This is a genomic window from Paraburkholderia sp. BR10872 (assembly GCF_040965835.1).
Lineage (GTDB): Bacteria > Pseudomonadota > Gammaproteobacteria > Burkholderiales > Burkholderiaceae > Paraburkholderia > Paraburkholderia nodosa_A.
In genome coordinates this window covers 1-55,723 of record NZ_JBFRCN010000035.1, presented here as the reverse complement: position 1 = coordinate 55,723, position 55,723 = coordinate 1, and the positions used below count along the sequence as shown (strand labels likewise).

The following is a 55,723-nucleotide window of genomic DNA, read 5'->3' as shown; positions in this document are numbered from 1 at the left end:
GGAGGAGGTCACCCTGGGAGTGGTTCGGCTACAACATCGGGTGGAAATCCGGGTGGCGCGGGCGGCCATTCCGGTGGTTCGCAGGGTTCCGGCAGCGGAGGCTCCTCCGGTTCGAGTTCGGAACACGACGAGCGCAAGCCGGGCACCGGCACTCACTGATTGCTTTTCGGATCAAGTGTTTACGAAATAAACGGCATCCCCGGATGCCGTTTTCTTTTGCTCCAATTTAATGTGACCCCAATAAAAAAATGTGCGAATGCACCAACTCGATAATTGGGGTTCGAACATCACGTTTTATTTGCATCCCCTTGATTCGTCGCGTATATTCGCCTTTCGGCTCTCCTGGGCGCATAACGCGGGAAGCACGTAGTACCCGCGCAACGCCGTACAGCGGTCACGTAAGCGGCGTAAATCAAGAAAACGGATTCAACGGCTGGCAACGGCCCCACTCTGACGGTGTCCCCATGAACGATCACCAGCAGCGCGCCGCGGTGCCCGCCGCGCAAGGTCTCTATGACCCGCAAAACGAACACGACGCCTGTGGCGTCGGTTTCGTCGCCCATATCAAGGGCAAGAAGAGCCACGAAATCATTCAGCAAGGCCTGAAGATTCTCGAGAACCTCGACCACCGGGGCGCTGTGGGCGCCGATCCGCTGATGGGCGACGGCGCGGGCATCCTGATCCAGATTCCGGACGCGTTCTACCGCGAAGAGATGGCCAAGCAGGGCGTGACGCTGCCGCCGTTCGGCGAGTACGGCGTCGGCATGATCTTCCTGCCGAAGGAACACGCCTCGCGTCTCGCCTGCGAGCAGGAACTCGAGCGCACGGTGCGCGCAGAAGGCCAGGTCGTGCTGGGCTGGCGCGACGTACCGGTCGATCACGCCATGCCGATCTCGCCCACGGTGAAGGCTAGCGAGCCGCTGATCCGCCAGATCTTCATCGGCCGCGGCAAGGACGTGATGGTTACGGACGCGCTCGAGCGCAAGCTGTACATCATCCGCAAGACCGCGAGCCACCGCATCCAGGCGCTCAAGCTCAAGCACGGCAAGGAATACTTCGTGCCGTCGTGCTCGGCGCGCACGGTCGTCTACAAGGGCCTGCTGCTCGCCGGCCAGGTTGGCGTGTATTACCGCGACCTGCAGGACGAGCGCGTGGTGTCGGCACTGGCGCTCGTGCACCAGCGCTTCTCGACCAACACGTTCCCGGCGTGGGAACTGGCTCACCCGTACCGCATGATCGCCCACAACGGTGAAATCAACACCGTGAAGGGCAACGTGAACTGGCTGAACGCCCGTACCGGCGCGATCGCCTCGCACGTGCTCGGCGACGACCTGCCCAAGCTCTGGCCGCTGATCTATCCGGGCCAGTCCGACACCGCATCGTTCGACAACTGTCTCGAACTGCTGGTGATGGCGGGCTACCCGCTCGTCCACGCGATGATGATGATGATCCCGGAAGCCTGGGAACAGCACACGCTGATGGACGAGAACCGCAAGGCGTTCTACGAATACCACGCTGCGATGATGGAGCCGTGGGACGGCCCCGCCGCGATCGCATTCACCGACGGCCGCCAGATCGGCGCGACGCTCGACCGTAACGGTCTGCGTCCGGCGCGCTACATCGTCACGGACGACGACCTGGTCATCATGGCGTCGGAAGCCGGCACGCTGCCGATCCCCGAGTCGAAGATCGTCAAGAAGTGGCGTCTGCAGCCGGGCAAGATGTTCCTGATCGACATGGAACACGGCCGCATCATCGACGACAAGGAACTCAAGGACAACCTCGCCAACGCCAAGCCGTACAAGAGCTGGATCGACGCCGTGCGCATCAAGCTCGACGAGATCGAGCCGAAGGCGGAAGACGTCGCGACCGCGCGCGCCGAAGCCGCCGCGCTGCTCGACCGTCAGCAGGCGTTCGGCTACACGCAGGAAGACCTCAAGTTCCTGATGGCGCCGATGGCGATGTCGGGCGAAGAGGCGGTCGGTTCGATGGGCAACGACTCGCCGCTGGCGGTCATGTCCAACAAGAACAAGACGCTCTACAACTACTTCAAGCAGCTCTTCGCGCAGGTCACGAACCCGCCGATCGACCCGATCCGTGAAAACATGGTGATGTCGCTCGTGTCGTTCATCGGCCCGAAGCCGAACCTGCTCGACACCAACAACATCAACCCGCCGATGCGTCTCGAAGTGTCGCAGCCGGTGCTCGACTTCAAGGACATCGCGAAGATCCGCGCGATCGAGCAGTACACGGGCGGCAAGTTCAGCAGCTACGAGCTGAACATCTGCTATCCGGTGGCCTGGGGCAAGGAAGGCATCGAAGCGCGTCTCGCGTCGCTGTGCGCGGAAGCCGTCGATGCGGTCAAGTCGGGCTACAACATTCTGATCGTGTCGGACCGCCGCGCGGACCGCGACAACGTCGCGATTCCCGCGCTGCTCGCCACCTCGGCGATCCACTCGCACCTCGTGCAGCACGGCCTGCGCACGAGCACGGGTCTCGTCGTGGAAACGGGTTCGGCGCGTGAAACGCACCACTTCGCGCTGCTCGCCGGTTTCGGCGCGGAAGCCGTGCACCCGTACCTCGCGATGGAAACGCTCGCGCAGATGGCGCAGGGCCTCAAGGGCGACCTGTCGGGCGAGAAGGCCGTCTACAACTTCACCAAGGCAGTGGGCAAGGGCCTGCTCAAGGTGATGTCGAAGATGGGCATCTCCACGTACATGTCGTACACGGGCGCGCAGATTTTCGAAGCCGTCGGTCTGGCTGACGATCTGATCGCCAAGTACTTCAAGGGTACGGCCTCGAAGGTGGGCGGCATCGGCCTCTTCGAAGTGGCTGAAGAAGCGATCCGTCTGCACCGCGACGCCTTCGGCGACAACCCGGTTCTCGCCAACATGCTCGACGCGGGCGGCGAGTACGCCTACCGCGTGCGCGGCGAAGACCACATGTGGACGCCGGACGCGATCGCCAAGCTCCAGCACTCGGCGCGCAGCAACTCGTACCAGACGTACAAGGAATACGCGCACCTGATCAACGATCAGACCAGGCGCCACATGACGTTCCGCGGTCTGTTCGAATTCCGCCTCGACCCGGCGCGCGCGATCTCGATCGACGACGTCGAGCCGGCCAAGGAAATCGTCAAGCGCTTCGCCACGGGCGCGATGTCGCTCGGCTCGATCAGCACGGAAGCGCACGCCACGCTGGCCGTTGCGATGAACCGCATCGGCGGCAAGTCGAACACGGGTGAAGGCGGCGAAGACGAGAAGCGCTACCGCAACGAATTGCGCGGCATTCCGATCAAGAACGGCGACACGATGCAGTCGATCATTGGGCCGGAAGTCGTCAAGGACATCCCGCTCAAGGATGGCGACTCGCTGCGTTCGAAGATCAAGCAGGTGGCGTCGGGCCGCTTCGGCGTGTCGGCGGAGTACCTGTCGTCGGCGGACCAGATCCAGATCAAGATGGCGCAGGGCGCGAAGCCGGGCGAAGGCGGTCAGCTGCCGGGCCACAAGGTTTCGGAGTACATCGGCAAGCTGCGTTATTCGGTGCCGGGCGTGGGCCTCATTTCGCCGCCGCCGCACCACGACATCTACTCGATCGAAGACCTGGCGCAGCTGATTCACGACCTGAAGAACGTGAACCCGGTTTCGTCGATCTCGGTGAAGCTGGTATCGGAAGTGGGCGTGGGCACGGTGGCAGCCGGCGTGGCGAAGGCCAAGGCCGACCACGTCGTCATCGCCGGTCACGACGGCGGCACGGGCGCCTCGCCGCTCTCGTCGCTCAAGCACGCCGGCACGCCGTGGGAGCTCGGTCTGGCGGAAACGCAGCAGACGCTGGTACTGAACCAGCTGCGCGGCCGTATCCGCGTGCAAGCTGACGGTCAGATGAAGACGGGCCGCGACGTGGTGATCGGCGCGCTGCTCGGCGCGGATGAATTCGGCTTTGCGACGGCGCCGCTCGTCGTCCAGGGCTGCATCATGATGCGCAAGTGCCACCTGAACACCTGCCCGGTCGGCGTGGCGACGCAAGATCCGGTGCTGCGCGCCAAGTTCTCGGGCCAGCCCGAGCACGTCGTCAACTTCTTCTTCTTCATCGCTGAAGAAGTCCGCGAAATCATGGCGCAACTGGGTATCCGCAAGTTCGACGATCTGGTCGGCCGCGCGGATCTGCTCGACACGCGCCGTGGCGTGGAGCACTGGAAGGCGAAGGGTCTCGACTTCTCGCGCGTGTTCTACCAGCCGTCGGTCGGCGCTGAAGTCGCGAAGAAGCACGTCGACACGCAAGACCACGGTCTGGACCGCGCGCTCGATCACACGCTGATCGAGAAGGCGAAGGCGGCGATCGAAACGGGCGAGCACGTCTCGTTCATCCAGCCGGTGCGCAACGTGAACCGCACGGTTGGCGCGATGCTCTCGGGCGTCGTCGCGAAGAAGTACGGCCACGACGGTCTGCCGGAAGACACGATCCACATCCAGTTGAAGGGCACGGCGGGTCAGAGCTTCGGCGCGTTCCTCGCACGCGGCATCACGCTGGACCTCGTGGGCGACGGCAACGACTACGTCGGCAAGGGCCTCTCGGGCGGCCGCATCATCATCCGTCCGACCAACGACTTCCGCGGCAAGTCCGAAGAAAACATCATCTGCGGCAACACGGTGATGTACGGCGCACTCGAAGGCGAAGCCTTCCTGCGCGGCGTGGCGGGCGAGCGTTTCGCGGTGCGTAATTCGGGCGCGACGGCGATCGTCGAGGGCACGGGCGACCACGGCTGTGAATACATGACGGGCGGCACGGTGGTCGTGCTCGGCGAAACGGGCCGTAACTTCGCGGCGGGCATGTCGGGCGGCATCGCCTACGTGTACGACCCGGACGGCACCTTCGCCGGCAAGTGCAACAAGTCGATGGTCGCGCTCGACCCGGTCCTGCAGCAGGCCGAACAGGAGCGCACTGTGGACCGCGCACTGTGGCACACGGGCCAGACCGACGAAGCGCTGCTCAAGGGACTCGTCGAGCGTCACTTCCAGTTCACGGGCTCGACGCGCGCCAAGGCGCTGCTCGAGAACTGGGATGCGGCGCGCCGCCAGTTCGTGAAGGTGTTCCCGACGGAATACAAGCGCGCACTGGGCGAACTCGGCGCGAAGAAGGCGAACCAGGAAGAACTGGCCGCCTGATCCGCAAGACGACGACTGAACGAAGACGAAGCGCCCGCCGCGCTCACTGAAGCGGCGGCGGGCGCGGTCCCCTCACCGAATAGATAGAGATAGACGAGAACCCTATGGGTAAGGCAACCGGTTTTCTCGAGTTCGAGCGCCAGCATGAGGCGTACGAAGCACCGCTCACGCGCGTGAAGCATTACAAGGAATTCGTGGCGGCGCTCTCCGACGCCGACGCGAAGATCCAGGGCGCACGCTGCATGGACTGCGGCATCCCGTTCTGCAACAACGGCTGCCCGGTCAACAACATCATTCCGGACTTCAACGACCTCGTGTTCCGCCAGGACTGGAAGAGCGCGATCGACGTCCTGCATTCCACGAACAATTTCCCCGAGTTCACGGGCCGCATCTGCCCGGCGCCCTGCGAAGCGGCGTGCACGCTCGGAATCAACGACGACCCGGTCGGCATCAAGTCGATCGAGCACGCGATCATCGACAAGGCCTGGGCCGAAGGCTGGGTCGCGCCTCAAGTCGCGAAGCACAAGACGGGCAAGAAGGTTGCCGTGGTCGGTTCGGGCCCCGCGGGCCTCGCCGCCGCACAGCAGCTCGCGCGCGCCGGTCACGACGTGACGGTGTTCGAGAAGAACGACCGTATCGGCGGCCTGCTGCGCTACGGCATCCCCGACTTCAAGCTGGAGAAGTGGCTGATCGACCGCCGCATGCGGCAGATGGAGGCCGAAGGCGTGACGTTCCGCACCAACGTGTTCATCGGCCGTGGCGAGTTGCCTGCGTACATCGCCAACACGGCGAAGGAAACGATCTCGCCGGACGAACTGAAGGACCAGTTCGACGCCGTGGTGATCGCAGGCGGTTCGGAAACGCCGCGTGACCTGCCGGTGCCGGGCCGTGAACTCGAAGGCATCTACTACGCCATGGAGTTCCTGCCGCAGCAGAACAAGGTCAACGCCGGCGACAAGCTGCCGAACCAGCTGCTCGCCAAGGGCAAGCATGTGGTCGTGATCGGCGGCGGCGATACGGGTTCCGACTGCGTGGGCACCTCGAACCGTCACGGCGCGAAGAGCGTCACGCAGTTCGAACTGCTGCCGCAGCCGCCCGAGGAAGAGAACAAGCCGCTCGTGTGGCCGTACTGGCCGATCAAGCTGCGCACGTCGTCGTCGCATGACGAAGGCTGCTCGCGCGACTGGTCGGTCGCCACCAAGCGCCTCGAAGGCAAGAACGGCAAGATCGAGAAGCTGATCGCCGCACGTGTGGAGTGGAAGGACGGCAAGATGGTCGAAGTGCCAGGCTCGGAATTCGAAATGAAGGCCGATCTCGTGCTGCTCGCCATGGGCTTCACGCAGCCGGTTTCGCCGGTGCTCGAAGCATTCGGCGTCGAGAAGGATGCGCGCGGCAACGTGCGTGCCTCGACCGAGGGCGAGAAGGCGTACTACACGTCGGTCGACAAGGTCTTCAGCGCCGGCGACATGCGCCGCGGCCAGTCGCTCGTGGTGTGGGCGATCCGTGAGGGCCGTCAATGCGCGCGCTCGGTCGATGCGTACCTGATGGGCAGCTCGGAGTTGCCGCGTTAAATCCGGTGTGTCCCGCTATTCGCTGGGACGCACGGGAGACGGCAGGAGACACGAAGCCAGAAAGCCGGGCATCCGCAAGGATGACCCGGCTTTTTTACGTCTGCGCGCGAGAGGATTACCATGACGCGATTGCCCGACCGAACGAGGCCCGCCGATCATGTCCGAAGCCCGCGAGACCGATCGTGACACGCAGCAATGGCGGCGCTGCTTCATCGCGCTTTCGCCCACTGCGGCGTCGCGCGATGCGCTCGCCGCGCTGGACGTGCCGCCCAATGCGCGGCGCGTGCCCTATGCGCAACTCCATCTGACAGTGACCTTCATCGGCGCAATGTCGTTCGACCAGGGACACGTGCTCTCGCGGCGCCTCGCCGAGCACGCGCCGCTCCTCCCGCCCGCTGAAGTCACGCATATCGAATGCTGGCCGGGACGCGCGCATCCGCGCCTCATGGTGGCCGTGCTCGCGATGTCGGATGCGTTCACGGCGCTCGACTGGCACGTGCGCTCACTCATGGGAGACGTGGGATTGCCGCTCGACGCACGAGCGTTCCGTCCGCACGTGACGCTCGCGCGCTTCGCGCGCGACGCCGTGGGCGCGCCGGCGCCAAGCGGCGGCGAAGCGCTGCCGCCGTTGTGCTTCGAGTCGCTGGTGCTGTATTCGAGCACGCTGGCGAGGCAGGGCGCGCGCTACGAGGCGTTGGCGAGCGTCGCGCTCGATTGAGGTGTCGCCCTGCGTTGGAGTCTCGACCGACGCTTAGTGGCGATACCGCGCCAGCGTCAATCCATCGAGATCGATTTCCGGCACGCGCTGCGTGACGAGGTCCGCGAGCACGCGGCCCGAGCCCATCGACATCGCCCAGCCCGTCGAGCCGTGCCCGACGTTCAGCCACAGGCCATCCACGCCCGACGTGCCGAGCAGCGGCGCGCCGTCCGGCACCATCGGCCGGCGCCCCACCCAGAATTGCGCCGACGAAGGCGTCGCGGCGTGCGGGAACCAGTCGTCGAGCACCTTCATGAGCGTTTGCAGCGCCTGCTCGCGCAGCGTCGCGCGGTGGTCGCCCAGTTCCGCCGTCCCCGCCACACGCAGATATGGGCCGAAGCGCGTGATCGCCGTCTTGAGCGACTCGTCCATGAGCGCGGCGCGCGGGGCCTTCTGCTCGTCGACCACGGGCAGCGTGGCCGAATAGCCTTTCACCGGATACAACGGCACGCGCACGCCAAGCGGCGCGACGAGCGCCGCGCTCTCCACGCCCAGGGCGACCACCACGGCGTCGGCGGCGAGCGTGTGGGGCGTGTCGTCGGTGGGCTCGCTGCGCTCGGCCGGGCGCAGCACCTCGGCCGGCGCGCGGCGCTGCTCGCGCCGGTCCTTGCGGTTGTTGGCCGTGCGCCGCCCGGGCACGGCGCGCACGCGCACGCCGTTCACCTTGCCGCCCGCGGCTTCGAGCGCGAGCACTTCGGTATCGAACAAAAACGTGACGCCGCGTGATTCGCAGACGGAGCGCAGCTCGCGCGTGAAGCGTGCGCAGTCGCCGGCCTCGTCTTCCGGCAGATAGACGCCCGCCACCGGTTTCACACGTGACCACGCAAGCCCCGGCTCGACCTGCGCGCACGTGGCAGCATCGAGTTCGCGATAGACGATGCCCGCATCGCGCAGCACGCCGAGCGCCGGTTGCGCGAGTTCGAGGTCGTAGTCGCTGCGAAAGAGCTGCAGATAGCCCTGGCTGCGCCCGTACTCGAACGCGTGCGTGGCGCGAAAAGCGTGCAGGCATTCACGGCTGTAATAGGCAATGCGCTGCATGCGCTGCTTGTTCACGCGAAAGCGCGCGAGATCGCATTCGCGCAGCCAGCGCGCGATCCAGCGCCACTGCGCGGCATCGAGCGTGGGCCGGAAGATGAGCGGCGAGGTCGGCTTGAGCAGATACTTGATGAGCTTCGCGGGCATGCCGGGCGCGGCCCACGGCGTGACATAGCCGGGCGCGATGACGCCGGCGTTGCCGAAGCTCGTGCCGAGCGCGACGCCCGGTTCCCGTTCGACGACCGTGACGTCGCAGCCTCGTTCGCTCAGATAGTACGCAGTAGCGACGCCGATCACACCGGCGCCGAGGACGATCGTTTTCATGCCGGTCGCACAACAGGGAGGGACGGTCGGTATTGCAGCATGTTCGCGCTCATCGTGCAGTGGACTCCGCAGACGCTCGCTCGCTCCCGGCAGCAGGCACTTCCTCGGTCAGCGTCTTGCCCTTCGTCTCCGGCAGGCACAGCGCCGCGACGATCACGAGCAAATAGCCCGCGCCGGCCACCACGCCGATCGCCTTCACGAGCGAGGTGGTTTGCGCGAATGTGCCTACGAGAATGGGGAAAAACGAGCCGAGCCCGCGTCCGAGGTTGTAGCAGAAGCCCTGGCCCGAGCCGCGGATCGCGTTGGGGTAAAGCTCCGAGAGGTACGCACCCACGCCCGCGAAAATACCTTGCACGACGATGCCGAGCGGAAAGCCGAGCAGGAGCATGGCGGTGTCGGTGATGGGCAGCATGGTGTAGGCCATGCCGAGCGCAAACGAGCCGATGGCGAACAGGATGAACGACGCGCGCCGGCCGATCCTGTCGCACAGGATCGCGCCGACGATGTAGCCCGTGAACGAGCCGACGATCAGCACGATCAGATAGCCGCTCGTGTTGAACACCGAGAGATGGCGCACCGTCTTGAGGTAGGTGGGCAGCCAGGTGGTGATCGCGTAGTAACCGCCGAGCATGCCGGTGCACAGCGCGCTGCCGAGCAGGGTGGTGACCAGATGCGCGGGCGCGAAGATCTGCATGAAGTGGCTTTGCACCGCGCTGCTTTCGCGCGCCCGGCGCGTGGCGACGAACACGTCGGGATCGCTCACGTTGCGGCGCACATAGAGAATCCAGAGCGCAGGCACGATGCCGATCCAGAAGCACGCGCGCCACGCGTATTCCTCGGGTAGCAGGGCGAAGAAGGCCCAGTACAGGATGGCAGCCGCGCCCCAGCCGAACGACCAGCTGCTCTGCACCGTGCCCACGGCTTTCGCGCGATGCTGCGGCGAGCGGATCGTTTCGGCCATCATCATCGTGACGACCGTCCATTCGCCGCCAAAGCCGATGCCCTGCAGCGTGCGCGTGGCGAGCAGTTGCCAGAATGAATGCGTGAAGCCGGAGAGGCAGGTGAAGAGCGCGAAGGTGGCGATGGTCCACTGCAGCACGCGCACGCGGCCGTAACGGTCGGCGAGGATGCCGGCGAGCCAGCCGCCGACCGCCGAGGAGATCAGCGAGCTGGTCGCGATCATGCCGGCCTCGCTCCTGGTCATGCCCCAGGTCGCGATGAGCGTCGGGATCAGGAACGAGTAGATCATGAAGTCGAACGCGTCGACGGCGTAGCCGCCGAATCCCGCATAAAGCGTGCGCCGCTCGCGCGCGTTCAATTCGGTGAACCAGTGAAAGTAGCCCATCGCGTGTCTTCCCCCATATTTGTTGTGCGCGCAACGAACCGGGCTGAGCGGCCCGTGCTGCGCAAGCGACCCGGCTGGCGCAAACGCGTTGGGTGGCGTGTGCGCTTGACGCTGGCGGGCTGCGCGGTGCGACGCCGCCCGTCTCCGGTGTGCTGGAGGGGTATTTTACGGTGCGAAACCGCGCTGAGGCGAGGGGCAATTTGGGGGCGCCCGCTATCGTTGTATTCCGATATTTAGTTCGGGTTTAGTTCGATAGCGAGCGAACGATGGCGCGCGGGAACCGCAAGGCGCTAGAGCGTGAGCCCGCCATCGACATGAATCACCTGGCCGGTGATGTGGCGCGCGGCATCCGAGAGCAGGAAGGCGATGAGTTCGGCGACATCGGCGGGATCGGCCACGTGGCCGAGCGGCGTTTCCTGTGCCGCACGCTCCCACACCGGCGCGTTTTCCGGCGCGGGGCCCTTGTCCTTGCGCGTATAGCCGGGCGCGACGCAGTTCACGGTCACGCCGTGCGGCGCCAGTTCTGCCGCGGCGGTTTTCGCCAGCGATTCGAGCGCGGCCTTCGCGGCGGCGGTGGCCGCGAAGGGCGCGCCGGCGCGGTAGCGGTGCGCGACGAACGAGCTCAGCGCGACCACGCGGGCGCGCGCCGAGCGTTCCAGCGCCGGCTGCGCGCGTTGCACGAGCCCGGCGAACGCGGCAGGCATGGCCGCGAAAGCGCCTTCGAGCGACGCGGCGTCGAGCGCGGCGAGCGTCTGGCGCTGCGCGTGCCCGGCGTTGGCGACGAGCTGGTCGAGCGAGCCGAAGCGCGCGAGCGTGGCGTCCACGAGCGCGCTCGCCTGGCCGGCCAGCGCGAGATCGCCGTACGCGGTGGCGCAGGTCGAGCCGCGCTGTTCGCACCCGGCGGCGACGGCGGCGAGCCGGGCGCGCGATGCCTCATCCGCGCCGCGCGTGTGCAGCATCAACGCTACACCCGGCGCCGCGAGGCGACGCGCGAGCGCCGCGCCGATGCCCGAGCCCGCGCCCGTGATCAGCACGACGCGCAGCGCGCTTGCGCTCACGCGGCAACCCGCTCTTCGGGCATGCGCTCGATCTCGAGCGTTTCGTGGTGGTACGCCGCGAGCGACTCACGGTGCGCGACGCTCACGATCGCTGCCTTGGGCAGACGTTCCATGAACAGCTTGTAGAGACGGCTTTCGTTGTCGGGGTCGAGCGCGCTCGTCGCTTCGTCGAGGAACAGATAGTCGGGCTTGTGCAGCAGCACGCGCGCGCCCGCAAGGCGTTGCTGCTCGCCCGGTGAGAGCACGCGCGTCCAGTGCGCCGATTCGCCGAGACGATCCACGTACTCTTCGAGGCGGCAGGCGCGCAGCGCTTCGCGGCAGTCTTCGTCGCTGTAGTCGTCGGCAGGCGACGGGTAGGTGAGCGCTGCCTTGAGCGTGCCGATGGGCAGATAGCTCTGCTGCGGGATGAACATCATGCGCGCATCGACAGGCGCGTCGATCGAGCCTTCGCCGAAGGGCCAGAGGCCCGCGAGCGCGCGCATCAGCGTGCTCTTGCCTGCGCCCGAGGGGCCGCGCACGAGCCAGCGCGAGCCCGGCTTGATGGCGATGTCGCGCACTTCCGAGAGCGGCGTGCCGTTGGGCAGCGAGAGCTTGAGATGCTCGGTGGCGAGCTCGTTGTTGTCGATGAAGTGCAGGTTGATGCCGCCGTGCTCGGTGGCGGGCGAGACCGATTCCTTCAGACGCGGCGAGTGCACCACACGCACGAATTCGCGCAGACGATTCACGGTAGCGCGCCATTCGACCAGCGTGGAGTAACTGTTGATGAACCACGAGAACGAGTCGCTCACGGTGCCGAACGCCTGCGAGATCTGCATCAGCACGCCGAACGTGAAGGCGCCCGCGAAGTAGCGCGGCGCGGCCACCACGAGCGGGAAGATGATGGCGATCTGGCCGTAGAAGCTCAGCACGAAGGTGAGGCGCTTCGTGTATTTCATCACGCGCCACCAGTTGTCCTTGATGTGCGCGAAGAGGCCCTGCGCGTTGCTGCGCTCGGTGTCCATGCCGTCGTAGAGGGCGATCTGCTCGGCGTTTTCGCGCAGGCGGATCAGGCCGAAGCGGAAGTCCGCTTCCACCTTTTGTTGCTGGTAGTTGATCGACACGAGCGGGTGGCCGACCTTCTGGATCACGAGCGAGCCGAACACGGCATAGAGCGCCGCGGCCCACACCATGTAGCCCGGAATCGCGAGCGGCTGCCCGCCCAGCGTGACGGTGAGCGCGCCCGCGAGCGTCCACAGGATCGTGATGAACGAGATGAGCGTGACGACCGTCGAGAGCAGGTCGAGCGTGAGCGAGAGCGTGGTCGTGGCGAACGACTGGAGGTCGTCGCTGATCCGCTGGTCGGGGTTGTCGGCGAGGCGGTCGCGCTCGATGCGGTAGAACGCGCCCTTGCCGAGCCACTCGTTCAGGAACCGCGTGGTGAGCCACTGACGCCAGCGAAAGCCGAGCATCTGGCGCAGATAGCGGCCATACACCGCGAGGATGATGAAGCCGAACGCCAGTTCGGTGAAGGTCATCAACAGCGGCGGGAAGCGCTTGACGTCCTTGGCCTGCAACGCGTTGTAGAACTCCGCGCTCCAGCCGTTCAGGCGCACGTTGATCCACACGACGAGCAGGTTCATCACGATGATCGCGACGAGCAGGCCCCAGGCGATCCAGCGTTCCTCGGAGACCCAGTAGGGCTTGATCAGGCTCCACGCGGTGATCTTCTGATGCTCGTTCTGATCGGGCGTGGCGCGGGCAGGTTGGTTGGTCATGTGCGTCCTGAAGGTGTGGCGGCCCGCTGGGGGCATGCGCCGCGCGCCGCACGGCGGCAGCGTTGCAGCGATTTTTGCAGCGATTCTGTCGTCGGGCGCTTAAGTGAGTCTTAACGGGCCACAGGCGGAGCCAAAACCGGCGCGAGGCGTGGAGACAAAAGCGCACGCTGGCGCCGCCGTAGCGTGGCGCTCATTGTCTCACCGCGCGGGCTCGCGAGGCGAAAGAGGCGGGTTCAGGGCATTGTGCCAGACCACGCCCCCCGGTTCCGCCGAGGTTTGCGGGCCGCGCGCGTTTTGTGGTCTAATCGTCGTTGACGAAACAGGGGTGCTTCACCGGTATGCCGGGCATGCCGCCAGTGAGGCTGAGAGAAACCCTTTGCACCCGATCCGGGTAATACCGGCGCGGGAAGTTTCCAGAAAGTCTTACCGGAGCGCCCAGCCTGGGTTTTGAAAAGGCGGGGGCGCCAGGATTCCCGCCGGGCTGCGCTTTGGGCGCCTGGGTTCGTATACGCATTCCGTATCGGGCCGTCTGCGCCGCATAGCCTCCACGGTCGGCCTTGCCAGCCGGTTTCGTCCTTGGGTACGTCTGCTGCTGCCGTACGGAAAGGATACGATGACCGCCTATTCTCTTTGTTCCCCGATTCTTATCGCGTTCGCCTTGCCGTTCGCCTTGCGTGACGGAGCGTCGTCATGAGCCGCGCCCGCAACCCTGACGTGGGCAGCGTGCCCGACTTCGCCGTGCTCGGCGGCGGCCTGAGCGGCCGGCTCGTCGCATGGCGTCTGGCCGGCGAGGGCCATCGTGTCGCGCTTTACGAGCGCGGCGGCCCCGAAGGCGGCGAAGCCGCCGCCTGGGTCGCGGCGGCCATGCTCGCGCCGCTCGCGGAGGCTGCCGTCGCCGAAATGCTCATTACCGAGCTGGGCGTCGCATCGCTCGAAACCTGGCCGCGCATTCTGGCCGAGTTGCCGGAGCCCGTGTTCTTCCAGCGCAACGGCACGCTCGTGGTCTGGCATAGCGCCGATCGCACCGAAGCGCCGCTCTTCGAGCGCCGCGTGCGCGCCAACGCGCCGCGTTCTCTCGCCGATGCCAACTTCGTCGCGCTCGCCGGTGCACAGCTCGACGCCGCCGAACCGGCGCTCGCGGGGCGCTTCGCGCGCGGCTGGCTGCTCGAAGGCGAGGGCCAGCTCGACAATCGCCAGGCCCTGGCCGCTCTGGCGGCGGGGCTCGCTGCGCGCGGCGTGGAAACCCACTGGCATACCACGGTCGACGAGGCCAATCCGCCGCCCGCGCGCGTGACGATCGATTGCCGCGGGCTGGGCGCCAAACCTGCGCTGCCGGGGTTGCGCGGCATTCGCGGCGAAGTCGCGCGCGTGCACGCGCCGGGCATCACGCTCACGCGCCCGGTGCGGCTCCTGCATCCGCGCTATCCGCTCTATATCGCGCCCAAGGAACACGATGTCTTCGTGATCGGCGCGACCGAGATCGAAGGCGAGGACCGCTCGCCGGTGAGCGTGCGCTCGGCGCTCGAACTGCTGAGCGCGGCGTTCGCGGTGCATCCGGCGTTCGGCGAAGCGCGCATCCTCGAGTTGAACACGCAGTGCCGCCCGACGTTGCCCGACCACCGCCCGGCGCTCATCTGGGACGGCAAGACCACGTTGCGTGTGAACGGTCTCTATCGGCACGGCTTCATGATCGCGCCGGAAGTCGCCGACGAAGCCGCGCGCTTCGCCCAGGCGCTGCTCGATGCCCGTGTGAGCGATGCCGAATCCTTCGAGTCGCTGCGCCGCGCGTCGCGCTGGGGCGACATGCTGCACGCGCAGGGCGCGCACGAGCCGGCCTGACGCCTCACCAGAAATAATCCGCAGTTTGAGAACGTATTTGCCATGGACATTCAAATCAACCAGAAGCCGATCACGCTGCCCGAGGGCGCGACTGTCGCCGATGCGCTCACCGCATTCGGCGCGCGTCCGCCGTTCGCCGTCGCGTTGAACGGCGATTTCGTGGCGCGTACCCAGCATGGCGCGCGCTCGCTCCAGGCGGGCGACCGCCTCGACGTCGTGAGCCCCGTGGCCGGCGGCTGAGCCTCGCTCGCCCAGGCCACCGGTCGCGCGCATCGCATACACCGCGAGCGCGTTCACGACACCGCCAAGGATTCCAACCCATGACCACCACAACCACTGCCGACGCGCTCACGCTCTACGGCGAAACCTTCGCGAGCCGCGTGCTGCTCGGCACGTCGCGCTATCCGTCGCTGCAATCGCTCGCCGACTCGATGGCTGCCGCGCGCCCCGGCATGATCACCGTCGCGCTGCGCCGCCAGATGAACGAGGGCACCGCCGAGGCCGGCTTCTTCGATCTGCTCAAGCGACACGGCGTGCCGCTCCTGCCGAACACGGCCGGCTGCCTCACCGTCAACGAGGCGGTGACGACGGCGCACATGGCGCGCGAAGTCTTCGAAACCGACTGGATCAAGCTCGAACTGATCGGCGACGACTACACGCTGCAGCCCGACCCGGTCGGCCTGATCGAGGCCGCGTCGCGCCTCGTGAAGGACGGCTTCAAGGTGCTGCCGTATTGCACCGAGGACCTCGTGATCGGCCGGCGTCTGCTCGACGCCGGCTGCGAGGCGCTCATGCCGTGGGGCGCGCCGATCGGCACCGGCAAGGGCGTGATCAACCCCTACGGCTTGCGCGTGCTGCGCGAGCGCTTGCCCGATGTGCCGCTCATCGTCGATGCGGGCCTGGGCGTGCCTTCGCACGCGTGCCAGGTGATGGAGTGGGGCTTCGACGGCGTGCTGCTCAACACGGCCGTTTCGCAGGCCACGCACCCCGAGGCGATGGCGCGCGCGTTCGCGCTGGGTGTCGAGGCGGGGCGCGCCGCGTTTCTCGCCGGACCGATGGCCGAGCGCGAAGCGGCGGTCGCGAGCACGCCCGTGGTCGGCATGCCTTTCTGGCACCAGGATGGAGACAAGCGATGACTGAAACGCTGCGCCTGCAAGACCGCGAACTGTTCTGGCCGCCCGCCGACGAACTCACCGAAACGGCGGAGCGCATCCGCGCGCGCCTGGGCGACTGGCAGCCCACGCATGCGCCGTGGCGCATCTGTCTCACGCCGCCCGACGCGCCCAACGGCGGCGATCTGATCATCGTGACCGACGCGGCGCCGCATCTGGCCAACATCGCGCGCTGGATGACCGACGGCGCGGGCGTGATCGAAGCCGCGGGCGAAAACCCGAAGGCGGCGCGCGCCACGCTGCATCTGGGCGGCGAGCGCTACGCGCTCGAAGGCGAACTGGCGGAAGACTGGATCCCGGCGCTGGCGGCGTTCCTCGACTGCGGTTTCGATCCGCACGACGCGCTCGTGCTCGCGCTCGCCTGGCGCGACGGCGACGAGCAGCAGGCTGACGCGTGGCCAGTCGACATCGAGCGTTTTCCGCGGGTGTTGGGCCTGCCCGACGCGCCCGCACAGCCGTTTGCGCCGTGTCCCGCGAAGCTTGGCTTGTATCCCGTACTGCCCACGGCCGACTGGGTCGAGCGCGTGCTCGACTACGGCGTGAAGACGGTGCAGTTGCGCAGCAAGCAGCCGAAGTCGCCGACGCTCACGAACGAAATCGAGCGCTGTGTCGCGGCGGGCCGCAAGCACGACGCGCAGCTCTTCATCAACGATCACTGGCAGGAGGCCGTCGCGGCCGGCGCATATGGCGTGCACCTCGGCCAGGAAGACCTGCGCGAAGCCGACCTCGGCGCGATCGCGGTGGCGGGCGTACGTCTTGGCCTCTCGACGCACGGCTACTTCGAGATGCTCACGGCGCTTCACTTCCGTCCGAGCTATCTCGCGTGCGGCGCCGTGTTCGCCACCACGACCAAGGCCATGCCCACGGCGCCCCAGGGCCTCGCGCGTCTTGCCCGCTACGTGAAGCTGCTGGACGGCGTCGTGCCGATGGTGGCGATCGGCGGCATCGACGGCAATGTGCTGCCCGAGGTGCTCGCCACGGGCGCCGGCAGCGCGGCGGTGGTGCGCGCCGTGACCGAGGCGGCCGACCCGGCTGCCGCGGTTGCTGCATTGCGCAACGCGTTTACGCAATAATGGTCCGCCCTGGCTTCGGGCTGCGCCGCGTGCGCGACCCGGGGCCAAGGGGGCCGCAACCCGCAGCAGCGGGCGCTTGCGGCTTACATCGGCGGGTCCGGGGGCGTCACGGCAGGTTTTCCACGATGGCCCTATAATCCCGCCTTCGTGTAAATGGACTGTCAGACCACGTGCCCTCAACCTCTGAGACCCTACTGGAGCTGCGCGACGTCGACTTCGGCTACGGCGACCGGCTCGTCCTGTCCGGACTGAACATGCGCTTCCCGCGCGGTCGGGTCGTGGCAGTCATGGGCGGTTCCGGTGGCGGAAAAACGACAGTGCTGCGCTTGATCGGCGGCCTCGTTCGCGCCCAGCGCGGCCAGGTGCTGTTCGGCGGCCAGGACGTCGGCGCGCAATCGCGCGACGGCCTCTACGCCCTGCGCCGCAAGATGGGCATGCTCTTCCAGTTCGGCGCGCTCTTCACCGACATGTCGGTGTTCGAGAACGTCGCTTTCGCCCTGCGCGAGCACACCGACCTGCCCGAAGAGCTGATCCGCGACCTCGTGCTCATGAAACTCAACGCCGTCGGCCTGCGTGGCGCGCGCGACCTCGCGCCTTCGGAAATTTCCGGCGGCATGGCGCGGCGCGTGGCGCTTGCGCGCGCCATCGCGCTCGACCCCGAACTCATGATGTACGACGAGCCGTTCGCGGGTCTCGACCCGATTTCGCTCGGCATCACCGCGAACCTCATCCGCACGCTCAACGACGCGCTCGGCGCAACCTCGATCCTCGTCACGCACGACGTGCCCGAGTCGTTCGCGATCGCCGACTACGTGTACTTCATGGCGAACGGGCGGGTGCAGGCGCAGGGCACGCCCGCCGAGCTGCGCGCCTCGACCGACCCGATCGTGCGCCAGTTCATCGACGGCGCGCCGGACGGCCCGTTCCGCTTCCATTACCCGTCGAACCTGCCGCTCGAAGCGGACTTCGGCATTGGCGGAGGCCGCTCATGACCGGTGCCATCAGCTCGATCGGGCGCACCGTGCTCGAAACGATCGCGCGCGCGGGGCACGCCACGCGCTTTTTCGTGCGCCTCGTCCTCGAATTCTTCCCGCTGCTGCGCCGGCCGCGTCTTGTCACGAAGCAGATCCACTTCGTCGGTAATTATTCGCTCTTGATCATTGCCGTGTCGGGCCTGTTCGTGGGCTTCGTGCTCGGTCTGCAAGGGTATTACACGCTCAACCGCTACGGCTCCGAGCAGGCGCTCGGGCTGCTGGTCGCGCTCTCGCTCGTGCGTGAGCTCGGGCCCGTCGTCACCGCGCTGTTGTTCGCGGGCCGCGCGGGCACCTCGCTCACGGCCGAGATCGGCCTCATGAAGGCGGGCGAGCAACTCACGGCCATGGAGATGATGGCGGTGGACCCCGTGCGCGTGGTAGTCGCGCCGCGCATGTGGGCGGGCGTGATCGCCATGCCGATTCTCGCGGCCATCTTCAGCGCGGTCGGCATTCTGGGCGGCTACGTGGTGGGCGTGCTGCTGATCGGCGTGGACGCCGGCGCGTTCTGGTCGCAAATGCAGGGCGGCGTGGATGTCTGGGCAGACGTGGGCAACGGCGTGATGAAGAGCATCGTGTTCGGCTTCGCTGTGACGTTTACCGCGCTCTATCAGGGCTATGAGGCGAAGCCCACGCCCGAGGGCGTGTCGCGCGCGACTACCAGGACGGTCGTGTACGCGTCGCTCGCGGTGCTCGGCCTCGACTTCCTGCTCACCGCGCTGATGTTCAGCTAAAGAGGCCGGGCTGCGACCCGGCCGCGCGGCGCGCATATGAGCGACGCTGCAACGGATTCTCATTGGGATGACGATGAAAAAGAATGCTCTCGACTTCTGGGTCGGCCTGTTCGTGGTGCTGGGCTTTATCGCGCTGCTGTTTCTCGCGCTGAAGGCCGGCAACATGAGTTCCCTGTCGTTCCAGGCCACCTACCCGGTGAAGCTCAAGTTCGACAATATCGGCGGCCTCAAGCCGCGCGCGCCGGTGAAGAGCGCGGGCGTGACCGTGGGCCGGGTGGCCTCGATCGGCTTCGACTCCAACACCTATCAGGCGCTGGTGACGATCAACCTCGACCAGCAGTACCAGTTTCCGAAGGACACGTCGGCGAAGATCCTGACGTCGGGTTTGCTCGGCGAGCAGTACATCGGCCTCGAACCGGGCGGCGATTCGGAAATGCTCAAGGCCGGCGACACCATTTCGATGACGCAGTCGGCCATCGTGCTCGAGAACCTGATCGGCCAGTTCCTCTATAGCAAGGCGGCCGATTCGGGCGCCGCGAAGCCGTCCAGCGGCGCGAGCACGGATGCGGCGCCTGCTGCAGCACCCGCGCCCGCACCGGCTCAGGCGCCTGCACCGGCGGCTTCGGCGGCCCAATAAGAAGGAGAAAAAGAATGACGACCATACGCATGCGCGCCATTACGCTTGGCGTCGCAGCGCTTGCACTCGGGGGTTGTTCGACGGTGCAGACGCCATCGAAGGAAGATCCATGGGAAGGGTTCAACCGCACGGTGTACACGTTCAACGACAAGGTTGACACGTACGCGCTCAAGCCGGTGGCGCAGGGCTACGTGAAGGTGACGCCGCAGCCCGTGCGTGACAGCGTGACGAACTTTTTCGCGAACATCGGCGACGTGTACAACGCCGCGAACAACTTCCTGCAGCTGAAGATCACCGATGGTGTCGAGGACATCATGCGGATCGTGATCAACACGGTCTTCGGCCTCGGCGGTCTGTTCGACGTCGCGACGCTCGCAAAGCTGCCCAAGCACAACCAGGACTTCGGTCTCACGCTCGGTCACTATGGCGTGCCGCCCGGCCCGTACCTCGTGCTGCCGCTGTTCGGTCCGAGCACGGTGCGTGACGGCGTGGGCCTCGTGCCGAACTACTTCATCAACCCGCTCACCTATGTGGATCCGGCCGCGCTGTCGTGGGGCCTTTACGGGCTGAACGTGGTGAGCACGCGCGCCAACCTGCTTGGCGCGAGCGACCTGCTCGAAGGCGCGGCGATCGACAGGTACTCGTTCATCCGCAACGCCTATCTGCAGCGCCGCCGCTATCTGCTGTCGGACGGCCGCGCGTCGTCGGGCAACAGCAATCTGCCGGATTACGGCGATGGCGCGCCGCTGCCGAAGTACGACGACACCGACGAGGGCGCGGCGGCCCCCGCTTCGGGTGCGGCTGCCGGTGCGGCAGTGCCCGCTTCGGGCACTGCGCCTGCGGCCACCCCGAATGCGGCCGGCATGGCACCCGCCAACCCCAACGGCGCAACGACCGCCCCGGCCACGCTGGAAGGCCCGGCCGGCGCCGCGGCGCCCACGGGCGCGTCGGAAACCACGGTGCCGGGCGACCAGATGATTCCGCCCGCGCGCATCGGCTTCCCGAGCATGCTGCGGCTGCACTGAGCGCTGCGCTCCGCCGTGCTGGAACGCCTCGCCGGAGCGTTCGTCCGACGTATACGTCTGACGTAACAAGCAGAAACGCTTGTCGCACTTTGCTGGCGGTTTTGACACAGCGCGATAGATCTCGCGTGATATCGTTGGTTCCAACGGGGCGATGTCCCCCAACTAGCAGGGCTCGAGATGAAAAAATTCTTTCTGTACCCGTTTTTCGCCATGTTTCTTTCGTTTGCCGGTGGCGCATTTGCCCAGACGGTAGACACCAGCAATCCCGACGCGATGGTCCAGACGGTCACGCAGCAGGTCATGAGCCAGATCAAGGGTGACAAGTCCATCCAGTCCGGCGACATCAGCAAGATCACGCAGCTCGTGAACGAAAAGATCCTGCCGTACACCGATTTCCGCCGCACCACGCAACTCGCGATGGGCCGCAATTGGCGCACGGCCACGCCGGAGCAGCAGCAACAGGTCATCGAACAGTTCAAGACGCTGCTGATCCGCACGTACTCGGGCGCGCTCGCCCAGGTGCGCGACCAGCAGATCCAGTACAAGCCGTTCCGCGCGAACCCGGACGACACCGACGTCGTGGTCCGTTCGACGGTCATGAACGGCGGCCAGCCGATCGAGCTCGACTATCGCCTCTACAAGACGCAGCAAGGCTGGCGCGTATATGACATCAACGTGCTCGGCGCGTGGCTCATCCAGGCGTACCAGCAGCAGTTCCAGGAAAAGATCCAGCAAGGCGGCGTGGACGGCCTGATCCAGTTCCTCACGCAGCGTAACCAGCAACTCGCATCGGGCAAGGCGACCTCGTGAGCGAGCGTTTCGCCACCGGCGCCAACCTGACCCACGAGAGCGCGAAGGCCGCGCTCTCGGCCGGGTTCGCGCAGATCTCGGCGGGCGCAACCGCCGTGGACTGCGCGGCGCTCACCCAGTTCGATTCATCGGCGCTCGCTGTGCTGATCGCCTGGCAGCGTGCCGCGCGTGAGCGCGGCGCTTCCCTTGCCGTGCTCAACATGCCCCCCGCGCTCGCCTCTCTCGCGCGCGCCTACGGCGTCGATTCGCTTCTCAACGAGCGACATTGACCCGCGTCGCCTGGCCGGACGCTAGCGTTCAAGCGGGATCACACCGCACTGCCGGGCCGACGCCGTTCCCCTCCAGGGCCAGGCCGCGCTTCCCGACTTGGCCTATAATCAACCGTTTTTTGGGCGCTGCCTCGGCGCAAAAAGTGCCGCCTGGTACGTAATAAGCGTGCAGTGAGACAGCAAAGCCGGCCTGATAAGCCGTCCCCAATTCCGGTCTTCCCCGCAGCATTGATGCACTCTTGAGCCGCGCCGTTCGCAAACGGGCGGCGTATTAGTCATGCCAGCCATAGAAATCCGTAACGTCAAGAAGCGCTACAGGTCGCTTCAGGCGCTCAAGGGCGTCAGCTTCACGGTCGAAGACGGCGAGTTCTTCGGGCTGCTCGGCCCGAACGGCGCGGGCAAGACGACGCTCATCAGCATTCTTGCCGGCCTCGCGCGCGCGGACGAGGGCTCGATCGCCGTCCGCGGCCACGATGTCGTCGCCGACTACCGCAACGCGCGCCGCAACCTGGGCGTCGTGCCGCAGGAACTGGTGTTCGATCCGTTCTTTACGGTGCGCGAGACGCTGCGCATCCAGTCCGGCTACTTCGGCCTGCGCAACAACGACGCGTGGATCGACGAAGTCATGGCCAATCTCGATCTCACCGAGAAAGCCGACGTGAACATGCGCGCGCTGTCCGGCGGCATGAAGCGCCGCGTGCTCGTGGCGCAGGCGCTCGTGCACCGGCCGCCCGTGATCGTGCTCGACGAACCCACCGCCGGCGTGGACGTGGAACTGCGCCAGACGCTCTGGAAGTTCATCGCGCGCCTGAACCGCGAAGGGCACACCATCGTGCTCACCACGCACTATCTTGAAGAAGCCGAGCAGTTGTGCGACCGCATCGCCATGCTCCGGCGCGGCGAGATGGTCGCGCTGGAGCGCACGAGCGCGCTGCTGCAGCGCTTCGCGGGCACGCAGTTGTTCCTGCGCTTCTCGGAAGGCGTGCTGCCGAGCGATTTGCGCGCGCTCGAAGTCGATCTTTCCAACGCCAGCCCGCACCAGCATCTGCTGCGCCTCGCGAGCTACGACGACGTGGAGCGCATCCTGGCCAAGTGCCGCGCGAACGGCTGCAAGCTCGAAGAAGTGGAAGTGCGCAAGGCCGATCTGGAGGATGTCTTCGTGCAGGTGATGAACGGTCCTGAAGTGGTCGAGGGTCTCGCATGAGCGGTTTCCGTACGCTGTTCTACAAGGAAGTGTTGCGTTTCTGGAAAGTCGCTTTCCAGACCGTGCTCGCGCCCGTCATTACCGCGCTGCTCTATCTCACGATCTTCGGCCATGCGCTGCGCGGCCATGTCGAGGTGTATCCGGGCGTGGAATACACGAGCTTCCTGATTCCCGGCCTCGTGATGATGAGCGTGCTGCAGAACGCCTTCGCGAACAGCTCGTCGTCGTTGATCCAGTCGAAGATCACGGGCAATCTTGTATTCGTGCTGTTGCCGCCGCTCGCTGCATGGGAGATGTTCGGCGCCTACGTGCTCGCCTCGATCGTGCGCGGCCTCGCCGTTGGCGCGGGCGTGTTCGTCGTGACGATCTGGTTCATTCCGATGAGCTTCGCCGCGCCGTTCTACATCCTCGCGTTCGCGGTGCTCGGCTCGGCGATCCTCGGCACGCTCGGCCTGATCGCCGGGATCTGGGCGGAGAAGTTCGACCAGCTCGCGGCGTTTCAGAACTTTCTCATCATGCCGCTCACGTTTCTTTCGGGCGTGTTTTATTCGACGCATACGCTGCCGCCCCTGTGGCGCGAAGTGTCGCGGCTCAATCCGTTCTTTTACATGATCGATGGCTTCCGCTTCGGGTTCTTCGGCCTGTCCGACATCAACCCGCTCGTGAGCCTGTCGATCGTTTTCGTGTTTTTCGTGGCGCTGGCCACGCTCGCCATGCGTTTGCTCGCGAGCGGGTACAAGCTGCGTCACTAAGCAGGAGCCATACTCATGTTGCCGACTCCGGAACAGATCAAGCAGTACATCTCGGCAGGGCTCGCGTGCGAGCACCTCGAAGTCGAAGGCGATGGCCAGCACTTCTTCGCGACGATCGTCTCCTCAGCATTCGACGGCAAGCGCTTGATCCAGCGCCATCAGCTCGTCTACGCGGCGCTCGGCGACCGCATGCGCGAGGAAATCCACGCGCTCAGCATGAAGACGCTCACGCCCGCCGAATGGCAGAACGCATAATCTGGAATCTCAGTGCGAATTACCCAGGACAAAGACGCCGCCGCGAGCGGCGCAGCTCAACACCAAGCGACCCTGCAAACCGGCCGCACCGATCAGGAAACCTCAGGCATGGATAAACTCGTCATCGTCGGCGGGCAGAAGCTCGCAGGGGAAGTGGCTGTTTCCGGTGCAAAGAATGCGGCGCTGCCCATTCTCTGCGCGGGCCTTCTGAGCGCGGAACCCGTTCATCTGGACAACGTGCCCGACCTTCAGGACGTGCGCACCACGCTCAAGCTGCTCGGCCAGATGGGCGTGCGTACCGAGCAGAACGGCGCGCGCGTGCAGCTCGACGCCTCGAAGGTCAACAATCTCGTCGCGCCGTACGAGCTCGTGAAGACCATGCGCGCGTCGATCCTCGTGCTCGGGCCGCTCGTCGCGCGCTTCGGCGAGGCGAAGGTGTCGCTGCCGGGCGGCTGCGCGATCGGCGCGCGCCCCGTGGATCAGCACATCAAGGGCCTGCAGGCGATGGGCGCCGAGATCAACATCGAGCACGGCTTCATCGAGGCGCGCGCGAAGCGCCTGAAGGGCGCGCGCATCGTCACCGACATGATCACGGTCACCGGCACGGAAAACCTGCTGATGGCCGCCGTGCTCGCCGATGGCGAAACGGTGATCGAGAACGCCGCGCGCGAGCCCGAAGTGGGCGACCTCGCGCACCTGCTCGTGGCGATGGGCGCGAAGATCGAAGGCATCGGCACCGACCGCCTCGTGATCCAGGGCGTGGACAAGCTCCACGGCGCGCACCACACCGTCATTCCGGACCGTATCGAAGCGGGCACGTTCCTGTGCGCGGTCGCGGCCGCGGGCGGCGACGTCACGCTGCGCCACGTGCGTCCGCACATCCTCGACGCCGTCACCGACAAGCTGCGCGAAGCGGGCGTGACGATCGAAGAGGGCGACGACTGGATGCGCGTGCGCATGCACGAGCGCGCGCGCGCCGTGAACGTGCGCACCTCCGAATATCCGGCGTTCCCGACCGACATGCAGGCGCAGTTCATGGCGCTCAACACGATCGCGGACGGCACCTCGCAAGTGGTCGAAAACATCTTCGAAAACCGCTTCATGCACGTGCAGGAACTCAATCGCCTGGGCGCCCACATCACGATCGACGGCAAGACGGCGCTCGTCGCCGGTGTCGAGAAGCTCTCGGGCGCGAAGGTGATGGCAACCGACCTGCGCGCCTCGGCGAGCCTCGTGATCGCAGGCCTGTGCGCGGACGGCGAAACGCTGATCGACCGCATCTATCACCTCGACCGCGGTTACGACCGCATGGAAGAGAAGCTCACGAAGATCGGCGCGAACGTGAAGCGGATCAAGGGGAGCGCGCAATGAGCACGGTCGAGTCGAGGCCCACGCCGGCGGCCGCGGCCAGCGCGCCGCTCACGCTTGCGCTCTCGAAGGGCCGCATCTTCGAAGAGACGATGCCGCTGCTCGCGGCGGCCGGCGTGCATGTGACGGAAGACCCGGAAACCTCGCGCAAGCTCATTCTGCCGACGACCGACCCGAACCTGCGCGTGATCATCGTGCGCGCGACCGACGTGCCCACCTACGTGGAGTACGGCGCCGCGGACTTCGGCGTGGCGGGCAAGGACGTGCTCAACGAGCACGGCGGCGGCGGCCTGTATCAGCCGATCGATCTCGACATCGCGCGCTGCCGTCTTTCGGTGGCCGTGAAGGGCGGCTTCGACTACGCGAACGCGGTGCGCCAGGGCGCGCGCCTGCGCGTGGCGACCAAGTACACGGAAGCCGCGCGCCAGCACTTCGCGGCCAAGGGCGTGCACGTCGACCTCATCAAGCTGTACGGCTCGATGGAACTCGCGCCGCTCGTGGGCCTCGCCGACGCGATCGTCGACCTCGTCAGCACGGGCGGCACGCTGCGCGCGAACAATCTGGTCGAGGTCGAGGAGATCATGGAGATCTCCTCGCGCCTCGTCGTGAATCAGGCGGCGCTCAAGCTCAAGCGCGCCGCGCTGCGGCCGATCATCGACGCGTTCGAACGCGCGTCGCGCGGCACGCGGGCGAGCTGACCGGGTAGAAGCAAAGGGCAGGCGCAATGACGCGCCGCCTCGCGCGCAGTGCGCCTCAAACGGCGCGGCGCGCACAAACGTAACGGATGGATACCAGCATGGCTATCACGATGCGCAAACTCGATTCCGGCGCCGAAGGCTTCAAAAAGGCGCTGCACGCGGTGCTCGCCTTCGAGGCGAGCGAGGACGAGGCCATCGAGCGCTCCGTCGCGCAGATTCTCGCCGACGTCAAGGCGCGCGGCGACGCCGCCGTGCTCGACTACACGAACCGCTTCGACCGCCTTGCCGCCCCGAGCGTCGCGGCGCTCGAACTGCCGTTCAGCGAACTCGAAGCGGCGCTGGAGAGCCTCGAGCCCAAGCAGCGCGCGGCGCTCGAAGCCGCGGCGGCGCGCGTGCGCGGCTACCACGAGAAGCAGCGCATCGAGTGCGGCTCGCATAGCTGGCAGTACACCGAATCCGACGGCACGGTGCTCGGCCAGAAGGTCACGCCGCTCGACCGCGTGGGCCTTTATGTGCCCGGCGGCAAGGCCGCGTATCCGTCGTCCGTGCTGATGAACGCCATTCCCGCGCGGGTCGCGGGCGTACGCGAAATCATCATGGTCGTGCCCACGCCGGACGGCGTGAAGAACCCGCTCGTGCTGGCGGCAGCGCTGCTCGGCGGCGTCGATCGCGTGTTCACGATCGGCGGTGCGCAGGCCGTGGCGGCGCTCGCCTACGGCACGGATACGATCCCCGCCGTCGACAAGATCTGCGGCCCGGGCAACGCCTATGTCGCGTCGGCCAAGCGCCGCGTGTTCGGCACGGTCGGCATCGACATGATCGCGGGCCCCTCGGAAATCCTCGTAATTTGCGACGGCACGACCGATCCGCGCTGGGTGGCGATGGACCTGTTCTCGCAGGCCGAGCACGACGAGCTCGCGCAGTCCATCCTGCTGTGCCCGGACGAGAGCTTCATCAAGCGCGTGGAAGACGCCATCGACGAGCTGCTGCCCGCCATGCCGCGCGCCGAAGTCATCGCCACGTCGCTCACGAATCGCGGCGCGCTCGTGAAGGTGCGCGACATGGCCGAGGCCTGCGCCATCGCCAACGAGATCGCGCCGGAGCACCTCGAGATCTCGGCGCTGGAGCCGCAGAAGTGGGGCGCCGAAATCCGCCACGCGGGCGCGATTTTCCTTGGCCGCTACACGAGCGAGAGCCTCGGCGACTACTGCGCGGGGCCGAATCACGTGCTGCCTACGTCTCGTACCGCACGTTTCTCGTCGCCGCTTGGCGTCTATGATTTCATCAAGCGTTCGAGCCTCATCGAGGTGAGCGCGGAAGGCGCACAAACGCTCGGCGAGATCGCGGCCGAGCTGGCCTACGGCGAAGGCCTGCAAGCCCACGCGCGCAGTGCCGAATTCCGCATGAAGCAGGTGTAAGGCACGCCTCGCAACTGGCGGAAGCCGGTTGAATGCGCCGCCGCGCAGCATGGAGACGTTGCGCGGCAGCAAGTCCCGCGAGTGCGCGGGGCGCAGCAGTTGGCCTTCAGTTTGACCCGCACGCAGCAGAGACCACGACGATAACCAGGGCAGCCGGCTTGCCGAGCTGCCCGTGCCGGCGGCCCCGCTTTCGCGAGCCGCCTTTCGACATGACGACACCACAAGACATCATCCGTCGCGACGTGCTCGCGATGACGAGTTACCCCGTGCCCGACGCTTCCGGTTTCGTGAAGCTCGACGCCATGGAGAACCCGTTTGCCCTGCCCGCCGACCTCGCAGCGCTTCTGGGCGAACGCCTCGCGGCGGTCGCGCTCAACCGCTATCCTGCGCCGCGCCCCGAGGCGCTGATCGCGAAGCTCAAAGAGACGATGCGCGTGCCCGCCGACTGCGACGTGCTGCTCGGCAACGGCTCGGACGAGATCATCAGCATGATCACCATGGCGTGCGCGAAGCCGGGCGCGAAGGTGCTCGCGCCGGTGCCGGGCTTCGTCATGTACGCGATGTCGGCGAAGTTCGCGCAGCTGGAATTCGTCGGCGTGCCGCTCAAGAGCGACTTCACGCTCGACCTCGAAGCGACGCTCGCGGCCATTGCTGAGCACACGCCTGCGGTGATCTGGCTGGCCTACCCGAACAACCCCACGGGCACGCTGTTCGACGACGCCGACATTGAGCGCGTGATCGCGGCGGCGCAAGAAGCGAAGAGCCTCGTGGTGATCGACGAGGCCTACCAGCCGTTCGCGATGCAAAGCTGGATGCCGCGCGCGGGCGAGTTCGACAACGTGGTCGTGATGCGCACGATGTCGAAGCTCGGGCTCGCGGGCATCCGCCTCGGCTATCTGGCCGGGCGGCCGTCATGGCTCAACGAGTTCGACAAGGTGCGTCCGCCCTACAACGTGAACGTGCTCACGCAGGCGGCGGCGGATCTGCTGCTCGATCATGTGGACGTGCTCGATGCGCAGGCCGCCGAATTGCGCGCGCAACGTGCGACGCTGGCCGCCGAAGTGGCGAAGCTGCCGGGCGCCGAGGTGTTCGAAAGCGCGGGCAATTTCCTGCTCGTGCGCGTGCCCGACGCGGCGGCAGTTTTCGACACGCTGCTGTCTGCCCGGATTCTGATCAAAAACGTGGGTAAAATGCACCCATTGCTTGCGAACTGCGTGCGCCTGACCGTTGGCACCCCCGACGAAAACGCGCAATTGCTCGCCGCCCTGAAGCTCGTGCTCCGTTAGGCCGATGCTTCGTTCTCCCACTCTCCTGTTACGGGCTGTTTGAAGGATATTGCCATGCGCGTCGCGCAAGTCGTTCGCAACACCAGCGAAACGCAAATCCGCGTGAAACTCAATCTGGACGGCACCGGCGAGCAAAAGCTCGCAACCGGTGTGCCGTTTCTCGACCACATGCTCGACCAGATCGCACGACACGGTCTGATCGATCTCGAGGTCGAGGCGCATGGCGACACGCATATCGACGACCACCATACGGTGGAAGACGTCGGCATCACGCTCGGCCAGGCGGTGGCGCAGGCCATCGGCGACAAGAAGGGCATTCGCCGCTACGGCCACGCCTATGTGCCGCTCGACGAAGCGCTCTCGCGCGTCGTGATCGACTTCTCGGGCCGACCGGGCCTCGAATTCCACGTGCCGTTCACGCGCGCGCGCATCGGCACGTTCGACGTCGACCTGTCGATCGAATTTTTCCGCGGCTTCGTGAACCACGCAGGCGTGACGCTGCACATCGACAATCTGCGCGGCCTCAACGCGCACCATCAGATGGAAACCGTGTTCAAGGCATTCGGCCGCGCACTGCGCCAGGCCGCCGAACTGGACGAACGTCAGGCGGGCAAGATTCCGTCGACGAAGGGCAGCCTCTAGGCGACGCCTTTCACCGACCAGAAGGCCGGCCGCGCTACGCGCACTGTGCCGGGCGCATGCCTGGGGCAGGACCTCCAGCGCGCCGCGCCGGGGCCGTCGCCCACATGCGGCGTGCGCGCCACATTAGCCATTCGGCTTATGGGCTCGCACGCGCCGACTGGCGTACATTGACGGCTTCGAAGGCAGATCAGGGCACATCGCGGCGCACATGCGTCCACACAGCCAAGGGCAAGGCCTTTTGAGCAGGCCGGATTCGAGATGAAAACTTCAATTGCGATTGTTGATTATGGAATGGGCAACCTGCGTTCGGTGGCCCAGGCGCTGAGGCAGGCCGCGCCGGAAGCCGACGTGGCCATCGTCGAGCGTCCCGAGGCGATCCGTGCTGCCGACCGCGTGGTGCTGCCGGGGCAGGGTGCGATGCCCGACTGCATGCGCAGCCTCGCCGAGTCGGGCCTGCAGGACGCGGTGCTCGAAGCCTCGCGCACGAAGCCGCTCATGGGCGTGTGCGTGGGCGAGCAGATGCTGTTCGACTGGAGCGCGGAAGGCGGCACGAAGGGCCTGGGCCTGCTGCCCGGCAAGGTCGTGCGCTTCGATCTGGAAGGCCAGCTGCAGGACGACGGCTCGCGCTTCAAGGTCCCGCAAATGGGCTGGAACCGCGTGCGTCAGGCACGCGCGCACGCCCTGTGGGACGGTGTGCCCGACGAAAGCTTCTTCTACTTCGTGCACAGCTACTATGTGGTTCCGGCGGATGCGTCGCACACCGTAGGCGAAACGCCGTACGGCGCGGCCTTTACCTCGGCAGTGGCGCGGGATAACATCTTCGCCACCCAATTCCACCCGGAAAAGAGCGCCGCTGCGGGTTTGCGCGTCTACCGCAACTTCGTCCACTGGAACCCCTGATTTCCTGCGGCGCTGACGCTCACAGCCGCCTTCGCGCACGCGCGCCGCGGCATTAGATTTGCGTTAGCAAGGCTGCCGAAAGAGTTGTACTAAACTAGCGAAACGGCGTCGGATCGGGCCTTTTTTCCGCCGGCGCTGCAGACTTCAACCCCATTCCCAGACACACCCGAAGCTATGCTGCTGATTCCGGCCATCGATCTCAAAGACGGTCACTGCGTGCGCCTCAAACAAGGCGATATGGACCAGGCGACGATTTTCTCCGAGGAACCGGCGGCTATGGCCCGACACTGGGTCGAGCGCGGCGCGCGGCGCCTGCACCTCGTCGACCTCAACGGCGCGTTCGCCGGCAAGCCGAAGAACGAAGACGCGATTCGCGAGATCATCCGCGAAGTCGGCGACGAGATTCCCGTGCAGCTCGGCGGCGGCATCCGCGACCTCGACACCATCGAGCGTTACCTCGACGACGGCCTGTCCTATGTGATCATCGGCACCGCCGCCGTCAAGAATCCGGGCTTTCTCCAGGAAGCGTGCACCGCATTCGGGGGCCATATCATCGTGGGCCTCGACGCGAAAGACGGCAAGGTCGCGACCGACGGCTGGAGCAAGCTCACCGGTCACGAAGTCGTCGATCTCGCGCGCAAGTTCGAGGACTACGGCGTCGAGTCGATCATCTACACCGACATCGGCCGGGACGGCATGCTCCAGGGCATCAACATCGAAGCGACGGTGCGCCTCGCGCGCGCGGTGAAGATTCCGATCATCGCGAGTGGCGGGCTTTCCAACCTCGGCGATATCGACGCACTGTGCGAAGTCGAGGACGAAGGCGTGGAAGGCGTGATCTGCGGCCGCGCGATCTACTCGGGCGATCTCGATTTCGCTGCAGCGCAAACGCGCGCAGACAGCCTGCGCGAATCGGACGACGCGTAAAGCGTCGAATGCCGGCCTCCGTCACTGGAGGCCTTTTGTTTTGGCGCTGCGCCGCCATCTCCAAGGGGACTGGCGCTCGCGCGGGATAATTTCGCCTCAGGGCGCAAGGCACGGTGCAAAGCGCGCGACAATGGGCTGCGCGCCACGCCCGAACCGGGGCCGGCAGCCTTCTCGCGAAAGGTGCTCGCCGCACACACACCGACTGGCAACTTCGGCAAGATCATGGCTCTACCCAAACGCATCATCCCCTGCCTCGACGTGACCGCCGGGCGCGTCGTCAAGGGCGTCAATTTCGTCGAACTGCGCGACGCGGGCGACCCCGTCGAAATCGCGCGCCGCTACGACGACCAGGGCGCCGACGAACTCACGTTCCTCGACATCACCGCGACCTCCGACCAGCGCGACCTGATCCTGCCGATCATCGAGGCGGTGGCTTCGCAGGTCTTCATTCCGCTCACCGTGGGCGGCGGCGTGCGCGCCGTGGCGGACGTGCGGCGCCTGCTCAACGCCGGTGCCGACAAGGTCAGCATGAACTCGTCGGCGGTCGCCAATCCGCAGCTCGTGCGCGATTCCGCCGACAAATACGGCTCGCAGTGCATCGTCGTCGCCATCGACGCGAAGCGAACGTCGGCGCCGGGCGAACCCGCGCGCTGGGAAGTGTTCACGCACGGCGGGCGCAAGGCCACGGGCATCGACGCCGTGGAATGGGCGCGCAAGATGGCGGAACTGGGCGCGGGCGAAATCCTGCTCACGAGCATGGACCGCGACGGCACGAAGAGCGGCTTCGATCTCGACCTCACGTGTGCGGTGTCCGACGCGGTGCCGATTCCCGTGATCGCCTCGGGCGGCGTGGGCGGCCTGCAGGATCTCGCGGACGGTATCGTCAAGGGCCGTGCCGACGCCGTGCTGGCCGCGAGCATTTTCCACTATGGCGAGCACACGGTGGGCGAGGCAAAGCGCTTCATGGCCGACCAGGGCATTTCGGTGAGGATGTAACGCGATGAGCCACACTCAAACCGGCAAACCCGACAACGACCTTGCCAACGCCAACTGGCTCGACAAGGTCAACTGGGACGCCAACGGCCTCGTGCCCGTGATCGCGCAGGAAGCGACCACCGGCGACGTGCTGATGTTCGCGTGGATGAACCGCGAAGCGCTCGCCAGGACGGTCGAGCTGCGCCGCGCCGTGTACTTCTCCCGCTCGCGCCAGCGCCTTTGGTTCAAGGGTGAGGAGTCCGGCCATGTGCAGCACGTGAGCGACATCCGCCTCGACTGCGACGAAGACGTCGTGCTGCTCAAGATCGAGCAGGTCTCGGGCATTGCGTGCCACACGGGCCGCCACTCGTGCTTTTTCCAGCAATTCGAAGGCACCGTCGACGAAGGCCGCTGGGTCGCCGTCGACCCGGTGCTGAAAGACCCCGAACACATCTACAAATGACGCAACTGAATACCAACGACACCTTGCTGCGCCTCGCCGCGGTGATCGACAGCCGCAAGGGCGGCGACCCGGACGCCTCCTACGTCGCACGCCTCTTTCACAAGGGCGACGACGCGGTGCTCAAGAAGGTCGGCGAAGAGGCGACCGAGGTCGTGCTTGCCGCGAAGGACGTGCGCCAGGGCGGTGCACGCAAGGCGCTGGTCGGCGAGATGGCCGACCTGTGGTTCCATTGCCTCGTCACGCTCTCGCACTTCGATCTGAGTCCTGCCGACGTGCTCGCGGAACTCGAACGCCGCGAAGGCCTTTCGGGTCTCGAGGAAAAAGCGCTGCGCAAAAGCCGCGAGCGCGAAGAGAACGGCGACTGAGGCTCAACGCTGCGCACAGCGCTCCACAGAGGGAGATGAACGACATGTCCACGTCCGGCGATTACCCGCCCCCTTCGTACCGCAACGGCGTCGACGCGGACCGTTTGCGCAGCCTGCGGACTTTCACGCACGTGCTGTACGCGCTCTATGCGGTCTACTGGCTGACCGGCGGCATTTCGGTGCTGGTGGCCATCATCCTGAATTACCTCAAACGCGACGAATCGCTCGGCACGCCTTATGAGCAGCACTTCACGTGGCAAATCCGCACGTTCTGGCTCGGGCTGGCCGGCCATCTGATCGGCGGTGTGCTCATCTTCGTGCTGGTCGGCATTCCAATTTTGTGGGCTGTCGCAATCTGGACGTTGTACCGTATCATCAAAGGCTGGCTTTACTTGTACGACAACAAGCCGCTGCACAACCCGCGCGCCTGGTTCTGAAGGCTTTCGGGCGCGCGTGCGGTTTTGCTCACCAGGAGCGCCATGAGTCACGACCGCAGCACCTGTCTCTTCTGCAAGATCGCCGACGGCCACATTCCCAGCACGCGCGTGTACGAGGACGAAGAGTTCGTCGCCTTCCGCGACATCCGGCCTGCAGCCGAAACTCACGTCCTCGTGATTCCGCGCCAACATATTTCCACCCTTGCCGATTGCGGTGAAAACGACGCACCGCTGCTTGGTAGAATGTTTGTATTGGTCGCACGGCTTGCCAAAGAGCTGGGCGTCTCGTACACGGGTGGCGAAACCGGGTTTCGCACGGTGGTGAATACGGGGCCGGGCGGCGGGCAGGAGGTCTACCATCTGCACGCGCATTTGCTGGCTGGGCCGCGTCCGTGGCACCGCATGGGCTGAGTGCCGGTGGCGGGGAAAGTCGGTATAAATGACGGATGGCGTGGTTCTCACTAAAGCGTCGCGCTAAAGGGTCGCACGCCACGACCATGCAACATCGAACAGGCACAATTTATCGCGTCGCGCACCTCGCGCGGCGGCGGGGTTAAGGAGAGAGTCAATCATGGGTTCGTTGAGCATCTGGCACTGGCTGATCGTCTTGTTGATCGTTGCGCTCGTCTTCGGCACCAAGAAGCTGCGCAATATCGGTAGCGATCTGGGCGGTGCGGTGAAGGGTTTCAAGGAAGGCATGCGCGAGAACGAAGGCGCCGGCGCCGACACGCAAAAGCGCGAACTCCCGGCCGACGGCGGTGCAGTCGACGTCGAAGCCAAGGACAAGACGCAGCGCTCGAACGACTTCCGCTAAAACGCGTGGCGGCCGCCTTTTTCGCCGCCACAAGTTTTTCCGCATGTTTCCCGTTCGTTTCCATTAAGGCAGCCAAGGCTGACGGAAAACTCCATTCATGCTCGATCTCGGTTTAACCAAGATGGCGCTGATCGGCGTCGTCGCGCTGGTCGTTCTCGGGCCGGAGCGGCTGCCGCGGGTCGCACGCACGGCCGGCGCGCTGTTCGGTCGCGCGCAGCGCTATATCAACGACGTCAAGGCGGAAGTCACGCGCGAGATCGAACTCGACGAGTTGCGCCGCATGAAGACCGAGTTCGAAACGGCGGCGCAGAACGTCGAGAAGAACGTTCAGGACAATCTGCGCAAGCATGAAACCGAGTTGAACGACGCGTGGAACGCGGGCACCTCGGTGTCGCCGAGCATCGCAGGCGGCGCGGATTCTGCCAGCCTGGAAGGCGGTGCCGCCAATGCCGCGGATGCCGTCGCCACGCAATCGGGATGGCGCTCCGGCAACGCGGGCGCAAGCGGCGCGAAACGCAAGAACTGGCGCATGAAGCAGAGCGCCGCGCCGGTCTGGTACAAACGCGCCACGCTGCGCCGCACGCGGGTGCAATCGGGTGCTGCACGCGTGGCGCAGCACACGCCGGCGAGCCTGCGCCGGCCCACGCGGTTCTTCTGACGCGGATCCGCCTTTGCGCACGACCATTTCCAACAGAGGGCCGGTGTGAGCGACCCCCAGCAAAAACTGGAAGAAGGCTCCGAAGAGACCTTCATTTCCCATCTCGTCGAACTGCGCGACCGCATCATTCGCGCAGGCGTTGCCGTGATCGTCGTGTTCGTCGGGCTCGTCTACTGGGCGCCCGACATATTCCGGCTGCTCGCGCGTCCGCTCATGCAGAACCTGCCGCGTGACGGCAAGATGATCGTCACCGACGTGACCGGCTCGTTCTTCGTGCCCATGAAGGTCACGATGCTCGTGGCGTTCGTGATCGCGCTGCCGGTCGTGCTCTACCAGATCTGGGCGTTCGTCGCCCCAGGCCTCTACCAGCACGAAAAGAAGCTCGTCGCGCCGCTCGTGGCAAGCAGCTACACGCTCTTCCTGTGCGGCATGGCGTTCGCGTATTTCGTGGTGTTCCCGACCATCTTCCGCGTGATGGCGCACTACAACGCGCCGCTCGGCGCGGAGATGACGACCGACATCGACAATTACCTGAGCTTCGTGCTCACCATGTTCATTGCGTTCGGCGTGACCTTCGAGGTGCCGATCATCGTCGTGCTGCTCGTGCGCATGGGCGTGGTCACCGTGAAGAAGCTCAAGCAGATCCGGCCCTACGTGATCGTCGGCGCGTTCATCGTCGCAGCCGTGGTGACGCCGCCGGACGTCTTCTCGCAACTCATCCTCGCGCTGCCGCTCATCCTCCTCTACGAGGCGGGCATCATCGCGGCGCGCATCTTCATCGGCACGGGCGAGAAGAAGCCCGCGGACGAGAGTCAGGCGGCGGGCTAGCCCCGCGGGCCTGGCGGAGGAAAGCCGCAGGAAAGCAAAAGGCCGCGAACCCACGTTCGCGGCCTTTTCGTTTTCCGGTTGCGAGTCCGGACGCGGGCCGGGCGCGATGCCCCGCCTGCGGTGGGATATCAACCGCCGTCGTCGCCTTCGCCGTCTTCCTGAGCCGGCTGCTTCGGCGGCGGCGGGCGCTTGCCGATCAGTACGTCGAGATCCATGTCCTTGTTCTTGCGCACGAGGTGGACCTTCGCGTCGCTGCCCGGTTTGATTTGCGCGATGACGTTCAAAAGGCGCGTGGTGTCGGTGATGGCCTCACCGTTCACCGAGGTCAGGACGTCGCCCGGCTTGATGCCGGCCTTGTCGGCGGGGCCGCCCTGCAGCACGCCCGCGACGATCGCGCCCGACTTCTCCTTCAGCCCGAACGAGTCGGCGATCTCCGGCGTCACGTCCTGTGGCTCCACGCCGATCCAGCCGCGCGTGACCGAGCCCGAGGTGATGATGCTCTCCAGTACGCTGCGCGCCGTGGAAACGGGAATCGCGAAGCCGATGCCGAGCGAGCCGCCCGAGCGAGAGTAGATGGCGGTGTTGATGCCGAGCAGGTTGCCGTTCACGTCGACGAGCGCGCCGCCCGAGTTGCCCGGATTGATCGGCGCATCGGTCTGAATGAAATTCTCGAACGTGTTGATGCCGAGATGATTGCGGCCCAGCGCGCTGATGATGCCCATCGTCACCGTCTGGCCCACGCCGAACGGATTGCCGATGGCGAGCACGACGTCGCCCACGCGCGTCTGATCCATGCGGCCGAGCGTGATGGTGGGCAGGTTCGGCAGATTGATCTTGAGCACCGCGAGATCCGTTTCCGGGTCGATGCCGATCACCTTGGCGTTGGTGGTGCGGCCGTCGGAAAGCGCGATTTCGATCTGGTCCGCGCCGTCGATTACGTGCTGGTTCGTTAGAATGTAACCGTCCGGACTGACAATGACGCCCGAACCGAGGTTGGCGGCAGGCTGCTCCTGCTGCTTCTGGTTTTTGTTGCGATCGCCGAAGAAATAGCGAAATAGCGGATCGTTCTGGCGAGGGTCGGGCGGCAGCGACCCATCCTTGCTCGAGAACACGTTGACAACCGCGGGCATGGCCTTCTGGGCGGCGTCCGCATAGGAGCCCTGGGCGGCGCCTCCACCGATGCCTGGCGCCACTTCCCGCAGTGCGACGATCGGTTCGGCAAGCTGCTTGCCGAACTGCCCCTGGTGCTGCAGCCACTGCGGTTTGAGCGTGGCGATGATGAACATCAACGCCAGCAGGACCGTCACCGCCTGGGCGAAGAACAGCCAAAAGCGTCTAAGCATCTGAAGATTAGAGGATTATATGGATCGGATCGAACTGGAATTGTATCTGAACAATCTTCTGGAATCCGCGCGGTTCAAGGACTACTGCCCCAATGGACTGCAGGTCGAAGGGCGGCGGCGCGTGGAGAAGATCGCCACGGGCGTGACCGCCTCGCTCGCGTTTCTCGAAGCCGCGCTCGAGTGGGGCGCCGACGCGGTGCTCGTGCATCACGGTTATTTCTGGAAGAACGAAGCACCGCAAATTACGGGCCGCAAGTACCGTCGCCTGAAGACGCTGCTCGCGAACGACATCAACCTGTTCGCCTACCATCTGCCGCTCGACAGCCATCCCGAACTCGGCAACAACGCGCAGTTGGGCGCCCGGTTCGGCTGGATCGGCGAACAACGCTTCGGCGACCAGGATCTTGGCTGGATGGCCACGCTGCCCATGCCGATCACGCTCGCGCACTTTACCGCCGAGGTCGAGCAGACGCTCGGCCGCACGCCGCTCGTGCTCGGCGACCCCGACTGGCAACTGCGCCGCGTGGCCTGGTGCACGGGCGCGGCGCAAAGTCTCTTCGACGCGGCGATCGACGCTGGCGCCGACGTCTTCCTCACCGGCGAGATCTCCGAGCCGACCACGCACACCTCCGCGGAAAGCGGTGTGGCGTTCCTCGCCGCAGGCCACCACGCGACCGAGCGCTTCGGCGTGCAGGCGGTGGGCGCGCACCTCTCGGAAGCCTTCAACATCGAGCATCTTTTCATCGATATCGACAATCCCGTTTGATTGCATATTCGGCGCAAATTGTCGTGGCGCAGCATCGTTTTATTCATGAGGCATTTACAAACTGAAAAGAAAGTGGCCCTCTTTTCTGCGGGAAAACCCCGAGATATCAAGGACTTCCGAGGCTTTTTCGAGAGCGCCCCTTGTAAATGCCAACTCCATTCGAGCAAACTAGCGTTCGGCAGCACCGCGGGTAAGCTGGCGTGACGGAAAAATCCAACTCAGAAGTGGGGCGATGTGATGCGAGACAACGAGAATGACCGCGTCGATGGCAGCCGCCGAACCTGGCTGATTGCGACGTCCGTAGCAGGTGGCATTGGAGGCGTGGCCACTGTCGTACCTTTCGTAGGGTCCTTTGCACCATCCGAAAAAGCCCGCGCCGCCGGCGCGCCCGTCGAAGCCGATATCACGAATCTGCAGCCCGGCTCGATGATGACCGTCGCCTGGCGCGGCAAGCCCGTGTGGATCCTGAATCGCACGGATCGCATGATGGCCGACGTGAAGAAGGCCGATCCCGATCTGGCCGACCCGAACTCCGAGCACCCGTTCTCGATGCCGATGCCGGAGTACTGCATGAACGAATTCCGTTCGCGCGCCGAGCATCAGAACATTCTCGTGGCGGTGGCCGTCTGCACCCATCTGGGCTGCACGCCGACGGCGCGCTTCCAGGAAGGCCCGCAGCCGAACCTGCCCGACAGCTGGCCGGGCGGCTTCCTGTGCCCGTGCCACGGCTCCACCTACGATCTCTCCGGCCGCGTGTTCAAGAACAAGCCGGCGCCGCAAAACCTCGACATTCCCCGCTACATGTTCGCGTCCCCGACGCAGATCGTGATCGGCAAGGACGAAAAAGGAGAAGCGTGATGGCGACGGGAACCGAAAAGGACGTGGTGGAAACGACCGGCGCATCTTCCGGCCTGCAGGGCTGGATCGATAAGCGTTTTCCGATGACGGCGAGCTGGCGCGCTCACGCTTCTGAGTACTACGCGCCCAAGAACTTCAACTTCTGGTACTTCTTCGGCTCGCTCGCGCTGCTCGTGCTGGTGAACCAGATCATCACCGGTATTTTCCTCACCATGAATTACAAGCCCGATGCGACGCTCGCGTTCGCATCGGTCGAGTACATCATGCGCGAGGTGCCGTGGGGCTGGCTCATCCGCTACATGCACTCCACGGGCGCTTCGATGTTCTTCGTGGTCGTGTACCTGCACATGTTCCGCGGGCTGCTGTACGGCTCGTACCGCAAGCCGCGCGAACTCGTGTGGATCTTCGGCTGCGCGATCTTCCTGTGCCTGATGGCCGAGGCGTTCTTCGGCTACCTGCTGCCCTGGGGCCAGATGTCGTTCTGGGGCGCGCAGGTGATCGTGAACCTGTTCTCGGCGATTCCCTTCATCGGCCCCGACCTCTCGCTGTGGATTCGCGGCGACTACGTGGTGTCGGACGTCACGCTGAACCGCTTCTTCGCGTTCCACGTGATCGCCATTCCGCTGGTGCTCGTCGGGCTCGTGATCTGTCACATCATCGCGTTGCACGAAGTGGGCTCGAACAACCCCGACGGCATCGAGATCAAGGCGAAGAAGGACGCGAACGGCGTGCCGCTCGACGGCATCCCGTTCCATCCGTACTACTCGGTGCACGACTTCATGGGCGCGTGCATCTTCCTGATGATTTTCGCGGCGATCGTGTTCTTCGCGCCGGAGATGGGCGGCTACTTCCTCGAGTCCAACAACTTCGTGCCGGCCAACCCGCTGCAAACGCCGCCCGAAATCGCGCCGGTCTGGTACTTCACGGCGTTCTACGCGATGCTGCGCGCCACGACCGACCCATTCAAGATCGTGCTGATGGTCGTGATCGCGCTGCTCGGGCTGCTCGCGCTCGTGCGCGCCCGCGGCAAATGGCGCGCCGGGCTGCCGGTGCTGGCGGTGCTCGTGATCCTCGCCATGTACTTCACCGAGTCGAAGTTCTGGGGCGTGGTGGTGATGGGCACGGCGGTGATCTCGCTCTTCTTCCTGCCGTGGCTCGACCGCTCGCCGGTGAAGTCGATCCGTTACCGGCCGTTCTTCCACAAGGTATTTCTCGGCATCTTCGTGCTGGCGTTCCTGACGCTCGCGTTCCTCGGCACGAAGCCGCCATCGCCGGCGGCCACGCTGATCGCCCAGATCTGCGCGCTCGTCTACTTCGCTTTCTTCCTCGGCATGCCGTTCTGGACGCCGCTTGGCACTTTCAAGCAGCCGCCCGAGCGCGTGCGGTTCAAGCCCCATTAACTGACGAGCGAGGAAGATATGACGAAACGTTCTCTTTTTTCGACGCTCGCGAAGGTGAGCATACGGGCTGCCGGCGTCCGGGCCGGCTTGGCCGCGCTGGCGTTCTCATGCGTCTTTGGGGTCGGATCTGTCGCGGCGCAGGAAAACATTCCGCTCGACCGCGCTCCCGATAACGGCGAAAATCTTGCTTCGCTGCAACACGGCGCCAAATTGTTTGTAAACTATTGTCTGAATTGCCATAGTGCGAACTTGATGCGCTATAGCCGGTTGCAGGTTCTCGGCATTCCGCAGAAGCAAATCGAAGATAATCTGTTGTTTACGACCGACAAGGTCGGCAACACGATGTCCATCGCGATGCGCCCGGACGACGCAAAGGCGTGGTTCGGCGTAGCGCCGCCGGACCTCTCCGTGGAAGCGCGGGCAAAAGGGCGAGACTGGCTGTACACGTACCTGCGCAGCTTCTACCGCGACGACACGCGGCCGACTGGCTGGAACAATCTGGTGTTCGAAAACGTGAGCATGCCGCACGTGCTGTGGCAGTTGCAGGGCATCCGCACGGCGAAGTTCGAGGACACGACGGACGAGGAAACCGGGGAAAAGGTCCGTCGCTTTGCCGGGTTCAAGCAGGTCACGCCCGGAACGCTCTCGCCGGTGGATTATGATGCCGACGTGGCCGACCTGGTGGCCTACCTCGGCTGGATGGCCGAACCCGAGCAGAAAACCCGCAGGCAGCTTGGCGTGTGGGTGCTCTTGTTCCTCGGCGTCTTGAGCTTTTTCGCGTGGCGATTGAACGCCGCGTACTGGAAAGATATCAAATAGGCACGTCCTGACCGACGTGGGGCCGGTGCGACGAGATGCCGTCTGACGGTTCAGGGACCGTCAGACGGTTTTTTCGCCCGCTGGCCTTTTGGGTTTATTGAGGAAATGTAAATCATGATGGTTCTGTACTCCGGCACTACCTGCCCGTTCTCCCAGCGCTGCCGGCTGGTGTTGTTCGAAAAGGGCATGGACTTCGAAATCCGCGACGTCGACCTGTTCAACAAACCGGAAGACATCGCCGTGATGAATCCGTACGGTCAGGTGCCGATTCTGGTCGAGCGCGACCTGATTCTGTACGAGTCGAACATCATCAACGAGTATATCGACGAGCGCTTCCCGCATCCGCAGCTGATGCCGGCCGACCCGGTCCAGCGCGCCCGCGCGCGTCTGTTCCTGCTCAACTTCGAGAAGGAGCTGTTCGTGCACGTGAGCACGCTCGAAAACGAGAAGGGCAAGGCCGCCGAGAAGAACCACGAGAAGGCGCGCCTCGCGATCCGCGACCGCCTCACGCAGCTCGCGCCGATCTTCCTGAAGAACAAGTACATGCTGGGCGAAGAGTTCTCGATGCTCGACGTCGCCATCGCGCCGCTGCTGTGGCGCCTCGACCACTACGGCATCGAGCTGTCGAAGAATGCCGCGCCGCTCATGAAGTATGCCGAGCGCATTTTCAGCCGTCCGGCGTATATCGAAGCGCTGACGCCGTCTGAAAAGGTCATGCGCCGTTAAGCAGTATCCTGGCAGTTGCAGGTAACAGAGGCGGCGTACACAGCGTGGGTGTGGACGCCGCCTCGTGAAAGGATTGTTGATGCAAGAGATTTCCACCAAGCCGTATTTGCTGCGCGCGCTGTACGAGTGGTGCACGGACAACGGCTTCACGCCGCACATCGCGGTGCGGGTCGATAACCGCACACGCGTGCCGCGCCAGTTCGTGCGTGACGGCGAGATCGTGCTGAACATCAGCTTCGAGGCGACGAGCCAGTTGCAGATGGGCAACGAGATGATCGAGTTCCACGCGCGCTTCTCGGGCAAATCGCACAAGATCGAGGTGCCGGTCTCGAACGTGCTCGCGATCTACGCCCGCGAGAACGGTCAGGGCATGGCGTTCCCGGTCGAGTCGCCGCCCGGCGACGCCGACGACGTGCTGTCCTCCGAGGACCACGAAGAAGCCGAAGCACATGAGGCGCCTGCAGTGCGCGACGAACCTGCCGAGGAGCCCGCCGCGCCGCTCGCGCCGGTCGCGACGCGCGCCGCCGACAAAGATGACGATGGCGGCAACAAGGGCGGCAAGGGCCACCTCAAGATCGTTAAATGAAGTAGAATAGCGGGCTACGCCGGCTTAGCTCATCTGGTAGAGCAGTTGATTTGTAATCATCAGGTGGCGGGTTCGAGTCCTGCAGCCGGCACCATATTCGAAGCAATGCGTCAAGACAAAGGGTTACGTGAAATTCACGTGACCCTTTGTGCTTTCTGCACCCGCCCGCACCAGATTCCTCACTCCGCCCATTGCGGATCGCTCGTGAACATGATCGTGAGCCAGCGGTGCGACTCGTCGCCGCCGATTGCCCGGCCGATTTCGTCTCGGATCGCGTCCCATTCGGCGATGCGCTTCGCCGGCATGTCGGGCGGCACGACGAAATACAGCTCGATCTCGCGGGAGCGGCCCACTTTCGCGACATAAGCCCGGTAATACTCGAAGGCGTAGCGCTCGACGAAGCGTTTCGCGACGGCATCGACATGCTGCTTGAGATCCGGGGGCGCCACGAGCAGCACATCCAGCAGGGCCTGGCGGATCTCCGCGAGCGGAATCGGGATGATCACGACGCATACCACCACGAGCGCCGCCGGGTCGACATAGGGGGTGAAGCGCTCCCATGTCGTTCCCTGAATTGCATAGCCGACGCTGAAGGCGACCAGCAGCGCCGCTGTAATGCCCGCGGACATGATCCATGACTTGATATCGAGGCGCACGAAATCCGAGTGGATCCGGCGGTTCGCGCGCGATTCGAATACCGCCATCGCCGCGCAGGCACTCACGGTGAGGACGGCGTAGACGAGTGCGGGACCGAAGTGCAGTTCGTGGCCGCCGGAGAGCAGGTTGGTGATGCCGTTGATTAGCGCGTAGACGGCCACGCCCACGAGCAGCGTGCTGTTGAGCCCGAGCACCATGGGTTCGAGATGCCAGAAGCCCATGGTGAAGCGCTCGCGCCATTTGCGCGGCAGGTCGACGTTGACCGCGTACGAGGTGATCAGTCGCACGACGGCGAGTGCGAGCGCGCTCATGCTCGCGTCGACGAGCGAATAGACTCCGTCGAACACAATCGAAAACGAGCCGGAGATCAGGCCGAACAGAATGCCGATGAGGGCGATCACCAACGTCGTGGCGATCGATAGCGTCAGCACGCTGCTCTCGTCGGAAGCACTGAAGAAGCGAAGCCGTTCCATGATGTCTGCCCTGCGCGAGGATGAGCAAGACTAGCCGACTCGCCGGGACGCCGTCTCGGCGTTGCGCGGTCAGCTTGCTTCGCGCGCCATCGAGTCGGCGCGGCCTTCCACGAGGTCGATCTCCTGTGGCGACAGGCCGAATGCCGCATAGAGGCGTCGATCGATCTCGCGCGCGATGCCGTCCGCTTCAGCGGCGTCGCATGCGGACTGCCCGGCGCGCAGCAAGCGGGTCACGCAGTCGGCGACTTCGCTGCGCACCGAAGTGCCGCCCGGCACGGGCAAGGCGTCGATCATCGATGTCGTGAACGCCACGCCGCCGTTGTAGCTCGACGCGCCGTACTTCGCGCGGATCAGGAACACCGAGAGCGGGCAGTTGAGCAACGCCGCCGCGAACTTCAGCAGGCTCTCGTCGTCCGAGCGCAGGATCAGTGTGGTCTTGCCTGGGATCGTGTCGCCTGCGAGATCGAGCGTCGCATCGAGCCGTGTGAGGCCTTTCACGATCACCTTTTTCGCGTTGGCTTTCGCGCCGTAGCCGTTCCCGAACGTCGACGCGAAGCGCTCGCGCTCGACCACGGGTGCCTCGTAGCGTCGCCCGAGATAGGTCATCGGCTTGCTGCCCCAGCGCGAGACGTAGCGCCCGAGCGTGCCGGTGTTCACCACGCGGTAGTGTTGGTCCGGCTGGAATCGGCCGTCGGCCGCTTCGACGAGGGGCGCGAGCCGGTAGGCGTCCGACGTCGCACAGGCGTTCTCGCAGGGCAGCAGCGAACCGAGTGTGGGGTGCGCACCGGCGAACCGCTGCACGAACGCGGCGTGCGGCGAGAGCAATGCGTCGAGCGGCCATGGCGCCTCGAGCGAGCGTTTGTCGGTTTGCGCAAGCTCGGTGAGCGTCTCGCGGTCGATGCGCGCGGTCGCGATGGCAGGCGTGCCCGACTCGCGAAAGAGCGTGATGATCGAATCCACACGCGCCTGCTCGAATACGTCGCGGCCGAGCCTGACGATGCGTTCGATCTTGTCCAGATGCCGTGCGCGCAACGCATTGCCGAAGGGCTTCGAGAGCCACTTGTCGGGCGTGAGATACGCCATCGCGCCGCCGGGCCTCAGGAGCGCGAGGCCGAGCTCGATGAACACGATGTAGAGGTCCCAGTTGCCCCGCGCGCTCGGCCAGCGCTGCGCCAGCCGCTCGCGCAACGCGCGCTGGCCCTGGTTGATCATGCGCTCGGAGTCGATATAGGGCGGATTCGCTATGACGGCGTCGAAGCGCTCGAAGTCGCCTTCGTCGGTGAGGAGGTCGGCGAATTCGATGCGCCATTCGAACGCCGCGGCGTTTTCGGGGGGCGTGTCGGCCTGGTGGTTCGCGAGGGCGTGGCGCAACGCTTCGCGCAGTTGCGCGCATCGGGCGATTTCGGCGCGCCTCGCCGCGGCTGTAGCCGTCGCCCGCAGTCTAGCCGCGCTGGCACGATAGTTCGCCACTGGCTCAGCGTAGCCGCGCAGCGGCGTATCGAAGTCGAAACGGCTGAGCGTCGCATTGCCTGCTTTGAGGTTGGTCTCGAGGTTCGGCAGAGAAGTGGTGAAATCGGCGTGTTCGAGCAGTTCGATCCACAGCCGCAGGCGCGCCATGCCGACCGAATCCGGGTTGATATCCACACCGAAAAGCGAGTGCTCGACGATGTCCCGCTTGACACTGAAGAGCGCGGCTTCGATCTTGCGGATGCTCGTGCCATCGCGCTCGCGGGTGAGCGGTTCGCCGTTCGCATGCGTCACGCAAAGCCGGTCCGCGGTGACGTCGATGCGGCAAGCGCTGAGTGCTTCGCGGTCCTGCGCGTTCAGCAAGCCGAGGCGCACTTTCAGCGCCAGCAACTCGTTGAGCGCTGAAACGAGCAGATGCCCCGAGCCCACGGCGGGGTCGCAGATGCGCAGCGAGTCCAGAATCGCGCGCGCCTCGTCGCGGCTTCCGATCGATGCGCCGCTTGATTCACCGATCAGTTCGGATAGCTGATCGATGTTCGTGCAGTGCCAGCCTTTGGCGCGATTCAGCCGATTGAGCGCCGCATGCGCGATGGCGGGACGGGCGAGTTGCATCGCGACGCTGCCGGGCGTGTACCAGGCGCCGTCGCGGTATCCGTTGAGCTTTTCGAAGACGAGCCCGAGCGAGGAGGCATCGAGGCAACGCCTGTTCGCCACGGTTGGCTCTCGCGCCACCAGACCGGCGGAGAAGTCGAACGTGGCGAGAAAATCGAGCAGATACGCAAGCGTGTGCCGCTCGCCGCTCGCATCGGGGAGCACGGTCGCCTCGTACGGCGGCAGCGTGGCGCGATCGTCGAGCATGCTCATGCCGAGCAGGCTACGGTCCAGGTCTTGCGGCGCGAACCGCGAACCGTCGAAGCGGGGAAGGTGAGCGAAGCGGGCTGGCGGCGTGTCGTCACCGGCGCCGAGGACGGTGTCGCACAGCGCGTCGAGATCGCTGAACGAGCGGATGCGCTGGGCGTTCAGGAACGCGTAGGCCGCATCGTCGCCGTGGAGCGTCAGCAGACGCGTTTCGAGCACCTTGAGAAATACGAGGCGGCTGATCCAGGCGATGCAAAGCCGGAGCGCGAGTTCGAAATGGTCGGTCTTCGGCCCCTCGCCTGGGCTCTCTCCGTCGCAGGCGGCGAGGCGCGACAGCGCGAGTTCGATCAGCGCGCCGGGCAAACGCTCGTGCGGCGCGGGTCGCGCGACGGTGCGCCTCATGCCGGAAACGCTCTCCCGCAACCCGACGATATGCAGCAGTTCGGCGTAAAAGCCTTCGTCGAGCCCAGCACCGGCGCTGGCGCGGCGCGTGCGCGGTTTGCGCGCGCGGCGTGTCTGCTGGGTGGTTGCTGGCATGGTCTCGTGCGGGTGGGCCTGGCCTGACGGGGCGCGGTCGGCGCCCATTTTACTGCCGGGCGGGCGCGTTTCGTCCTACGTCGTCTGGCCTGGTCGACGCGCCCGCCCGTCTGAGCGATCATCGTTGCGAAGGCGACGTGGCGGAACGCGCCGCGTCGCTCTGCTATATGATGGCGCCCCGCGGCGCCAACCCGCGGGCCAGGTACGAATCGACGAACTGGCCCGCCGCACCGAATATCCGACTATGACCGAACATCCCACTCTTACCTGGCCCGACACCGAAGGCCCGCGCACGGTGCGCTGGCGCTCCGAGGCTGGCGTGCCGGCGCCCAAACGCGTGGTCATCGCCGACGATCGCACGACTGCGGACGCTGCGTACCGCCTTGCCTGCGAAGGCACCGCCCTCCTGTGGCGCGGCGACTATCAGAACGCGCGTCAGCTGCTGCAGGCCATGGCGCGCCGTGGGGAGCGCAAACCCCGCAAGGCTGCGCCGCCCAAGGCGCCGGCTTCACCGCTCGAAGCGTTTCATCTGCATCGCCAGGCGCAGGCGCAGCGTGCCCGCACGCTCGGCATGGTGCTGATTCCGCTCGAAGGCGACTACAGCATCAACCTGCGCCGCGCACCCGACGTCCGGCTCGCGTGCGAAGAGGCGTGGGGCGCGGCCGATGGCGAAGCTTCCGCGGCGTCGCTGCGCGAAATTCTGGGTCTGGTCGGCGCCCACGAATGGCGCAAGAAGGGTGTCGAGATCGCGGCGCTGAACGGCGCGCGCATTCATCCGTACTACGGTGTGTTCTCGCCGGTGCGCGGCGAATACGTCGATCTCGTCGCGCGCACGGCGCTGCCGTCGCTCGAAAAGGCCTTCGACATCGGCACGGGCACGGGCGTGCTCGCCGCCGTGCTCGCCTCGCGCGGCGTGAAGAACGTGGTCGCGACTGATCAGGATGCCCGCGCGCTGGCTTGCGCGAACGAGAACCTTGACCGCCTCGGCTACGCCGCGCAGGTCGAGGTCGTCGAGGCGGATCTGTTCCCGCCGGGGCGCGCGCCGCTCATCGTCTGCAATCCGCCATGGGTGCCGGCGCGGCCCGCGTCGCCCATCGAGTACGCCGTGTTCGATCCCGAGAGCCGCATGCTGCGCGGCTTTCTCGGCGGCCTCAAGGATCATCTCGAGACGGGCGGCGAGGGGTGGTTGATTTTGTCCGACTTCGCGGAGCATCTCGGGCTGCGCACGCGCGAATCGCTCATCGAGATGATCGTGGAGGCGGGGCTCGAAGTCGTGGGCCGGGAGGACATTCGCCCGCGGCACCCGAAAGCGTCGGATCCGACCGATCCGCTCTATCGTGCGCGCGCGGCCGAACTGACGTCGCTGTGGCGCCTCAAGGTGCGCGTAGAGTGAGCCGGACGGAAAAAGCGTTGGCAAAAAAGAAGAGGCCGGGCCGCTAACGGCCCGTGCGGGTATCGAGTATCGGCGTCGGCGGCCTGGCTGCCACGCCGAGTGTGCGTCAGATTTACATCGGCTTCAGCCCGGATAGGCCTCGTCGACCTTGAGGCCTGCCAGCTTGAAAATCACGCGCAGCGTTTGTGGCTTGATATCGCGGCGCGACGCCAGTGCCGACATCACGAAATCGAGCACCTTCGCGTACTTCAGCAGAATCAGGCAGGTCTCGAGATCCGAAGGGCCATCGCGCATGCTTTCCGCGACCCGCAACATCTCCACCGAGATGTCGCGCGCCATTTCCAGCTCCAGTTGCTGCTTTTCCGTCCAGTCGGGAACCGTGACGAGTTTCGTAAGCAGTTCCTGGAATTTTTGCTCTGCGTTTCCGTCAGGTATCGTATTCATTGCATGCCCCATGCAAGGCCGCACAGCGTCGCGCGCTCTTTGCGCAGCGAGGACTGCGCCAGCCTGATTCATCGCAACCGGCACTCCCGGTGCGACCTCCCAATGCGCGCCTGTCGATTCGTTGCCGGCCGGTCGCGCTGCGTTTTGGTCCTTTTTTTGGGCATCGGGGACGAAAAAATCCTCGTGTCTCTTCTATTCAACCCCTCCCTGCTGTCCGCACGTGGGTCAGCGTGCCGGGACGCTATTACGACACTGGCCGCTCTCATGGGTTCGGCAGCCTGGACTCGCTTTTTTCGTAAAATGACAGAATTACTGCAACCCTTCTGTCGCCTGTCGCACGTTTCGCGACATACCACGCCTTTCATCCGATCACGCCGATGTCCAGCAAGACCTACGAAGTCCGTCCGAACCAGTCTGTCGAACTCCTCAAGGAGCTCCACATCCTGACGCGCGACGGCAAGATGAACCAGGACAGCCGCCGCAAGCTGAAGCAGGTCTATCACCTGTTCCAGTTCATCGAGCCGCTGCTCAAGGACCTCAAGCAGGATGGCCGCGACGTGACCCTCGTCGATCACGGGGCGGGCAAGTCCTATCTGGGCTTTATTCTCTACGACCTGTTTTTCAAGGATCAGCGCGACAGGTCACACATTTATGGCATCGAGACGCGCGACGAGCTCGTGCAGCACTCGCAGGAACTGGCCAAACGGCTGGGCTTTGGCGGGATGTCGTTCCTGAACCTGTCGGTCGCCGATTCGATCACCTCGCCGCAGCTGCCGCCAACGGTCGATATCGTGACGGCGCTGCATGCCTGCGACACCGCCACCGACGACGCCCTGCGCTTCGCACTCAAGAAGCACGCGCGCTACATCGTGGTCGTGCCGTGCTGCCAGGCCGAGGTGGCGGGAGTACTGCGCCGCAACAAGGGCAAGTCGCTCGGCCAGGCACTCACGGAGATCTGGCGCCATCCGCTGCATACGCGCGAATTCGGCAGCCAGATCACCAACGTGCTGCGCTGTCTGCAACTCGAGGCGCACGGCTATCAGGTGAGCGTGACGGAACTGGTGGGCTGGGAGCACTCGATGAAGAACGAACTCATCATCGCCCAGTACAAGGATTTGCCGCGACGCCGTGCGGCGGAGCGGCTCAACGAGATTCTCGAGACGTTCGGGCTGGCGGACCTGCGCGAGCGCTTTTTCGCCGACGAGGGCGAGGCGGCCTCCGAAGCGGCAATCGAAGGCTGAACCTGCGGGCAGCGCGGCGTCAGTCGCGCTTGCTCATCCAGTCTTGCCAACCTGCGAAGCCGAGCTTGCGAAGCGTTTCCTGGTTGCGTTCGTAGATGTCGGCGGCGTCGGGGAACGCCTCGACTGCGCGCTCGATGCTCGCTTCTCGCAGCAGATGCAGGATCGGGTAAGGCGCGCGGTTCGTGTAGTTCTCGATGTCGTCGGACTCGGCGCCCTCGAACTGGAATTGCGGGTGAAAGCTCGCGACCTGAAGCGTGCCTTCGAGCCGCAACTGCTGCACGAGGCGCTCGGCAAACCAGGTCGCGTCATTGAAATCGGCGAAGTCGGCAAGCGTGTGGGGCAGGATCAGGAGCGTCGTGTCGATCTCGGTGTCATCGGCCTGTGCCAGCGTTTGCAACTCGCGTTCGAGATCGGTGAGGACACCTTCCAGATCGGTCGCCTCGCTGATCACGTAGCGAATCTGGTTCTTCACGTGCACGCTTTTCGCAAATGGGCAGAGGTTCAGCCCGATCACGGCGCGCGTGAGCCAGTGGCGGGTCGCTTCGAGAATGGCGGCGTGGTCGGGGGACAGAGCAGCGGTTTCGTTCATCGTGACATTTTACGGGCGGCTAGCGCCCGGGACATGCCGCCTCGATCAACAGCTTTGCCATGCGCGGCGCAGCGAGAATCGCGCCGCACCCGGGGCCGTAAGTCTGGCTTGCGGCATAGATGCCTTCGACGAGCAGCGCGAGTTCCTCGGCGAGCGCGACCGGGTCTTTGGCTCCGGCTTCCTGTGCGAGCGCGGTGAGCCGCGCCATGAGCCGCGTCTTGTTGTTGTCGACGCTGCGCCGCGCGGGGTGGGTGGCGTCGGGAAATTCGGTCGCGACGTTGACGAACGGGCAGCCGCGATAATCCGGCACCGAGGCGCGGCGCGCGAGGTCCTCGAAATACTGCACCAACTGCTTTGCCGGTTCACCCGGATGCTTCGCGAGACTTTCGTCGAAGCGCTCGAAAAAGCGCACGTCGCAGCGCTGCAGGTAGGCGACGACAAGATCGTCCTTCGACGAAAACTGCCGGTACAGGCTCATCTTGTTCACGCCGGCGCGCTCGACTACGGCCTCGATGCCGACCGCGCGCACGCCTTCGCGATAGAACAGCTCATCGGCGGCGCGCAACAGGTGCTCGTGCGCGCGTGCACCAGCCGTCTGCGCGCGGGGGCGGGGCGTGCGGGCAGCGGCGCTAGCGGTTTCCTCGTGGCCTTCGTGTTTCATGAGGGCATCTCGCGATCAGGGTGATTGCTTGACATGTTACCGAGCGGTAACTACTATCGCAACACACTTGTGACCGATCGGTAACAATCAAAGCGATGGCGAATGTCGCGGCGAGCGGTCATGCCAACGAAAACATCGGCATGTCGAATCCGGCGCGCCGCGACAGGAGCACCAATGGACTGGGCAGCGAGGCGAATAGGCGGACGTTTCCACTACGGATGGCTCGTCGTGGCGGTGGTGTTTCTGGTGTTGCTGGCGGCGGCCGGCACGCGTGCGACGCCCAGCGTGATGATGGTGCCGCTCGAGCATCAGTTCGGCTGGAGCCGGGCGACGATCTCGCTCGCCATCTCGGTGAATATCGCGCTCTACGGCCTCATGGGCCCGTTTGCGGCGGCGGCCATGCAGCGCTTCGGCGTGCGTCCCACGCTGCTCGCGGCGCTCGGCACCATGGCAGCGGGCGTGGCGCTTTCCGCGCTAATGACGCATCCGTGGCAGATGATCCTGATCTGGGGCGTGATGGTGGGCGGCGCCACCGGCGTCGCGGCGCTCTCGCTCTCGGCGACCGTCGTGACGCGCTGGTTCCACTCGCACCGCGGGCTGGCCATGGGCATCCTCACCGCGAGTTCGGCCACGGGCCAGCTCGTGTTCCTGCCACTCCTCGCGGCGATCGTGGAGAAGCACGGCTGGCAGTCGGTGGTGCTCGTGGTCGCGGTGGCCGCCGCCGCGGTGCTGCCGCTCGTGCTGTTCCTGCTGCCCGAGCGGCCCGCGAGCGTGAATCTGCGCCCGTTCGGCGAGGACGAGAGCACCCCCGTCGCGCCGCCCGCGCCGCATCAGAATCCGCTGAAGATCGCGTTCGACGCGCTCTTCTCGGCAAGCCGCACGCGCGACTTCTGGCTGCTGTTCTTCAGCTTCTTCATCTGCGGCGCCAGCACGAATGGCTACGTGGGCACGCACCTCATCGCCATGTGCGGCGACTACGGCATGACCGAAGTGCAGGGTGCATCGCTGCTCGCGACGATGGGTATTTTCGACCTGTTCGGCACGACGCTCTCGGGCTGGCTCTCGGACCGTTTCAATAGCCGCTTGCTGCTGTTCTGGTACTACGGGCTGCGCGGACTTTCGCTGATCTATTTGCCGCACGCGTTCGGCATCGACTTCTTCGGGCTGCCGATCTTTGCGGTGTTCTACGGCCTCGACTGGATCGCGACGGTGCCGCCGACCGTGCGGCTCGCCACCGATGTGTTCGGCAAGGAGCGCGCGCCGATCGTGTTCGGCTGGGTCGTGGCGGGCCATCAGCTCGGCGCGGCATTCGCGGCGTTCGGCGCAGGCCTGCTGCGCTCGAGCCTCGGCACCTATACGGTGGCGTCGATGATTTCGGGCGGCCTGTGCCTCGTGGCGTCGTTCCTCGTGCTGCGCATCAACCGCGGGCCGCGCGCCGTGGGCGTGCAAACGGCCTGACGCGGCCATAGCGACTTTACAGCGCCGGTTCGCACTTCGGCGCACGCCGACAGGCGACGCATCAGCGTCGCCTGTTGCGTTTGAGCGGATTTCACGCGCTGCGGTTATTCTAATGACCCCCGGGCAAGCCGCCCGTCACCCCAAGGACACACAAGGCATGACGAAGCACAAACCCGCACCGACAGCCGTGCCCATTCACGAACTCATCGCCGGCCGCTGGAGCCCGCGCGCCTATTCGAGCGAGCCGGTGAGCCGCGAGGCGCTGCACGCGGTGATCGAGGCGGCGCGCTGGGCGCCCTCGGGCTACAACCTGCAGCCGTGGCGCTTTATCGTGTTCGACCGCAGCGCCGACGAAGTCGCGTTCAAGCGCGCATTCGCGACGCTCGTGCCGTTCAACCAGCAGTGGAACGCGCCGGCGTCGGTGCTGATCGCGGTGACGGCACACACGCTCAACGCGAAGGGCGAAGTCAATCGCACGGCGCAATACGATGCGGGCGCCGCAGCCATGTCGCTCGTGCTCCAGGCGCATGCGCTGGGTCTCGCGGCGCACCAGATGAGCGGTTTCGACGTGCAGGCGTTCCGCACGGAATTCGCGCTGCCCAACGACGTGGAGCCGCTCTCGATCATCTCGATCGGCCACTACGGCGAAGCCGAGAAGCTGGAGCCTGTCCTGCGCGACCGTGAAAAGGCGGAACGTACGCGCTCGGCGATGGGCGACATCGCCTACGCGAACGCCTGGAAGCAGCCGTTCAAGGGCTGAGCCGGGAGAAACCCCGCGCTTATGAGGGGTTGCGAGCTTTAGCGAAAACGCGCGGCATGGCCCGCGCGTTTTTTCTTGCGGGGTCGCATCGTGGGCCCGCGGTTGCCCCGCGCGGCGCTTTCGTGCTACAAAGCCGATCCCCCCGACCTTTCCTCTCTTGCGCGCGCATTCGCTGCGGCGCGCTCTTGCCATGACCAGCTTCTGCGCGATTGACTTCGGAACCTCCAATTCGGCGGTGGCGCTCCCGGCAGCGGCCGACGGCGCAATGCGCCTCGCGCCCGTGGAAGGCGCACACACCACGTTGCCCACGGCGGTGTTCTTCAACGTCGACGAACACACGCGCGAATTCGGCCGTGCGGCGCTCGCGTCCTATATCGACGGCTTCGACGGCCGGCTGATGCGCTCGATGAAAAGCATCCTCGGCTCGCCGCTCGCCGAGAGCACGACCGACCTCGGCGACGGTAGCGCGATGCCCTATACCGAGATCATCACGATCTTTCTGGAGCACCTGAAACGCAGCGCCGAACGTTGCTCGGGCACGCCGATCTCGCGCGCGGTGCTGGGCCGTCCGGTGTTCTTCGTCGATGAAGACCCGCGCGCCGATCAGCTCGCCCAGGACCAGCTCGAAGCCGCGGCGCGCCGGGTGGGCTTTCGCGAGATCGAGTTCCAGTACGAGCCGATCGCGGCGGCGTTCGACTACGAGTCGCGTCTCGCGGAGGAAGGGCTCGTGCTCGTCGCCGACATTGGCGGCGGCACGTCGGACTTCTCGCTCGTGCGCGTGGGGCCCGATCGCATGACGCGGCTCGAACGCAAGGACGACGTACTCGCGCACCACGGCGTGCACGTGGCGGGCACCGACTTCGACCGCCGCGTCGAACTCGCGACCATCCTGCGCGAACTGGGCTACCAGTCGCTCGACCCCGAAGGCCGCGAGGTGCCGAACCGCATCTATTTCGATCTGGCGACGTGGCATCTCATCAACACGATCTACACACCGAGGCGCGCGACCGAGCTGAAGCTCATGCGCCACCTGTACACCGATACGCGCCATCACGACCGGCTGATGCGGGTGGTCGACGAGCGTCTGGGTCACGCGCTCACGGCGCGCGCGGAGGAGGCGAAGATCGGCGTTTCGGCGGGCGGGGAGACGATGATCGACCTCGAGGCTGTAGAGGCAGACTTGCGTCTGGCGTTCGGCGACACGCAACTCGTCGAGGCGGGGCGCGAGGAGACGCGGCGTATCGTGCAGGCCGCGCGCGAAACGGTGCAGGCAGCGGGGGTCGCGCCGGCTCAGGTGAGTGCGCTTTACTTCACGGGCGGCTCGACCGGCCTCGCGTTCCTGACGCAGGCGCTGGCCGAGGCGTTTCCGCAGTCACAGGCCGTGTTCGGCGATCGTCTCGCCAGCGTGGCGACGGGTCTCGGCATTCACGCGCAGCGCCTTTTCGGCTAAACGCACCAGGCGCCTAAACCTCGCGCTAGAGCGCCAGGCAAGAAAAAACCCCACCTTCCGGAAGAAGCATGGGGTTTTTCGGTAAGCTTGCTAGCCAGGAACTGCGCAGAAGTTGCGTTCAGATCCTAAGAGCCGTAGCAGACCGATGAGCGCAGTACTTAGACCGGCTTGATGTTGGCAGCTTGCTTGCCCTTCGGGCCCGTGCGCACTTCGAATTGAACCTTTTGGTTCTCTTGCAGCGTCTTGAAGCCGTCAACCTTGATTTCCGAGAAGTGCGCGAACAGGTCTTCGCCGCCGCCGTCCGGAGTGATAAAGCCAAAGCCCTTAGCGTCATTGAACCACTTGACGGTACCGGTTTCCATATTACTTTCCTAAAAATGAATGAAGGCCGAAGCCCGAGAGGTGCACGAAAATCAAGGAAGGGGTATGGGACCAGCCGGAGTACCGTTGATGGGCGAACTACGAAAGACCAATTCACACTCGCCGCTTGAAATCCTGCCCGAACTTTATACGGCGAAATGGCAGGAAGGTCAACTAGGTCCTCGGGAAAGTTCGTATTTTTTTGCCACAGGGTCGAAACGAACCCTTACAAAGCTTGATAAGCAAATGACTTTTTTGTATTAGGCCGTCGTTTTCGACGCCCTTCCATGGTGCAACCGGTTAAACTACGCGCCGCGCAGAAGTTGCGCCTACAGGCGCAATCTTTTGTGCGGAGGTACGACAACCGCAGCAAACCCGCCCGCACAACAGACGGGATAAACGCGGTGTCGAGCTGCTCTCGAAACAGGAGAAGACGTGAAAAGTTCTATTCAACGGAACATCGGCCCGTTCGCGCTGATGTTCACCGGCCTCGGGTCGATCATCGGTTCGGGCTGGCTGTTCGGCGCGTGGAAGGCGGCGAAAATTGCAGGTCCGGCGGCGGTTTGCGCCTGGATCATCGGCGCCGTGGTCATTCTGGCCATCGCGCTCACCTACGCCGAACTCGGTGCGATGTTCCCGGAGTCGGGCGGTATGGTCCGCTACGCCCGCTACTCGCACGGCGCACTGGTGGGCTTCATCAGCGCGTGGGCGAACTGGATCGCCATTGTCTCGGTGATCCCGATCGAAGCCGAAGCCTCGATCCAGTACATGAGCACCTGGCCCTATGCCTGGGCGCACGCGCTCTTCGTCGACGGGTCGTTGACGCATTCAGGGCTCGGGCTCTCCGCGATTCTCGTGATCATCTACTTCATGCTCAACTATTGGGGCGTGAAACTGTTCGCGCGTGCCAACAGCGCGATCACGATCTTCAAGTTCATCATCCCGGGTCTGACGATCATCGGCCTGATGGCGGGTAGCTTCCACCAGGAAAACTTCGGCCAGACGACCTCGTTCGCCCCGTACGGCTGGTCGGCGGTGTTCACGGCAGTCGCCACGAGCGGCATCGTGTTCGCATTCAACGGCTTCCAGAGCCCGATCAACCTCGCGGGTGAAGCGCGCAATCCGGCGAAGAGCGTGCCGTTCGCAGTCATCGGCTCGATTCTCTGCGCGCTCGTGATCTACGTGCTGCTGCAGGTCGCCTATATCGGCGCGGTCAATCCGGCCGACGTCGCGAAGGGCTGGAACACGTTCAACTTCAAGTCGCCGTTCGCGGAACTCGCGATCGCGC

At 65.3% G+C, this 55,723-nt stretch carries 54 protein-coding genes, 1 tRNA gene and 1 riboswitch; of the genes, 44 read left to right on the top strand and 11 right to left on the bottom strand.

Annotated elements, in window-relative coordinates:
- Positions 1-464 precede the first annotated feature (464 nt).
- The 3 genes from AB4Y43_RS25010 (at position 465) to thpR (ending at position 7,454) form a co-directional block, all read left to right on the top strand.
- Positions 465-5,165, top strand: coding sequence for a glutamate synthase-related protein (locus AB4Y43_RS25010; protein WP_368610404.1), 4,701 nt, complete (start codon positions 465-467; stop codon positions 5,163-5,165).
- Positions 5,166-5,269: 104 nt separating this feature from the next.
- Complete coding sequence (locus AB4Y43_RS25005) at positions 5,270-6,736, top strand: glutamate synthase subunit beta (RefSeq protein WP_368729016.1); 1,467 nt, start codon at positions 5,270-5,272, stop codon at positions 6,734-6,736.
- A 157-nt stretch (positions 6,737-6,893) separates the two neighbouring features.
- Positions 6,894-7,454: an RNA 2',3'-cyclic phosphodiesterase gene (gene thpR / locus AB4Y43_RS25000; RefSeq protein ID WP_069268241.1), complete on the top strand. Its 561-nt coding sequence runs from the start codon at positions 6,894-6,896 to the stop codon at positions 7,452-7,454.
- Between the two features lie 33 nt (positions 7,455-7,487).
- Here thpR and AB4Y43_RS24995 read toward each other — a convergent pair whose 3' ends face one another.
- From AB4Y43_RS24995 to AB4Y43_RS24980, 4 genes are all read right to left on the bottom strand, one after another.
- On the bottom strand, positions 7,488-8,852 hold the full coding sequence (locus tag AB4Y43_RS24995; protein WP_368729015.1) for a D-amino acid dehydrogenase: 1,365 nt from the start codon (positions 8,850-8,852) through the stop codon (positions 7,488-7,490).
- Between the two features lie 49 nt (positions 8,853-8,901).
- The gene (locus tag AB4Y43_RS24990) at positions 8,902-10,197 is read right to left on the bottom strand and encodes an MFS transporter (protein ID WP_368729014.1); all 1,296 of its coding nucleotides are present in this window, start codon (positions 10,195-10,197) and stop codon (positions 8,902-8,904) included.
- A gap of 290 nt (positions 10,198-10,487) precedes the next feature.
- On the bottom strand, positions 10,488-11,255 hold the full coding sequence (locus tag AB4Y43_RS24985; RefSeq protein WP_368729013.1) for an SDR family NAD(P)-dependent oxidoreductase: 768 nt from the start codon (positions 11,253-11,255) through the stop codon (positions 10,488-10,490).
- Complete coding sequence (locus AB4Y43_RS24980; RefSeq protein ID WP_069268243.1) at positions 11,252-13,009, bottom strand: ABC transporter ATP-binding protein/permease; 1,758 nt, start codon at positions 13,007-13,009, stop codon at positions 11,252-11,254. The genes AB4Y43_RS24985 and AB4Y43_RS24980 overlap by 4 nt, the downstream gene beginning before the upstream one ends.
- A gap of 311 nt (positions 13,010-13,320) precedes the next feature.
- Positions 13,321-13,435: riboswitch (TPP riboswitch) on the top strand.
- A gap of 264 nt (positions 13,436-13,699) precedes the next feature.
- On the opposite strand from AB4Y43_RS24980, the gene AB4Y43_RS24975 reads away from it, so the two are divergent.
- The 28 genes from AB4Y43_RS24975 (at position 13,700) to tatC (ending at position 35,589) form a co-directional block, all read left to right on the top strand.
- Positions 13,700-14,848, top strand: coding sequence for an FAD-dependent oxidoreductase (locus tag AB4Y43_RS24975; protein ID WP_069268244.1), 1,149 nt, complete (start codon positions 13,700-13,702; stop codon positions 14,846-14,848).
- A 42-nt stretch (positions 14,849-14,890) separates the two neighbouring features.
- The gene (gene thiS, locus AB4Y43_RS24970) at positions 14,891-15,088 is read left to right on the top strand and encodes a sulfur carrier protein ThiS (protein ID WP_069268245.1); all 198 of its coding nucleotides are present in this window, start codon (positions 14,891-14,893) and stop codon (positions 15,086-15,088) included.
- An 80-nt stretch (positions 15,089-15,168) separates the two neighbouring features.
- A complete protein-coding gene (locus AB4Y43_RS24965; protein ID WP_069268246.1) occupies positions 15,169-15,984 on the top strand; it encodes a thiazole synthase in 816 nt (271 codons plus the stop codon).
- Positions 15,981-17,093 (top strand): thiamine phosphate synthase, encoded by a 1,113-nt coding sequence (gene thiE, locus AB4Y43_RS24960; RefSeq protein ID WP_368729012.1) that lies wholly within the window; start codon positions 15,981-15,983, stop codon positions 17,091-17,093. Before AB4Y43_RS24965 ends, thiE begins: the two co-directional genes overlap by 4 nt.
- 170 nt (positions 17,094-17,263) lie before the next feature.
- Positions 17,264-18,085 carry an ABC transporter ATP-binding protein gene (locus tag AB4Y43_RS24955; RefSeq protein WP_028206560.1) on the top strand — a complete coding sequence of 274 codons (822 nt, stop codon included), beginning with the start codon at positions 17,264-17,266 and terminating at the stop codon, positions 18,083-18,085.
- Positions 18,082-18,858 carry a lipid asymmetry maintenance ABC transporter permease subunit MlaE gene (mlaE, locus tag AB4Y43_RS24950; RefSeq protein ID WP_342949830.1) on the top strand — a complete coding sequence of 259 codons (777 nt, stop codon included), beginning with the start codon at positions 18,082-18,084 and terminating at the stop codon, positions 18,856-18,858. The genes AB4Y43_RS24955 and mlaE overlap by 4 nt, the downstream gene beginning before the upstream one ends.
- Before the next feature lie 73 nt (positions 18,859-18,931).
- A complete protein-coding gene (gene mlaD, locus AB4Y43_RS24945; protein ID WP_368619593.1) occupies positions 18,932-19,495 on the top strand; it encodes an outer membrane lipid asymmetry maintenance protein MlaD in 564 nt (187 codons plus the stop codon).
- A 14-nt stretch (positions 19,496-19,509) separates the two neighbouring features.
- Complete coding sequence (locus AB4Y43_RS24940) at positions 19,510-20,520, top strand: VacJ family lipoprotein (RefSeq protein ID WP_368729011.1); 1,011 nt, start codon at positions 19,510-19,512, stop codon at positions 20,518-20,520.
- A gap of 177 nt (positions 20,521-20,697) precedes the next feature.
- Positions 20,698-21,330 carry a phospholipid-binding protein MlaC gene (locus AB4Y43_RS24935; protein ID WP_069268248.1) on the top strand — a complete coding sequence of 211 codons (633 nt, stop codon included), beginning with the start codon at positions 20,698-20,700 and terminating at the stop codon, positions 21,328-21,330.
- A complete protein-coding gene (locus AB4Y43_RS24930; protein ID WP_069268249.1) occupies positions 21,327-21,599 on the top strand; it encodes a lipid asymmetry maintenance protein MlaB in 273 nt (90 codons plus the stop codon). The genes AB4Y43_RS24935 and AB4Y43_RS24930 overlap by 4 nt, the downstream gene beginning before the upstream one ends.
- 277 nt (positions 21,600-21,876) lie before the next feature.
- Positions 21,877-22,803 (top strand): ABC transporter ATP-binding protein, encoded by a 927-nt coding sequence (locus AB4Y43_RS24925; protein ID WP_368606643.1) that lies wholly within the window; start codon positions 21,877-21,879, stop codon positions 22,801-22,803.
- Positions 22,800-23,555 (top strand): ABC transporter permease, encoded by a 756-nt coding sequence (locus tag AB4Y43_RS24920; RefSeq protein WP_042269663.1) that lies wholly within the window; start codon positions 22,800-22,802, stop codon positions 23,553-23,555. The genes AB4Y43_RS24925 and AB4Y43_RS24920 overlap by 4 nt, the downstream gene beginning before the upstream one ends.
- 15 nt (positions 23,556-23,570) lie before the next feature.
- Positions 23,571-23,810 carry a BolA family protein gene (locus AB4Y43_RS24915; protein WP_028206568.1) on the top strand — a complete coding sequence of 80 codons (240 nt, stop codon included), beginning with the start codon at positions 23,571-23,573 and terminating at the stop codon, positions 23,808-23,810.
- Positions 23,811-23,918: 108 nt separating this feature from the next.
- Positions 23,919-25,181: a UDP-N-acetylglucosamine 1-carboxyvinyltransferase gene (murA, locus tag AB4Y43_RS24910; RefSeq protein ID WP_069268252.1), complete on the top strand. Its 1,263-nt coding sequence runs from the start codon at positions 23,919-23,921 to the stop codon at positions 25,179-25,181.
- Positions 25,178-25,876 (top strand): ATP phosphoribosyltransferase, encoded by a 699-nt coding sequence (gene hisG, locus AB4Y43_RS24905; RefSeq protein WP_368729010.1) that lies wholly within the window; start codon positions 25,178-25,180, stop codon positions 25,874-25,876. Before murA ends, hisG begins: the two co-directional genes overlap by 4 nt.
- A gap of 98 nt (positions 25,877-25,974) precedes the next feature.
- Positions 25,975-27,294: a histidinol dehydrogenase gene (hisD, locus tag AB4Y43_RS24900; protein ID WP_069268254.1), complete on the top strand. Its 1,320-nt coding sequence runs from the start codon at positions 25,975-25,977 to the stop codon at positions 27,292-27,294.
- Positions 27,295-27,503: 209 nt separating this feature from the next.
- Complete coding sequence (gene hisC, locus AB4Y43_RS24895; RefSeq protein WP_368729009.1) at positions 27,504-28,580, top strand: histidinol-phosphate transaminase; 1,077 nt, start codon at positions 27,504-27,506, stop codon at positions 28,578-28,580.
- 54 nt (positions 28,581-28,634) lie between these two features.
- A complete protein-coding gene (gene hisB / locus AB4Y43_RS24890; protein ID WP_028218451.1) occupies positions 28,635-29,222 on the top strand; it encodes an imidazoleglycerol-phosphate dehydratase HisB in 588 nt (195 codons plus the stop codon).
- A 258-nt stretch (positions 29,223-29,480) separates the two neighbouring features.
- Positions 29,481-30,122, top strand: a complete 642-nt coding sequence (hisH, locus tag AB4Y43_RS24885; protein WP_069268256.1) for an imidazole glycerol phosphate synthase subunit HisH — start codon at positions 29,481-29,483, stop codon at positions 30,120-30,122.
- Between the two features lie 174 nt (positions 30,123-30,296).
- Positions 30,297-31,049, top strand: coding sequence for a 1-(5-phosphoribosyl)-5-[(5-phosphoribosylamino)methylideneamino]imidazole-4-carboxamide isomerase (gene hisA / locus AB4Y43_RS24880; protein WP_069268257.1), 753 nt, complete (start codon positions 30,297-30,299; stop codon positions 31,047-31,049).
- Between the two features lie 222 nt (positions 31,050-31,271).
- Positions 31,272-32,045, top strand: coding sequence for an imidazole glycerol phosphate synthase subunit HisF (gene hisF / locus AB4Y43_RS24875; protein WP_342924273.1), 774 nt, complete (start codon positions 31,272-31,274; stop codon positions 32,043-32,045).
- A 4-nt stretch (positions 32,046-32,049) separates the two neighbouring features.
- Entirely contained in the window at positions 32,050-32,487 is a 438-nt protein-coding gene (hisI, locus tag AB4Y43_RS24870; protein ID WP_069268258.1) for a phosphoribosyl-AMP cyclohydrolase, read from the top strand.
- On the top strand, positions 32,484-32,852 hold the full coding sequence (locus AB4Y43_RS24865) for a phosphoribosyl-ATP diphosphatase (protein WP_069268259.1): 369 nt from the start codon (positions 32,484-32,486) through the stop codon (positions 32,850-32,852). Before hisI ends, AB4Y43_RS24865 begins: the two co-directional genes overlap by 4 nt.
- A gap of 44 nt (positions 32,853-32,896) precedes the next feature.
- A complete protein-coding gene (locus AB4Y43_RS24860) occupies positions 32,897-33,289 on the top strand; it encodes a hypothetical protein (protein WP_069268283.1) in 393 nt (130 codons plus the stop codon).
- Between the two features lie 42 nt (positions 33,290-33,331).
- Positions 33,332-33,700 carry a histidine triad nucleotide-binding protein gene (locus AB4Y43_RS24855; RefSeq protein ID WP_069268260.1) on the top strand — a complete coding sequence of 123 codons (369 nt, stop codon included), beginning with the start codon at positions 33,332-33,334 and terminating at the stop codon, positions 33,698-33,700.
- 160 nt (positions 33,701-33,860) lie between these two features.
- A complete protein-coding gene (tatA, locus tag AB4Y43_RS24850; protein ID WP_069268261.1) occupies positions 33,861-34,103 on the top strand; it encodes a Sec-independent protein translocase subunit TatA in 243 nt (80 codons plus the stop codon).
- A 97-nt stretch (positions 34,104-34,200) separates the two neighbouring features.
- Positions 34,201-34,761, top strand: a complete 561-nt coding sequence (gene tatB / locus AB4Y43_RS24845) for a Sec-independent protein translocase protein TatB (protein WP_368729008.1) — start codon at positions 34,201-34,203, stop codon at positions 34,759-34,761.
- 45 nt (positions 34,762-34,806) lie between these two features.
- Positions 34,807-35,589 (top strand): twin-arginine translocase subunit TatC, encoded by a 783-nt coding sequence (tatC, locus tag AB4Y43_RS24840; RefSeq protein WP_069268263.1) that lies wholly within the window; start codon positions 34,807-34,809, stop codon positions 35,587-35,589.
- Between the two features lie 128 nt (positions 35,590-35,717).
- Here tatC and AB4Y43_RS24835 read toward each other — a convergent pair whose 3' ends face one another.
- Positions 35,718-36,932 (bottom strand): Do family serine endopeptidase, encoded by a 1,215-nt coding sequence (locus AB4Y43_RS24835; protein WP_069268264.1) that lies wholly within the window; start codon positions 36,930-36,932, stop codon positions 35,718-35,720.
- A 19-nt stretch (positions 36,933-36,951) separates the two neighbouring features.
- On the opposite strand from AB4Y43_RS24835, the gene AB4Y43_RS24830 reads away from it, so the two are divergent.
- From AB4Y43_RS24830 to AB4Y43_RS24800, 7 genes are all read left to right on the top strand, one after another.
- Positions 36,952-37,698: a Nif3-like dinuclear metal center hexameric protein gene (locus AB4Y43_RS24830; RefSeq protein WP_069268265.1), complete on the top strand. Its 747-nt coding sequence runs from the start codon at positions 36,952-36,954 to the stop codon at positions 37,696-37,698.
- A gap of 237 nt (positions 37,699-37,935) precedes the next feature.
- Positions 37,936-38,556 carry a ubiquinol-cytochrome c reductase iron-sulfur subunit gene (gene petA / locus AB4Y43_RS24825; protein WP_069268266.1) on the top strand — a complete coding sequence of 207 codons (621 nt, stop codon included), beginning with the start codon at positions 37,936-37,938 and terminating at the stop codon, positions 38,554-38,556.
- A complete protein-coding gene (locus AB4Y43_RS24820) occupies positions 38,556-39,956 on the top strand; it encodes a cytochrome bc complex cytochrome b subunit (protein WP_368729007.1) in 1,401 nt (466 codons plus the stop codon). The genes petA and AB4Y43_RS24820 overlap by 1 nt, the downstream gene beginning before the upstream one ends.
- 18 nt (positions 39,957-39,974) lie before the next feature.
- Positions 39,975-40,775: a cytochrome c1 gene (locus tag AB4Y43_RS24815; protein ID WP_368729006.1), complete on the top strand. Its 801-nt coding sequence runs from the start codon at positions 39,975-39,977 to the stop codon at positions 40,773-40,775.
- 114 nt (positions 40,776-40,889) lie between these two features.
- A complete protein-coding gene (locus AB4Y43_RS24810; RefSeq protein ID WP_027797364.1) occupies positions 40,890-41,501 on the top strand; it encodes a glutathione S-transferase N-terminal domain-containing protein in 612 nt (203 codons plus the stop codon).
- Between the two features lie 79 nt (positions 41,502-41,580).
- Positions 41,581-42,087, top strand: a complete 507-nt coding sequence (locus AB4Y43_RS24805; RefSeq protein WP_069268268.1) for a ClpXP protease specificity-enhancing factor — start codon at positions 41,581-41,583, stop codon at positions 42,085-42,087.
- 18 nt (positions 42,088-42,105) lie between these two features.
- Positions 42,106-42,181: transfer RNA gene (locus AB4Y43_RS24800), tRNA-Thr, on the top strand.
- An 85-nt stretch (positions 42,182-42,266) separates the two neighbouring features.
- Here the strand turns inward: AB4Y43_RS24800 and AB4Y43_RS24795 are convergent.
- Positions 42,267-43,217, bottom strand: coding sequence for a cation diffusion facilitator family transporter (locus AB4Y43_RS24795; RefSeq protein ID WP_069268269.1), 951 nt, complete (start codon positions 43,215-43,217; stop codon positions 42,267-42,269).
- 69 nt (positions 43,218-43,286) lie between these two features.
- Positions 43,287-46,079: an N-6 DNA methylase gene (locus AB4Y43_RS24790; protein WP_368729005.1), complete on the bottom strand. Its 2,793-nt coding sequence runs from the start codon at positions 46,077-46,079 to the stop codon at positions 43,287-43,289.
- Between the two features lie 244 nt (positions 46,080-46,323).
- On the opposite strand from AB4Y43_RS24790, the gene AB4Y43_RS24785 reads away from it, so the two are divergent.
- Positions 46,324-47,472: a methyltransferase gene (locus AB4Y43_RS24785; protein WP_368729004.1), complete on the top strand. Its 1,149-nt coding sequence runs from the start codon at positions 46,324-46,326 to the stop codon at positions 47,470-47,472.
- 123 nt (positions 47,473-47,595) lie between these two features.
- Here the strand turns inward: AB4Y43_RS24785 and AB4Y43_RS24780 are convergent, their stop codons facing one another.
- Complete coding sequence (locus tag AB4Y43_RS24780; protein WP_028206633.1) at positions 47,596-47,916, bottom strand: hypothetical protein; 321 nt, start codon at positions 47,914-47,916, stop codon at positions 47,596-47,598.
- Positions 47,917-48,293: 377 nt separating this feature from the next.
- On the opposite strand from AB4Y43_RS24780, the gene AB4Y43_RS24775 reads away from it, so the two are divergent.
- The gene (locus AB4Y43_RS24775; RefSeq protein ID WP_368729003.1) at positions 48,294-49,157 is read left to right on the top strand and encodes an SAM-dependent methyltransferase; all 864 of its coding nucleotides are present in this window, start codon (positions 48,294-48,296) and stop codon (positions 49,155-49,157) included.
- Between the two features lie 19 nt (positions 49,158-49,176).
- Here AB4Y43_RS24775 and AB4Y43_RS24770 read toward each other — a convergent pair whose 3' ends face one another.
- Together AB4Y43_RS24770 and AB4Y43_RS24765 are read right to left on the bottom strand one after the other, a co-directional pair.
- Positions 49,177-49,746, bottom strand: coding sequence for a DUF1415 domain-containing protein (locus tag AB4Y43_RS24770; protein ID WP_342949862.1), 570 nt, complete (start codon positions 49,744-49,746; stop codon positions 49,177-49,179).
- A 19-nt stretch (positions 49,747-49,765) separates the two neighbouring features.
- Positions 49,766-50,407: a TetR/AcrR family transcriptional regulator gene (locus AB4Y43_RS24765; RefSeq protein ID WP_342949863.1), complete on the bottom strand. Its 642-nt coding sequence runs from the start codon at positions 50,405-50,407 to the stop codon at positions 49,766-49,768.
- A gap of 174 nt (positions 50,408-50,581) precedes the next feature.
- Between AB4Y43_RS24765 and AB4Y43_RS24760 the strand changes: the two genes are divergently transcribed.
- From AB4Y43_RS24760 to AB4Y43_RS24750, 3 genes are all read left to right on the top strand, one after another.
- The gene (locus tag AB4Y43_RS24760) at positions 50,582-51,865 is read left to right on the top strand and encodes an MFS transporter (RefSeq protein WP_069268275.1); all 1,284 of its coding nucleotides are present in this window, start codon (positions 50,582-50,584) and stop codon (positions 51,863-51,865) included.
- A gap of 157 nt (positions 51,866-52,022) precedes the next feature.
- Positions 52,023-52,625 carry a nitroreductase family protein gene (locus AB4Y43_RS24755; RefSeq protein ID WP_069268276.1) on the top strand — a complete coding sequence of 201 codons (603 nt, stop codon included), beginning with the start codon at positions 52,023-52,025 and terminating at the stop codon, positions 52,623-52,625.
- A gap of 190 nt (positions 52,626-52,815) precedes the next feature.
- The gene (locus tag AB4Y43_RS24750; protein ID WP_069268277.1) at positions 52,816-54,075 is read left to right on the top strand and encodes an Hsp70 family protein; all 1,260 of its coding nucleotides are present in this window, start codon (positions 52,816-52,818) and stop codon (positions 54,073-54,075) included.
- 158 nt (positions 54,076-54,233) lie between these two features.
- Here AB4Y43_RS24750 and AB4Y43_RS24745 read toward each other — a convergent pair whose 3' ends face one another.
- Positions 54,234-54,437: a cold-shock protein gene (locus AB4Y43_RS24745; protein WP_027797379.1), complete on the bottom strand. Its 204-nt coding sequence runs from the start codon at positions 54,435-54,437 to the stop codon at positions 54,234-54,236.
- A gap of 433 nt (positions 54,438-54,870) precedes the next feature.
- On the opposite strand from AB4Y43_RS24745, the gene AB4Y43_RS24740 reads away from it, so the two are divergent.
- Positions 54,871-55,723: APC family permease (locus tag AB4Y43_RS24740; RefSeq protein ID WP_368729002.1), on the top strand; the 853-nt coding region annotated here is incomplete at its 3' end.

Excerpts from the sequence above, each read along its gene's own strand:
- hisI (WP_069268258.1), top strand. The coding sequence starts at position 32,050 with ATGAGCCACACTCAAACCGGCAAACCCGACAACGACCTTGCCAACGCC.
- hisB (WP_028218451.1), top strand. The coding sequence starts at position 28,635 with ATGCGCGTCGCGCAAGTCGTTCGCAACACCAGCGAAACGCAAATCCGC.
- thiE (WP_368729012.1), top strand. The coding sequence starts at position 15,981 with ATGACTGAAACGCTGCGCCTGCAAGACCGCGAACTGTTCTGGCCGCCC.
- hisC (WP_368729009.1), top strand. The coding sequence starts at position 27,504 with ATGACGACACCACAAGACATCATCCGTCGCGACGTGCTCGCGATGACG.
- AB4Y43_RS24805 (WP_069268268.1), top strand. The coding sequence starts at position 41,581 with ATGCAAGAGATTTCCACCAAGCCGTATTTGCTGCGCGCGCTGTACGAG.
- AB4Y43_RS24745 (WP_027797379.1), bottom strand. The coding sequence starts at position 54,437 with ATGGAAACCGGTACCGTCAAGTGGTTCAATGACGCTAAGGGCTTTGGC.
- AB4Y43_RS24855 (WP_069268260.1), top strand. The coding sequence starts at position 33,332 with ATGAGTCACGACCGCAGCACCTGTCTCTTCTGCAAGATCGCCGACGGC.
- AB4Y43_RS24980 (WP_069268243.1), bottom strand. The coding sequence starts at position 13,009 with ATGACCAACCAACCTGCCCGCGCCACGCCCGATCAGAACGAGCATCAG.
- AB4Y43_RS24995 (WP_368729015.1), bottom strand. The coding sequence starts at position 8,852 with ATGAAAACGATCGTCCTCGGCGCCGGTGTGATCGGCGTCGCTACTGCG.
- thpR (WP_069268241.1), top strand. The coding sequence starts at position 6,894 with ATGTCCGAAGCCCGCGAGACCGATCGTGACACGCAGCAATGGCGGCGC.
- AB4Y43_RS24860 (WP_069268283.1), top strand. The coding sequence starts at position 32,897 with ATGTCCACGTCCGGCGATTACCCGCCCCCTTCGTACCGCAACGGCGTC.
- hisG (WP_368729010.1), top strand. The coding sequence starts at position 25,178 with ATGAGCACGGTCGAGTCGAGGCCCACGCCGGCGGCCGCGGCCAGCGCG.
- hisA (WP_069268257.1), top strand. The coding sequence starts at position 30,297 with ATGCTGCTGATTCCGGCCATCGATCTCAAAGACGGTCACTGCGTGCGC.
- AB4Y43_RS24820 (WP_368729007.1), top strand. The coding sequence starts at position 38,556 with ATGGCGACGGGAACCGAAAAGGACGTGGTGGAAACGACCGGCGCATCT.
- AB4Y43_RS24815 (WP_368729006.1), top strand. The coding sequence starts at position 39,975 with ATGACGAAACGTTCTCTTTTTTCGACGCTCGCGAAGGTGAGCATACGG.
- hisF (WP_342924273.1), top strand. The coding sequence starts at position 31,272 with ATGGCTCTACCCAAACGCATCATCCCCTGCCTCGACGTGACCGCCGGG.
- AB4Y43_RS24830 (WP_069268265.1), top strand. The coding sequence starts at position 36,952 with ATGGATCGGATCGAACTGGAATTGTATCTGAACAATCTTCTGGAATCC.
- mlaD (WP_368619593.1), top strand. The coding sequence starts at position 18,932 with ATGAAAAAGAATGCTCTCGACTTCTGGGTCGGCCTGTTCGTGGTGCTG.
- hisH (WP_069268256.1), top strand. The coding sequence starts at position 29,481 with ATGAAAACTTCAATTGCGATTGTTGATTATGGAATGGGCAACCTGCGT.
- AB4Y43_RS24755 (WP_069268276.1), top strand. The coding sequence starts at position 52,023 with ATGACGAAGCACAAACCCGCACCGACAGCCGTGCCCATTCACGAACTC.
- AB4Y43_RS24790 (WP_368729005.1), bottom strand. The coding sequence starts at position 46,079 with ATGCCAGCAACCACCCAGCAGACACGCCGCGCGCGCAAACCGCGCACG.
- AB4Y43_RS24865 (WP_069268259.1), top strand. The coding sequence starts at position 32,484 with ATGACGCAACTGAATACCAACGACACCTTGCTGCGCCTCGCCGCGGTG.
- AB4Y43_RS24750 (WP_069268277.1), top strand. The coding sequence starts at position 52,816 with ATGACCAGCTTCTGCGCGATTGACTTCGGAACCTCCAATTCGGCGGTG.
- AB4Y43_RS24925 (WP_368606643.1), top strand. The coding sequence starts at position 21,877 with ATGCCAGCCATAGAAATCCGTAACGTCAAGAAGCGCTACAGGTCGCTT.
- AB4Y43_RS24835 (WP_069268264.1), bottom strand. The coding sequence starts at position 36,932 with ATGCTTAGACGCTTTTGGCTGTTCTTCGCCCAGGCGGTGACGGTCCTG.
- thiS (WP_069268245.1), top strand. The coding sequence starts at position 14,891 with ATGGACATTCAAATCAACCAGAAGCCGATCACGCTGCCCGAGGGCGCG.
- AB4Y43_RS24760 (WP_069268275.1), top strand. The coding sequence starts at position 50,582 with ATGGACTGGGCAGCGAGGCGAATAGGCGGACGTTTCCACTACGGATGG.
- AB4Y43_RS24810 (WP_027797364.1), top strand. The coding sequence starts at position 40,890 with ATGATGGTTCTGTACTCCGGCACTACCTGCCCGTTCTCCCAGCGCTGC.
- AB4Y43_RS24990 (WP_368729014.1), bottom strand. The coding sequence starts at position 10,197 with ATGGGCTACTTTCACTGGTTCACCGAATTGAACGCGCGCGAGCGGCGC.
- AB4Y43_RS24785 (WP_368729004.1), top strand. The coding sequence starts at position 46,324 with ATGACCGAACATCCCACTCTTACCTGGCCCGACACCGAAGGCCCGCGC.
- tatA (WP_069268261.1), top strand. The coding sequence starts at position 33,861 with ATGGGTTCGTTGAGCATCTGGCACTGGCTGATCGTCTTGTTGATCGTT.
- AB4Y43_RS24935 (WP_069268248.1), top strand. The coding sequence starts at position 20,698 with ATGAAAAAATTCTTTCTGTACCCGTTTTTCGCCATGTTTCTTTCGTTT.
- hisD (WP_069268254.1), top strand. The coding sequence starts at position 25,975 with ATGGCTATCACGATGCGCAAACTCGATTCCGGCGCCGAAGGCTTCAAA.
- AB4Y43_RS24765 (WP_342949863.1), bottom strand. The coding sequence starts at position 50,407 with ATGAAACACGAAGGCCACGAGGAAACCGCTAGCGCCGCTGCCCGCACG.
- AB4Y43_RS24940 (WP_368729011.1), top strand. The coding sequence starts at position 19,510 with ATGACGACCATACGCATGCGCGCCATTACGCTTGGCGTCGCAGCGCTT.
- AB4Y43_RS25010 (WP_368610404.1), top strand. The coding sequence starts at position 465 with ATGAACGATCACCAGCAGCGCGCCGCGGTGCCCGCCGCGCAAGGTCTC.
- AB4Y43_RS24775 (WP_368729003.1), top strand. The coding sequence starts at position 48,294 with ATGTCCAGCAAGACCTACGAAGTCCGTCCGAACCAGTCTGTCGAACTC.
- murA (WP_069268252.1), top strand. The coding sequence starts at position 23,919 with ATGGATAAACTCGTCATCGTCGGCGGGCAGAAGCTCGCAGGGGAAGTG.
- mlaE (WP_342949830.1), top strand. The coding sequence starts at position 18,082 with ATGACCGGTGCCATCAGCTCGATCGGGCGCACCGTGCTCGAAACGATC.
- AB4Y43_RS24915 (WP_028206568.1), top strand. The coding sequence starts at position 23,571 with ATGTTGCCGACTCCGGAACAGATCAAGCAGTACATCTCGGCAGGGCTC.
- petA (WP_069268266.1), top strand. The coding sequence starts at position 37,936 with ATGCGAGACAACGAGAATGACCGCGTCGATGGCAGCCGCCGAACCTGG.
- AB4Y43_RS24780 (WP_028206633.1), bottom strand. The coding sequence starts at position 47,916 with ATGAATACGATACCTGACGGAAACGCAGAGCAAAAATTCCAGGAACTG.
- AB4Y43_RS24975 (WP_069268244.1), top strand. The coding sequence starts at position 13,700 with ATGAGCCGCGCCCGCAACCCTGACGTGGGCAGCGTGCCCGACTTCGCC.
- AB4Y43_RS24770 (WP_342949862.1), bottom strand. The coding sequence starts at position 49,746 with ATGAACGAAACCGCTGCTCTGTCCCCCGACCACGCCGCCATTCTCGAA.
- AB4Y43_RS24920 (WP_042269663.1), top strand. The coding sequence starts at position 22,800 with ATGAGCGGTTTCCGTACGCTGTTCTACAAGGAAGTGTTGCGTTTCTGG.
- AB4Y43_RS24965 (WP_069268246.1), top strand. The coding sequence starts at position 15,169 with ATGACCACCACAACCACTGCCGACGCGCTCACGCTCTACGGCGAAACC.
- AB4Y43_RS24795 (WP_069268269.1), bottom strand. The coding sequence starts at position 43,217 with ATGGAACGGCTTCGCTTCTTCAGTGCTTCCGACGAGAGCAGCGTGCTG.
- tatB (WP_368729008.1), top strand. The coding sequence starts at position 34,201 with ATGCTCGATCTCGGTTTAACCAAGATGGCGCTGATCGGCGTCGTCGCG.
- AB4Y43_RS25005 (WP_368729016.1), top strand. The coding sequence starts at position 5,270 with ATGGGTAAGGCAACCGGTTTTCTCGAGTTCGAGCGCCAGCATGAGGCG.